This is a genomic window from Kovacikia sp. CALU 1929, from assembly GCF_056784235.1.
Genome location: NZ_JBXBCF010000071.1, coordinates 115,344 through 173,014, shown reverse-complemented (window position 1 = coordinate 173,014; position 57,671 = coordinate 115,344). Strand labels below are relative to the sequence as shown.

At 49.2% G+C, this 57,671-nt stretch carries 46 protein-coding genes (2 of these 46 cut by a window edge); 20 read left to right on the top strand and 26 right to left on the bottom strand.

From position 1 onward, the window contains the following. Positions 1-136 carry the 5' portion of a ParM/StbA family protein gene (locus tag AC1S52_RS17255; protein WP_482030274.1) on the bottom strand. 1,013 nt of this gene lie to the left of the window's left edge, so only the first 136 of its 1,149 coding nucleotides appear in the window; the start codon lies at positions 134-136; its stop codon lies beyond the left edge, outside the window. A 365-nt stretch (positions 137-501) separates the two neighbouring features. On the opposite strand from AC1S52_RS17255, the gene AC1S52_RS17250 reads away from it, so the two are divergent. From AC1S52_RS17250 to AC1S52_RS17205, 10 genes are all read left to right on the top strand, one after another. Then, positions 502-990 (top strand): hypothetical protein, encoded by a 489-nt coding sequence (locus AC1S52_RS17250; RefSeq protein WP_482030273.1) that lies wholly within the window; start codon positions 502-504, stop codon positions 988-990. 6 nt (positions 991-996) lie between these two features. Then, positions 997-2,910: a MobF family relaxase gene (gene mobF, locus AC1S52_RS17245; protein WP_482030272.1), complete on the top strand. Its 1,914-nt coding sequence runs from the start codon at positions 997-999 to the stop codon at positions 2,908-2,910. 129 nt (positions 2,911-3,039) lie between these two features. Next, entirely contained in the window at positions 3,040-4,332 is a 1,293-nt protein-coding gene (locus AC1S52_RS17240; RefSeq protein ID WP_482030271.1) for a hypothetical protein, read from the top strand. Positions 4,333-4,443: 111 nt separating this feature from the next. Next, positions 4,444-4,929 carry a hypothetical protein gene (locus tag AC1S52_RS17235; RefSeq protein WP_482030270.1) on the top strand — a complete coding sequence of 162 codons (486 nt, stop codon included), beginning with the start codon at positions 4,444-4,446 and terminating at the stop codon, positions 4,927-4,929. A 5-nt stretch (positions 4,930-4,934) separates the two neighbouring features. Continuing rightward, positions 4,935-5,441: a thermonuclease family protein gene (locus tag AC1S52_RS17230; RefSeq protein ID WP_482030269.1), complete on the top strand. Its 507-nt coding sequence runs from the start codon at positions 4,935-4,937 to the stop codon at positions 5,439-5,441. A gap of 3 nt (positions 5,442-5,444) precedes the next feature. Continuing rightward, the gene (locus AC1S52_RS17225) at positions 5,445-5,648 is read left to right on the top strand and encodes a hypothetical protein (RefSeq protein ID WP_482030268.1); all 204 of its coding nucleotides are present in this window, start codon (positions 5,445-5,447) and stop codon (positions 5,646-5,648) included. 10 nt (positions 5,649-5,658) lie between these two features. Then, positions 5,659-6,210 carry a signal peptidase I gene (lepB, locus tag AC1S52_RS17220; protein ID WP_482030267.1) on the top strand — a complete coding sequence of 184 codons (552 nt, stop codon included), beginning with the start codon at positions 5,659-5,661 and terminating at the stop codon, positions 6,208-6,210. Positions 6,211-6,234: 24 nt separating this feature from the next. Continuing rightward, positions 6,235-6,420, top strand: coding sequence for a hypothetical protein (locus tag AC1S52_RS17215; RefSeq protein WP_482030266.1), 186 nt, complete (start codon positions 6,235-6,237; stop codon positions 6,418-6,420). A 28-nt stretch (positions 6,421-6,448) separates the two neighbouring features. Continuing rightward, entirely contained in the window at positions 6,449-8,149 is a 1,701-nt protein-coding gene (locus tag AC1S52_RS17210; protein WP_482030265.1) for a M23 family metallopeptidase, read from the top strand. A gap of 129 nt (positions 8,150-8,278) precedes the next feature. Continuing rightward, complete coding sequence (locus tag AC1S52_RS17205) at positions 8,279-8,722, top strand: hypothetical protein (protein ID WP_482030264.1); 444 nt, start codon at positions 8,279-8,281, stop codon at positions 8,720-8,722. Between the two features lie 8 nt (positions 8,723-8,730). Here AC1S52_RS17205 and AC1S52_RS17200 read toward each other — a convergent pair whose 3' ends face one another. Genes AC1S52_RS17200 through AC1S52_RS17185 form a run of 4 tightly spaced genes read right to left on the bottom strand, consistent with a single transcriptional unit; the run spans position 8,731 to position 12,962 of the window. Further along, entirely contained in the window at positions 8,731-9,483 is a 753-nt protein-coding gene (locus tag AC1S52_RS17200; RefSeq protein ID WP_482030263.1) for a DsbA family protein, read from the bottom strand. Next, on the bottom strand, positions 9,480-10,103 hold the full coding sequence (locus AC1S52_RS17195; protein WP_482030262.1) for a hypothetical protein: 624 nt from the start codon (positions 10,101-10,103) through the stop codon (positions 9,480-9,482). Before AC1S52_RS17195 ends, AC1S52_RS17200 begins: the two co-directional genes overlap by 4 nt. Before the next feature lie 12 nt (positions 10,104-10,115). Beyond that, entirely contained in the window at positions 10,116-10,547 is a 432-nt protein-coding gene (locus tag AC1S52_RS17190) for a hypothetical protein (protein ID WP_482030261.1), read from the bottom strand. A gap of 9 nt (positions 10,548-10,556) precedes the next feature. After that, positions 10,557-12,962, bottom strand: a complete 2,406-nt coding sequence (locus AC1S52_RS17185) for a hypothetical protein (RefSeq protein ID WP_482030260.1) — start codon at positions 12,960-12,962, stop codon at positions 10,557-10,559. A 217-nt stretch (positions 12,963-13,179) separates the two neighbouring features. Between AC1S52_RS17185 and AC1S52_RS17180 the strand changes: the two genes are divergently transcribed. Together AC1S52_RS17180 and AC1S52_RS17175 are read left to right on the top strand one after the other, a co-directional pair. Then, the gene (locus tag AC1S52_RS17180) at positions 13,180-13,446 is read left to right on the top strand and encodes a type II toxin-antitoxin system ParD family antitoxin (protein WP_482030259.1); all 267 of its coding nucleotides are present in this window, start codon (positions 13,180-13,182) and stop codon (positions 13,444-13,446) included. Continuing rightward, positions 13,443-13,745, top strand: coding sequence for a type II toxin-antitoxin system RelE/ParE family toxin (locus AC1S52_RS17175; RefSeq protein ID WP_482030258.1), 303 nt, complete (start codon positions 13,443-13,445; stop codon positions 13,743-13,745). Before AC1S52_RS17180 ends, AC1S52_RS17175 begins: the two co-directional genes overlap by 4 nt. Before the next feature lie 119 nt (positions 13,746-13,864). On the opposite strand, the gene AC1S52_RS17170 is transcribed toward AC1S52_RS17175, so the two are convergent. The 17 genes from AC1S52_RS17170 to AC1S52_RS17090 form a co-directional block, all read right to left on the bottom strand. Next, the gene (locus AC1S52_RS17170; RefSeq protein WP_482030257.1) at positions 13,865-21,175 is read right to left on the bottom strand and encodes a strawberry notch C-terminal domain-containing protein; all 7,311 of its coding nucleotides are present in this window, start codon (positions 21,173-21,175) and stop codon (positions 13,865-13,867) included. A 31-nt stretch (positions 21,176-21,206) separates the two neighbouring features. Next, on the bottom strand, positions 21,207-21,329 hold the full coding sequence (locus tag AC1S52_RS17165) for a hypothetical protein (RefSeq protein WP_482030256.1): 123 nt from the start codon (positions 21,327-21,329) through the stop codon (positions 21,207-21,209). A 115-nt stretch (positions 21,330-21,444) separates the two neighbouring features. After that, the gene (locus tag AC1S52_RS17160) at positions 21,445-22,821 is read right to left on the bottom strand and encodes a hypothetical protein (RefSeq protein ID WP_482030255.1); all 1,377 of its coding nucleotides are present in this window, start codon (positions 22,819-22,821) and stop codon (positions 21,445-21,447) included. After that, positions 22,790-23,128, bottom strand: coding sequence for a hypothetical protein (locus AC1S52_RS17155; RefSeq protein ID WP_482030254.1), 339 nt, complete (start codon positions 23,126-23,128; stop codon positions 22,790-22,792). The genes AC1S52_RS17160 and AC1S52_RS17155 overlap by 32 nt, the downstream gene beginning before the upstream one ends. Positions 23,129-23,147: 19 nt before the next feature. After that, the gene (locus AC1S52_RS17150; RefSeq protein WP_482030253.1) at positions 23,148-23,666 is read right to left on the bottom strand and encodes a hypothetical protein; all 519 of its coding nucleotides are present in this window, start codon (positions 23,664-23,666) and stop codon (positions 23,148-23,150) included. Continuing rightward, a complete protein-coding gene (locus tag AC1S52_RS17145) occupies positions 23,666-25,900 on the bottom strand; it encodes a hypothetical protein (RefSeq protein ID WP_482030252.1) in 2,235 nt (744 codons plus the stop codon). The genes AC1S52_RS17150 and AC1S52_RS17145 overlap by 1 nt, the downstream gene beginning before the upstream one ends. Before the next feature lie 34 nt (positions 25,901-25,934). Continuing rightward, complete coding sequence (locus AC1S52_RS17140; RefSeq protein WP_482030251.1) at positions 25,935-27,392, bottom strand: hypothetical protein; 1,458 nt, start codon at positions 27,390-27,392, stop codon at positions 25,935-25,937. A gap of 14 nt (positions 27,393-27,406) precedes the next feature. Further along, entirely contained in the window at positions 27,407-29,221 is a 1,815-nt protein-coding gene (locus AC1S52_RS17135) for a type IV secretory system conjugative DNA transfer family protein (protein WP_482030250.1), read from the bottom strand. Positions 29,222-29,228: 7 nt separating this feature from the next. After that, complete coding sequence (locus AC1S52_RS17130; protein ID WP_482030249.1) at positions 29,229-30,530, bottom strand: hypothetical protein; 1,302 nt, start codon at positions 30,528-30,530, stop codon at positions 29,229-29,231. Between the two features lie 4 nt (positions 30,531-30,534). After that, positions 30,535-31,353, bottom strand: a complete 819-nt coding sequence (locus AC1S52_RS17125) for a hypothetical protein (RefSeq protein WP_482030248.1) — start codon at positions 31,351-31,353, stop codon at positions 30,535-30,537. Then, complete coding sequence (locus AC1S52_RS17120; protein WP_482030247.1) at positions 31,350-33,065, bottom strand: TrbI/VirB10 family protein; 1,716 nt, start codon at positions 33,063-33,065, stop codon at positions 31,350-31,352. The genes AC1S52_RS17125 and AC1S52_RS17120 overlap by 4 nt, the downstream gene beginning before the upstream one ends. A 39-nt stretch (positions 33,066-33,104) precedes the next feature. Beyond that, positions 33,105-33,863 carry a hypothetical protein gene (locus AC1S52_RS17115; RefSeq protein ID WP_482030246.1) on the bottom strand — a complete coding sequence of 253 codons (759 nt, stop codon included), beginning with the start codon at positions 33,861-33,863 and terminating at the stop codon, positions 33,105-33,107. A 33-nt stretch (positions 33,864-33,896) separates the two neighbouring features. Then, positions 33,897-35,024, bottom strand: coding sequence for a hypothetical protein (locus AC1S52_RS17110; protein ID WP_482030245.1), 1,128 nt, complete (start codon positions 35,022-35,024; stop codon positions 33,897-33,899). Between the two features lie 82 nt (positions 35,025-35,106). Then, positions 35,107-36,165, bottom strand: a complete 1,059-nt coding sequence (locus AC1S52_RS17105; protein ID WP_482030244.1) for a hypothetical protein — start codon at positions 36,163-36,165, stop codon at positions 35,107-35,109. Then, on the bottom strand, positions 36,155-38,980 hold the full coding sequence (locus AC1S52_RS17100; RefSeq protein ID WP_482030243.1) for a hypothetical protein: 2,826 nt from the start codon (positions 38,978-38,980) through the stop codon (positions 36,155-36,157). Before AC1S52_RS17100 ends, AC1S52_RS17105 begins: the two co-directional genes overlap by 11 nt. Continuing rightward, positions 38,977-39,384 (bottom strand): hypothetical protein, encoded by a 408-nt coding sequence (locus AC1S52_RS17095; RefSeq protein WP_482030242.1) that lies wholly within the window; start codon positions 39,382-39,384, stop codon positions 38,977-38,979. The genes AC1S52_RS17100 and AC1S52_RS17095 overlap by 4 nt, the downstream gene beginning before the upstream one ends. A gap of 72 nt (positions 39,385-39,456) precedes the next feature. Further along, the gene (locus tag AC1S52_RS17090; RefSeq protein ID WP_482030241.1) at positions 39,457-40,185 is read right to left on the bottom strand and encodes a hypothetical protein; all 729 of its coding nucleotides are present in this window, start codon (positions 40,183-40,185) and stop codon (positions 39,457-39,459) included. Between the two features lie 383 nt (positions 40,186-40,568). On the opposite strand from AC1S52_RS17090, the gene AC1S52_RS17085 reads away from it, so the two are divergent. From AC1S52_RS17085 to AC1S52_RS17050, 8 genes are all read left to right on the top strand, one after another. Further along, on the top strand, positions 40,569-41,279 hold the full coding sequence (locus AC1S52_RS17085) for a response regulator transcription factor (RefSeq protein WP_482030240.1): 711 nt from the start codon (positions 40,569-40,571) through the stop codon (positions 41,277-41,279). A gap of 38 nt (positions 41,280-41,317) precedes the next feature. Beyond that, complete coding sequence (locus tag AC1S52_RS17080) at positions 41,318-42,463, top strand: sensor histidine kinase (protein ID WP_482030239.1); 1,146 nt, start codon at positions 41,318-41,320, stop codon at positions 42,461-42,463. 684 nt (positions 42,464-43,147) lie between these two features. After that, the gene (locus tag AC1S52_RS17075; protein ID WP_482030238.1) at positions 43,148-43,753 is read left to right on the top strand and encodes a hypothetical protein; all 606 of its coding nucleotides are present in this window, start codon (positions 43,148-43,150) and stop codon (positions 43,751-43,753) included. Positions 43,754-43,756: 3 nt separating this feature from the next. Further along, positions 43,757-44,530: a peptidylprolyl isomerase gene (locus AC1S52_RS17070; RefSeq protein ID WP_482030237.1), complete on the top strand. Its 774-nt coding sequence runs from the start codon at positions 43,757-43,759 to the stop codon at positions 44,528-44,530. Next, positions 44,530-47,607, top strand: coding sequence for a peptidase domain-containing ABC transporter (locus AC1S52_RS17065; protein ID WP_482030236.1), 3,078 nt, complete (start codon positions 44,530-44,532; stop codon positions 47,605-47,607). The genes AC1S52_RS17070 and AC1S52_RS17065 overlap by 1 nt, the downstream gene beginning before the upstream one ends. A gap of 24 nt (positions 47,608-47,631) precedes the next feature. After that, a complete protein-coding gene (locus AC1S52_RS17060) occupies positions 47,632-49,101 on the top strand; it encodes a beta-barrel domain-containing protein (RefSeq protein WP_482030235.1) in 1,470 nt (489 codons plus the stop codon). Between the two features lie 225 nt (positions 49,102-49,326). Next, positions 49,327-50,682, top strand: coding sequence for a hypothetical protein (locus AC1S52_RS17055; RefSeq protein WP_482030234.1), 1,356 nt, complete (start codon positions 49,327-49,329; stop codon positions 50,680-50,682). A gap of 140 nt (positions 50,683-50,822) precedes the next feature. Beyond that, positions 50,823-51,413 carry a hypothetical protein gene (locus tag AC1S52_RS17050; protein ID WP_482030233.1) on the top strand — a complete coding sequence of 197 codons (591 nt, stop codon included), beginning with the start codon at positions 50,823-50,825 and terminating at the stop codon, positions 51,411-51,413. Here AC1S52_RS17050 and AC1S52_RS17045 read toward each other — a convergent pair. From AC1S52_RS17045 to AC1S52_RS17030, 4 genes are all read right to left on the bottom strand, one after another. After that, entirely contained in the window at positions 51,400-52,710 is a 1,311-nt protein-coding gene (locus AC1S52_RS17045) for an IS701 family transposase (protein ID WP_482030232.1), read from the bottom strand. The two genes, AC1S52_RS17050 and AC1S52_RS17045, sit on opposite strands and share 14 nt — an antisense overlap. A 139-nt stretch (positions 52,711-52,849) precedes the next feature. Beyond that, entirely contained in the window at positions 52,850-54,382 is a 1,533-nt protein-coding gene (locus AC1S52_RS17040) for an FHA domain-containing protein (protein ID WP_482030231.1), read from the bottom strand. Between the two features lie 54 nt (positions 54,383-54,436). Further along, on the bottom strand, positions 54,437-56,191 hold the full coding sequence (locus AC1S52_RS17035) for a hypothetical protein (protein ID WP_482030230.1): 1,755 nt from the start codon (positions 56,189-56,191) through the stop codon (positions 54,437-54,439). Between the two features lie 2 nt (positions 56,192-56,193). After that, positions 56,194-57,671 carry the 3' portion of a protein kinase domain-containing protein gene (locus AC1S52_RS17030; RefSeq protein WP_482030229.1) on the bottom strand. It continues 316 nt past the right edge of the window, so 1,478 of the gene's 1,794 nt are visible here — the last part of the coding sequence; the start codon falls outside the window, past its right edge; its stop codon occupies positions 56,194-56,196.

The window sequence follows — 57,671 nt, the reverse complement described above, 5'->3', positions numbered from 1 at the left end:
AGAGAGGCTGGAGTTCTTCAGCAGTATTCCAATAGAGGAACTTACAGGCAGACTTACCTAAGTCCCCAGCGAGGTAAATCGTGGCAGGCTTCTCCGGTATCAATGTTGAAATAGGTACGGCTGTAACACTTACCATTGCTTGTTTTTACCTCTCTGGTCGTTGAGTGGTCGGTAGATGGTCGGTAGATGGCTCAGAACTGCTTTTTTGGGTCGTTGAATGGTCGGTAGATGGTCGATACTATTTCTGAAAGTGAATCCAGATAAGCTTTTTGCAGGTCCACTATTTTCAGACTAAACCTGTGATCTGACTGGCGTATGGCACTGGTCTGCGATTTAGCGCGAAGTTGGTAGATTTGTGCCATCTCCCAGTCAGATGACAGCGGTACGGTGAGGAATGGAAATTCCAATATTCACCTCATCTGACCTCCCACACCCAACGGCTTGATGGAAATTCCATTTCCTTTCCATTTCCAAATGCCATTTCCATGCGTTTCCATCTCCATGAGCACCAAAACGTCCAAAGATTTCCATATCACCCTGCCGATCGTGGAAGGGCAAGAGATTGAACAAATCGCTAGCGATCGCGGAGCAAAACCGATTCATGTCATCCGCGACTGGATTCGACTGGGCAAAGCAGCCCAGGCAGCTGGATGCCAATTACTTCCAGATGGAAGTTTTGGTGAAAAGTCGGCTGTTTCCAATACCCCTCCAGCCACCTCCACAAACTTCCAATTCGCCACGCCGCTCATGGAGAAACTGATGGCAAGGGTGGAGTCGATGCAAGCACAGGTGGATGACCAGCGATCGCACCTGAAACAGTTGACCCACCTATCCCTGCTTCAGAAAACCCAGGAAGCCTGTTTCGTTCTGCTGGAATGTGTGGCGACAGACACTGCCAGTGATGCTCTCAAACTGAAGCGAAAAGACTTGATTGAATCACTTAAACTCCGGCTACAGCAAATCGAAGCAGAGACTTTAGCACAGAGGTAGCGATCGATGGTTGTTTCACTCACCAATGTCTCTCCATCCCATGCCAACCACTATTACGCATCCAAAAATATTTCCAGCCAAATGCAGTTGTCCCGTTGGAGTGGAAAGTTGTTGCAGCCGTTGGGTGTGGGAGGATCGGTCAACCACTTTGAGCTGGAAAACCTGCTGAATGGCAGAGCGGTAAAGGGAGAGGTACTGATTGACAAGCTTCGATTGCATCAACAGCAACTCAATGCTAGAGATACCAACAAAGCTCCCCCGACTGAACGGGCTGGAATTGATGTGACCGCCAGTGCGCCTAAATCTGTCAGCATTCAGGCGTTGGTATTTGGGGACCACCGATTAGAAGCGGCTCAACAGCAGGCGAATGCCAGGATGTTGCAAGTCCTGGAAGACCGCTACGCCATCGTTTGCTTGCGGGAGGGAGGCAAACGACGCAAGGTGCAAACCGGAGAGTTAGCGATCGCCAGTTTTTACCACGACACCAGCCGTTCACTCGATCCACAGCTTCATACTCACAATGTCATTTTGAATCTTCAGCGCCGACCTGATAACGGCAGGTGGCAGAGCCTGGATAATGCTGAAATTTATCAAGCAAAGATGCTACTGGGTCAAATTTACCGGAATGAGTTGGCATTGCAGGTTCAAGCTTTGGGCTACCGAATTCACATCACAGATCAGCGTCACGGACTTTGGGATTTGGAAGGGTTTTCTGACCGTCAACTTAAGGCGTTTAGCACCCGTACCCAGCAAATTGAAGCGGCTGTTGGAGTCGATGCCAGCAGCAAAACAAAGGAGTGGGCAGCAACCCGTGTGACTCGTAGCCGCAAACATAATGTCCCTCGGTCTGACCTGTTAAAGCACTGGCAAGAGCAAGCAATCGCCGCTCAAATGCTGCAAATAGCTCCGATTCATCCACTCATGACTCAGACCTCAAAGGAACTCGCCCCAACCCTGGTCGCTCAGAGCCTGACTGTATTGGCTGAACAAGGCATCGATTTTCGCCGTGAAGAAATTGAGCGTTTAGTCCTGCAACAACCAGGACAGGTGAGCTTTGCTGATCTACAACAGGCGATCAACCACCACCCGACTCCTCTCATTAGAAAGAACGACCATGATTTTTCAAGAAATGAAAGACAAGATTACAGAAGCGAAGGAGGCAAACTCACTCTCCCCGCCGACATTACAATCACCAGCAGCAGACACGGTACTGGAAGTCCCTCAGCCGAAGGTAACGGCACAGACAACTCAGATGCCGCAGAAATCAGCGATCGCGGGTCCGTTACTGGAGTCACACCCAGAACAGATCAATGGGCAGCCAGTGGTCTCAGGACACCCGACATCGAGAACACAACTCCAGAGCGATCGAGCAACAACAGCAAGTACCACAGCAGTTCCAACGCACAATCAGGCAGTCAACTATCGCCAGAACCTGGGACGGTCTCATCCTCAATCGAGACCAATTCCTCCCAATTTGTGGGAAGGGTGGACAGCTCCAGCACCTGCCACAGCCGAGCAGATGGAGCAACTGATTACCCTGCTCCAACCCTTGCCCAAGAGTTTGATCACACTCAAACAATTGCTAGAGACAACATCCAGGCGAACCGATCTTCAGATGCCCTTAGTCAACTTGCAGGAGACTTTGGAAGACTTGAAGAAGTCTTTACCACAACAACCTCAACAGAAAGTCGAGGATTCGACTGGACAGCACCTGAACCTGATTACCGAACAACTGAAGCAGACAAATCAGAGCATCCTCGAATTGAAGGCGCAACTGAAAACGCTCTCCACATTGCCAATGAACTCGAAGTCAATCCAGACCGATCTATCTTCAACGCCCGACCAAAACAGGAACCAGCGCCAACCGTGGCTGGAGATTCCGATTGGCAAGAAGAAATGGAACTTCGCCAAACCCCTTGAGGTGGTTCTCATCATCTTCTGCACTGCATCCCTAACTGCATCGCTCATTCAATACCATCCCAGAGGAATGAGCCACATCAACAACCGGATCAATGATGTCCTCATCAAATTGGGAGGAAGGAAGTAACCATGCCTGAAATATCAGACCCGCAATATTGGCAAGAACAGGAGCAAAGAGCCAATGAGATTCGCCCAATTTTGGAACGCACGTTTGCCCTAGCCCAGCAGTACGGATGGGTTGAGCCAATCAGTGATGAGTGCTGGCAATATCAGGGGGACAAGCACACCCTGGTTTACGATCCAGAGTCCGATGCCCTCTGGATTGAGGCAAATGATAGCAGTTGGTGCGTTAACTTCCATGAGCAGGCATTTGTTCCTGAACCCGACACTCAAATTACGGAAGAGCAACTTCAAGACTTTCAAGCGCTGCGGGACTACCTTGAACAACAGGATGTGGTTGGAGATGTTGATTTACGAGCCGTTCAGCAGCAAGCACAACAGCAATGGAACCAGGATCACATTGTCACTGAAGACGATCGCGGCTCAATTGCTAATGCCGTTGAACAACTGTTTGAGTACTACGCCAGTCAGGGCGAAGTTGCCTACAAATTGTCGCCTGAGAGTACCGAGTACCTATACCGTTTAGCTGTTGAGGACAAAGTTTACATTGTCAGTCGGGATGATGCAACAGGCAGCTATAACCTTCAACAGGAAGGGTCGAACCTTGATTTATCAACGGGACAAAGCATTACTCAAGCAGACGTAAAAACTTGGGCGGAGATTGACACATGGGTAGCAGAGTGCCAACGGTTGGAGGATGAAAACGCACAGACATCAAAGAACGGTTGGGAGGAAACCTATTGGAGTCAACAGGAAGACCGAGCAAATGTCTTGCTGGCGATCGCTGAACAGGCGTTTTCTTATCAAGAAGCACAGGGAGTAGTGAGACTGGACGAATCGCAGCAGAATCATGTCACCAATGGTTTGGGAGATTATCAAGTCGGCTATAACTCAACCACTGATACCCTTTGGATGCAGCGAGGCGATACTGTGATGGTGTCCGCCATCAATCATCATCAGCACTATGATTTGAATGCAGGTCGATGGCAACTGGAGGGACTCAATGAGTTGGGCGCAATCAACCTGGATGATATTGCCTACTTCCAATCCTTGCAAGCGTGGCTCCAAGCGAAAGAGTCACTGACTGAACGCAAGCCAGGAATTATTGGGCAAACCCGCATGGAGCTGGCTATTGTCCAAACACAAGTGCCTGTAGTCAGTTCAAGGTTAGAGAACAGCAATCCTCTACTGACGGAAACACCTCCGGAGGTGGAAACTAGCGGCGTAGAAGTTGTGAATGAGCAAACTGCCCTCTTTGACATTGAGGACAAGCTCCCGATTGACCACGAGGAGAGAGAGTAACCCCACGACAGTCTAACCAGATAAAAGCAGACCCATGCCATACCACAGTCAGATTGCTTCTCTAATGTTGTGAATAGATGGATTAACTCGCTGCCTTAGAGCACTCCTGTTATGAGCCAACCTCAACCACTTGACGGCTTTTTGAATACGGTGTTTGGAGACCCAACTCTTACCGAAGATTTGTCAGACGCAGACAAAACTGCAATGCGAACGGCATTTGGCAATTTATTCAAAGGAATAGAACAGCAGGTAGCGACGGCAATGACTGAATCTGCGAATAAAAGCGTTGCTGTTGAGTTGAACGAATACAGTGACACAGACTTGATTAACCACTTAACACAACAGGTGGATGCCGCTGTTTGTGCGATCGAGATTCTGTCTAATCGACCAATCGGCAGAAAGCACCTGGACTTGATGCGTCGGCTTGAGCTGCAATTGACTGCTATTACCCTAAGTGTGAGCGACTTACAACCGCAGCCACAGCAACGAACTCCCTGCGCGGAGGTAGAACAATCGCAGGTACAACCAGGGAACTGGCGGTATCTCAAGCAAATCCTGCTTAAGGAATTCGATTTCCTCAATCACTGGCTACGGTGACAGTGATGACCAGACCTCTTTTCTACTTCTGTGTTGCACTCCTCCTGCTGCCATTTGGAGTCAAGCTTGGAGTTCCGACTTGGGTTCCCTTAGCAGAGCATTTGGAGAGGCAATTCTCTCAGTCCTCCACCCCTCGTTATACCGTTGAAAGAGTTCGTGGTGAAGTCTGGACGTTGCGTGCCTCAGATCAATCCCAGCGGCAAGTAACATTAGCAGGCATCATGCCGATTGACTCCAAGTGGCAAGCACAGGCAAATGGAGTCATCGCAATGCTATTGCAGTCCTCCCACCAGCAAGTTGATCTAACCATCACACAAGTAGTTGGAGAAGGAGAGGTTGCTAGAGCGATCGCTCAGCTACCAAACGGGACATCAATTCAACAAGTGTTAGTGGCAGATGGACTGGCGAAGCTGGACAAGAAACAACTCAGCCAGTTACCAGATGAGGTTAGAAACGCTTTGCAACAAGCACAAACCTTAGCCCAACAACAACGTAAAAACATTTGGGGATAAAGGATGTCCCTCGCTTCCGCGCAAAACCTTCTCGGTTGGCTCTTAACAGGTTTTCTCCTAATTACAGGAGCGTCTGTAATTGGCGCTGATAATTTTCTTGCGATTACGTGTGGATTGACTGCTGTAGGCATTGCGCCACCGCTACCGCTCCCCCTTTGGCTCAAAGGATTGATCGCCGCGATCGGATTAATTGCAATTTCACTGTGAAACAACAGCTATGACAACACAAACTGCATCTCAACAAAGACAAACTCCAAAGAACGAATGGATTGAGTCTGCCAAGACAGCAGGACTTGGATTACTAATGGCACTGGGAGTTCATACCTTTGTTGCTGAAGTTCGTTATATTCCATCCGGGTCGATGACACCCACACTCCATGAGGGCGATCGCGTCATTGTGGAGAAACTGTCTTACCACATTCGTTCTCCTCAACGGGGTGAAGTCGTAGTGTTCCAGGCTCCACCAGAATTGAAGGCTCAAAACCTGGATGGAGACTATATCAAGCGCATTATCGGATTGCCCGGTGATGTAGTGCAGGTCCAAGGTGGACAGGTTTTTGTCAATGGGCAGGAACTTTCAGAGACCTATCTCCAAGCGCTGCCGAATTACGCCTACGGTCCGGTCACAATTCCCCAAGATCATTACTTCGTACTGGGAGATAACCGGAATCAGAGTTATGACAGCCATCTTTGGGGCTTTGTCCCGCGTGATGCCATTGTGGGACATGCTTCATTACGCTTGCATCTGTCTCGATTTGGACTCCTTTAACTCACTCAATACGGGAGAACCAAAATGACTTTCCCTCTTTGGCATTATCTTAAGCAACCTCTGTTTGACCCACAACAGCCTCCGATCGTGCTACCTCAACGATTCAGGCGGTATTACCTAATTGAACAGCAGTTAATTCGACGATTTCAGCACATCAACCATTTGGAGTGGTGCTGGAGCCTCCAGTTGAAAAACTTTAATTCTGATTAATTCCTCGCGCCCCTGACAGGAGGATGCCTTGATTTCCGCCCAACCTGCTCCACCACCAGCGATTTACGAGTCTGGGAAGACTGCTGATGTAGCAGTCCTTAAGGAACCTGCACTCAAAAGTTCGCCGATGATCGGTGCTCCAAAAGAAGCCGATCCAACAGCAGAAGGATTAGCAACACCATCAACGGTTGAGCCTGCGATCGAACAACACATTGAACCTACAAAGACATCGATACAGACAGATCAACCAGTTCAAACACCTGAAACGGTGCCTAATCAAGCTATACATACCAATAAGCAGCAGGTAGGCAAGCAAGAATTAAAGGCAAAGCCGGAGTCCACGAAGAACACCTCCCAATCATCTAACCCAGATTTAGCTACAGACTCAACTCAGTCAGAAACCAAGTCGGAGCAGCAGAAGGCTTTAGAGCAACAACTGGTCGATGTGGCGGCTCAAAAGAATGAGGACAAAGCTGAACAGATCAAGCAGTATTTAGTCATGGTAACTCTGCACTACGCTGAAGCTGGAAAGCTTGAACTGGCTCGTAAAACGGCGCAAAACCCGCTACTCCCTGCGGACATTCAAGCAGAACTGTTTCAACGGATTAATGAAATTGAGGCGGAGACCATCCAGGTATCGCTTAATCCAATCGAAGCATCTCAATCAACGCTATCTCAAGAAGATCAACCAACAACAGAAGCAAGTGCCAACCCCAGCATCCCGAACAAAAACTCCATCTCGTTACAACCAAGCTCCCGTCAACTGCCAGCGCCACGGAAAGGCGATAGGAGAGCACTAACGATTAGTCCATCGGCACCGACCAGCACGCTCTCTAGTCAGGAGTTTTTTCCTGCTCCAATAGTTAAGCAGTCACCATCCCACCCGCCGTTAGTGCGGAGCAACTTGAGACTAATTTTTCCATTGGCAGTTGCGGCTTCAACTACATCCTCATTCGGTTGGCGAGTCCATCCAATTAGTGGTGAGAGCCGATTTCATGCAGGAATTGACTTTGGAGCACCAATGGGTGCAACGGTCATTGCGGCTCACTCTGGACAAGTAGTGGCTGCTGAGTGGCAGGGAGGCTACGGATTAGCGATCGCGCTCCGGCACAAGGACGGCACGGAAGAAACGCTGTATGCTCACCTATCAGAAATTTTTGTTCAACCAGGTCAGTGGGTCGAACAGGGTCAGCCTATCGGGGCAGTTGGCAGCACAGGCAATTCAACCGGACCTCACCTTCACTTTGAAGTTCGGCAAAACACTGGCGAGGGCTGGATTGCAGTTGATCCAGCAACACAATTGAATCAAGCCATTCCTGTAGCTCACGTTTCCAGAAATCGTTTTACTCCTTTTAACATTCAGCAACTGAACCATCGACGAAGAAATCTACCGTTTGCAAAAGCATTAACGATGAGCACTTCTCGCCACACGCTCACACTGCCAACGGACGATCGCAGTAAAAAGGATCAAAAAACTGGCTTGGACTATAAAACACTGATTGAGCTGTACGCTCATCTCTCCTCAAACTCAAGCCAGAGAAATTCTTCAAATTCTCTAATTGCGGATAAGCCCAAGTTCAAATGGTCGCTCTATCCGTTTCTGGCAATGCTGATACCTACAGCGACCAATAGACCTCCCGACAAATTTGAAGTCCCTTTCACAACCTTTCTGCTGAATGTAATTCGGGCGATCGAATTACATTCAGTCCCGGCAAAATTGAGTGGTTAAGCGATCCCAAGAGATCGCCTACTTCCCTTTAGCACAGGAAATAGCTTGGGCGATTTGTCAGATCAAGAGGTTTCAGCAACACTCAACTCGCGTAACAGTAATATGGGGATTAGCGAAGTGAAACAACCCATGAGTTCAATCCCCGCTTTTCACAAACTTCCAGAATGCGACTGTTGCCAGTTTTATACGGGCAATACGCTTTTACTTTGTCCAGTACATCCAAGTGGTGTTAAGCAAGATCAGTGTCTAGACTTCCGGGAGGATGAAACCGCAGCGCGACGCTGGAAACAATTTTTAGGATTGGATTGGGTTAGCGAGGTAGGACCAGAGGATGAGAATCTTTGGCGTAACTCCTTAGAGCAGCAAGAATTAGAAGAATCTAGCTACTACAACGGAGAGTTAATTACAAACCCTAAACAGCGATGGAGTCGTGAACAGCAAGCACATCTACTCGATTACCATCCAATATTCACTGGACGTTGCCCAGAGTGTGAGACACCGATAGAACAACCAGAATTGAAGCAGGGCTGGAAATGCTCACATTGTAGTTGGGAATTCATTTGGGAGGACTGAGTTTATTCTTAAGCTGCCATGAATTGATTCAGGACAACTTCAAGACGATTAAAATCTGCGCCAGAGACAGCTTCAATACCATCAGGACTAACCGCGAGAAAGAATGGAGTGCCAGTAATCTGTAGCTGTGTTGCAAGTTGCAGATCTTGAGAAATCACTTGTGATGCTGCAATGCTTTGGCGATCGCGATTAAACCTGCTCAAATCTAAATTTGATTTTTTGGCAATTTTCAGATAAACCGTCTCATCCAACGGCTTCTCTGTTTCGTATAAGGCATCGTGGTACTGCCAAAACTTGCCTTGTCGTCCAGCCGCCCATGCTGCTTTTGCCGCTGGTATTGATTGTGGGTGAATATCGGCGAGTGGCAGGTTCTTGTACGCGAATGCCATTGTCGGGAAGCGATCGCGCAGTTGCTTTAGACCCAGATGCGCCTGAATACAGAACGGACATTCAAAATCGGCAAATTCAATCAGAGTGACAGCGGCACGTTGACGATCGCCCAAAACAGGTGAGTTTTCAAGAATTTGCGGAAGTTGCTGCCGGACTTGCTCAAACACTTGCGCCTGTTCCTGCGCCTGCTGTTCTCGCTGCTGCTGCTGATAGGCAGACAGAGATTTGAGAATTGCTTCTGGGTGCTTATCAATGACCTCTAAAATGCTTTTCTCTAAATTGGCATTCACTGTAGCCAAAGCAGGGATGCTGTTAAACAGCCAGATGCTACAACACAGCAAAATCACCAGGATGCGCCGCCACCACTTCATTTTCCACCTGCCTCGATCGCAGAGTTTGCCATTTTAATGAGCGACGCGCGATCGCCCAGCTTCACTCCAACTGAGTAGCGGTAACTATATTCGTCCCAAACCACTTGGGCATCCGTGCAAACGTGACGACAGACCCAGGGGAGAAACCAACCTTCAATGCCATTTGCCAGCTTGACTCGTGACAACGGTTCTTTGGATCGATGCTCCTGAAAACTGCTTTGGCTCTGCTCAGTTAAAGTTCGCTTGAAAGCCTCATCAATTGATTCAGCGGGTCTCATCCCACCTGAAACAGATCCAAATCGGCAGGCATTCCCACCATCGCAATCGGGGGAGTAGCCCAGAATGGCTAAGTACCCTCGTTCGGGTTGAGGCTGTGAAACTGCTGCGCTAATGGATGGTGGCGGATACCCTTCTGCTGTTGGGCGCTGTCCTTCAGCCGGAATGTAGATTGGTAAACGCAACGGAACACCACTACGCTCCAGTGTGGGACGAACTGATTGAAACAGGGTCGCTGCATTTGGAAGATTAGGCGCAGTGCTTTTCGTGTAGGCACGAAGCGCAAAAAAGCAGCCAACTCCAATTACCAGCAGGACGATCGCGAGTCTTACTCTTCGTCGCATTTCAAACCTCTCTTATTGCTTACGCCAATTTGCGTCGTATCGTTCCATCAACTGCTCTGCTGTTTGTTTTGGAACGCCAGCTTCTACTAATCCCTGCACACCCAAAGAACCACCACCCGAAGTAACTACGTTCCAACGATTTCCTTTTTTCTTTAATAGGGTATTGCCAGCCATTTCCCCTCGTATCCACCCGACCAGTGCATACCCATTGGCTTGGGCAACTTCAGCGATCGTTGCATTGGGTTTAATGCCTTGTGAGTTGAGATGCTTGAGAGCCGCTTGTTGAATCGCTTTTGAATCAGCATTAATTGCAACAGCCTGGGGTTGACGCGCCACGACAGCCTGATCAGGATGAATCCAGGGTTCAAGCAAGATACTGGCAGCGATCGCAATACCACAGAGAACCACTAAGGTAAGCTGACGCCCAATTCGATGTCGTTGCATAATGACCTCCTATTTGACGCGATAGATTTCTTCAGTTGGAGCTTCGCCCAGATGAGAACTGTTGTTGTAGCTACCTCCAAAATTGCGATCGGATTGCCAGGAAAACGTTGCTCGACTGGACGAATTGGATAGAACACGAGTGCAACCGTCGTTTTGACAAATTCCAATATGCTCATAGCCTCTTGCCATAATGATGTCTCCAGCTTTCGCTTGAGAAGGCGCAACACGAGTTCCCCGACCCGATTTCATCGCAGACGCGACCGAGGGTACATAGTTTGAGTTGGAACCAATCGGGGCAATGCCTGCATCTGCAAGCACTTTATTGACTGCCCAGGCACAAGCTTCCCGTCCTCCTTTGGGACCCATGCTCGTATTCATTCCTCGCAGTTTTTGAGCACTTTGCATAATCTGATCATTCTTTGCTCCCCCTCCAGTGGAGCCTCCAGTAGAACCATTCGGTGATGAACAAACAACAGCCCCAGAGATATCTTTTCCGGCAGCACTGGTTCCATTTGCCGATCGCAATGCTCGCTCAAATCGTTGATACTTCTCGTTGATAACCCCACCAACTTTGCCGTAGTCGCCATTCACCACACTCCGGGCACAGGCTAAATCAGCCCTAGAACCACCAATGCACTGCCCAATACTTCGATTGGTATACCAGCCCTCTTTCATACCACGGCACAAAGCAGCAGCGGCAATACCCGGTTGATGCAACCGCTTGTCACTCATGCCCTTGTAGCCAGGAAGTCCTAGCTTTTGGAACACCTTGCGTTTGTTTTCACACCATGTCACCTGAATCAGTCCTTCGCCCCAACCACAGGAGTCATACATTGTGCGGCTGTATTCATTGGTGGTGTTGAAGTGATCTGATTCATGTTCTGCGGTTGCCAGAATGTAAGCAAGCTGATTCTTGTCGGTCACTCCAGCTTTCGCACACTCCTGCATAATGTGGGGCATGTATTTTGCCGCTTTTTGCATCTCGCTACTTGGCAGAGCGGTTAGTGCTGCCCGACTCACGGCATCTAGCTTACTTGAGTCAACCTGGCAAGTTTCTGAATTATCGCTGCTTGAGCCTGAATCATATTGGTCAATCAGGTCTTGTACCTCTTGAGGAGTTTCAGGCGGTTCAATGCCTGCGGGTGGGGTCATGGGAGTCAAGCCGACGAACACCATCCCCTTCTCTTTAGTTGGCAGGAAAGGGACGGGACCGATGAAGTAAGGCGTACAGCCCAGGTCGATCGCTCCACGGTGGCAGACACGGAAATACAGACTAAATTGCCCAGTGCCAGAAGATTCATCCGTTTTGGTTAGAACGACTTTGAAGGCAGGACCAAACGGATGCCGTCCAGTAGGTTCTTTACCACCATTGAGTTGACCGAGGATGCCTTCTCCACCTCGCACCATTTGCTCTCCTGAACCTTTACCACCGCGAATCCATCGAGCGTTATTCAATTCAGGAGAACCTGCTGACCCCAGACTAATCGGCGATCTCAGTTCAATGTAGTCACACCCTTGAGATTGGGCACAGGGGTGTTTAAATCCAACCTTGTCGCTTCCCGTAATTGAGAATTTTGTGGGAGTCTGACGCGATTCTTTATGCGAGCGATCGCCCCCATAGGTCACGTCATGGATGGCAACGAAACCGAGAAACTGTCCTGGATTCAGGGGAAATTGGGAGAACGCAACTTGAGAGAGTCCCGGTACGCCATTGATAAAAGCGATTTGCCAGTCCTGAAAGTTGCCTAGCTGAGCCTGATCCAGACCAGGAATTTGGGTGAAACTGTATTGGTCGAGTGGCAACTTATCTAGAGACAGGCTGCCCAACACTTCATGGTTGGCGATCGCGGAGATTGGGGCAGAAAGCACCTGTCCACCCCAGTCGTTTAAGTTCAAATTTTTCAGTGCAGCTTGGGTCAGGTTCCCATTCACCAAGTCCACAAGTGGTTTGACCTGACCCAAACGCAGGTCTCCTAAACCTGGGATTGCGCGCGTCAGGCTGGCGATCGTCTGTCGTCCAATCAAGGGAAAGTTGCTCAGACTAATGGTGTTTAGATCAAGCCCTGACAACTGAGCAATGTCATTTAAGCTGAACCCTTGAAAGCCAAAGTCATCCTGAACGTCACCGAGCATCATGACATCACCCAGCGATGAGTCAGCTTGCCAACTGCGAGACGGATTGTACCCAAGCTGGTTAACCGCATCGGCTGGAATGTCGATAGAGCCACCGTCTTGAAGTGTCGGGAGGCTTGAGAAAGAGATGCTACCCCAATCTGGAACTGGAGCGCCGTTGTAGGTCGCAGTTGGGACGTATGTTTCAGCGGCTCTGGCGCTTGAGGGATTACCAAAGATTCCAGTGAAGACCAGCAGAACGGCAAGGACGATCCAGAGGAGATGTCGAAAACAGGCTTTCATAGAGGGGCATAAGAACCACACTCTATGAGCCTATGAATGCCATCTGACTGGCGTATGGCACGGGTTAGCGTTTATCTGACAGCACTAAACTGAGTGGTGATACAGCTCAACACTAATTAGCCACTTTCATCTTTTCCTTTGCCATCAATAACAAACCTTGTCAATCTTTGCTATTTACAGCAAAATGAAAGGGATCACTCCTTCACGTAGCTTGGTTATGAACGTCTCACTTACGTCAGAACTGGAACAGTTTGTCCAGGAAAAAGTCAAAAGCGGTCGTTACCTGTCTGCAAGCGAAGTGGTGCGCGAGGCATTGCGGTTGTTGGAAGATCGCGATCGCATCCAGCAAATCAAGCTGGAAACTTTGCGAAAGGAAATCAGGATTGGTGTTGAGCAGATTGAGCGCGGGGACGTGGTGGATGGTGATGCGGTCTTTGCCGAGCTAGAAGAAGATATTTGCCGGATTGAGCAGGCTGGTACATGAGCCGCTATTTCTTCTCTGTTCAAGCCAAGCAGGATTTGAAGCAAATTGTCGATCGCATTGCCCGTGATAATCCTGCTGCGGCAAGAAGATTGGCAGCAGAAATCAAGCGCAAGGCGAAAGCAAGCGCAGAATTTCCAGAGATGGGGCATTCTTACGCTTACCTGCTACCATCGCTGCGGGGCTTTTTTGTTGGGGATTACATCGTCTTCTATTTTCCCAAACCAAACAGCATTCAGGTAATTCGAGTGCTAAGTGGCTATCGCGATCTGGAGGCAATGTTTTTAGGAGATGATGAATAAAAACAGGCGATGCTCTGATAGCAGTTAACAGTTAATCAATACTACCTGACAGTAATTAAAAAGATTCTCATTTGACTGGAGCATCCAGGTTATGAATTAATATTTCTACAATTAAGTGATTAGCGATCGTACCCAACCGCATGAAGCCGTTCAGAACTTTTTTCTTGCCGTTGAGCCTGTCGTTGCAGTCGATTGGCAACCATCTCAAATCGGTGAGCATCTGCCGTCGTCACTCTGGTTGTTTTCACATCTGGCTCTCCCTGCTCTACCTTCAAAATCGCTCCCCGACCTGGCTCTAGAATTTCTAAGGGAAGATTCTGACGATCTGCTTCCGATGGCTGAACTCCACGCCCTTTTGCAAAGGCATAAATTATATTTTGCTCAGCGTAAACGGTGTAAGTACTGCCAACATAGCCAATTCCTTTTCCAGTCTGCAACGGCTCTCCACCAGCTTCTAAAAGAGTGCTTGCATGTTGAGCGATCGCTAAGGTCTGCTCGCGCCAAGCAGATTTGTCCTGGTCCATTGCTTTTAGGTCGCGATCGCTCAACGGTTGCCCCTGCACAAACGCCTTCCCAATCTGTTCAATTTTGCTCAAGTGACGATCTGAGCGCCCAACATCCCGCGCCTGACGATACCAGTTTCGGACATCCTCAACACTAACCTGTCGTTGAGGTGGCTCCGGTTGCTCGGTTGTCGGAACCATTGAGGCAGGAGAATTGGGTTGAGCCACAGAATCAGGCATAGCGTTAACAGCAGCAATCGATAAAACTGATGCAAGTGGCTCTGATTGACTGACAGATTGTTCTTGTTTGGCTTGGGCGATCGCAACTGTTTCCACAGGCGATCGCCCAATTTGATAATTCGCCTGATCCAGTGCCACCGCTGTCTCTCGAAACGCTTGCAAATCTGCCTCCAAAATGTTGCCCGTGCAATTGGGGTCGAGAATTCCCCCAATGCTTTGAGCCGTCATCTCACTTCCATCCTTGCCAACCACAAAGAAGTTATCGTTCAGGGGATTGTAGCTGATGTCGTAATTCTGACTGGAAACCGTCCAGAACTCATCATTCGCATCCAATTGAAGTTTGTCTGTGGCTTCGCCATAGGCGTAGGCACGTTCAGCAATTTGAAGGATCTCTTGTCCCCTCGCCAATTCAGTCTCTCTTGCTTGCGCTGAAGAAATTTCAACGTCAAAGCTTTGAGTCAGTTGCCCCTCACAAAGTTCTACACCGTCATGCACAGTTTGTGTAGTAGCTTCCACCATACCTGACTCAATCCCTTCAACGGCTGGCATGGTCTGTGTTGTCTGCCTCGCTGCCCACGCTTGTTGTGCCGCTTCTGCAAATCCTTGATCCAGAATGTTTCGGGCAAACATGGCTCCAAAGCTTTTATCCAGTCCGCGTGACTCACCGCCTGTGAAAGGATTTTGAACCGCTGTTTCACAAAGTTTCAGATGCCCGGTATCAGAAAGATGAAACACAATTTCGCCGTCATGAACCAAATCAAAATCGTCTTGTCGATAGTAGGTGCAATAGAGAAGATTGTCGTGACGCTCAACGACCAACGGAAGGTAAGGTTCATTTTCGATCCGAAGATGAAAACCCTGCTCTGGCTTTGGAGCATTGAAAACAATTTCTGCCAACCCTGCCTGATCAAAGAATTTTGCAATGGTTTTCTCTGCTCGACCAAATTGCTCTTTGGATGGCAAAATTCGAGTGGTTGCCATTGCCTCCTCGACAGTAGCTTCCAATTGAGGCGATTGATCTCGCCCATCCTGCGAGTGCTCCTGGTCTGAGCGTTCCCATTCATTTTGCACAACGGTTTGAATCGCTAATTGCATAAATTCGGGAGTTAGCCCCATGCGATCGCGCTCCGGGTAATGCTCCATAAAGGCAGTGGCAATTTCTGAATCACCAACCTCGTTCTGCTGCAACCATCGACGCAATGCTGGGGCAATTCGCTGAACTTCCGCGTCTAAGTGCTGCACAAAGTCTTGATGCACTTGCTGTACAGCAAACTGAGCGTAATTGGCTACATCCTGTAAACCCTCTGCCATGACAGCTACATCAGACTGCATGACATGATCAATTCGCGTTTGAGCAGGATATTCCATCCAATTCGCCGTTGCTCCCTCAAACTCCAACCGCAAATAATCATCAGGAGCCTCAAACACCCGCACAGTGAGATCGCCCAAGGCAGTTGAGATCGTAGCCGTTGCAATTTCACTGGAGGCAATGGCATCTCCATTTGGTGAAGAATCCCCACCCGGACTTGCCTCTTCTACGGATGAGACAATGGGCAGTTCGGCTTGGATTGGAACTGTTGAGGATTCTGGGGTCGGTATCTCCGACACCTGCACTGGCGGTTCAACGGTTTCCATTGTAGGCAGATCCAACCCCATCAATTCCCGCGCCTTATCTTGATGGGTGAACGCTCTGAGTTTGCCGTGAGACTCGTAGAGATAGGTCAAAACCGCCTCAACCTTGTCAGCCTCAACTACCAAACGCATTCTCTCTCCTAGAGAAGTAAATTCCGCTCCAGCGACAGCAATCAACCCCTCATCCAGAAAGTAATCTCCCCCTTTCTGCTTACTCGCGTCAGTCATGAGAGCTAGATTGCCATCTCGAAGCCCCAGCACCGATAGCCTCTGGTCTGCCGATTTCAGAGTCCCTTTGTTCTCTGTGACCTCCAAAAATCGCTGACAGGATTCCGGTGTGGTCATGATGACAGGCTGTTCTTCCAGCGCCTCTTCAATCTTGAAGTTCCGCGCCATCAGCATCCCCTGGTGGATCTCACCGTCCTCAGTGGTGTAGTTAATCAGCTTGCCTGTAAACTGCTCCGCTGCCCGAATGACGTTGCCTGTGAAAATTTGGCGTTGCTCGTAAACCTCTTGCTGCTTTTCGTCAAACTTGTTAATAATCTCATTGCCCCGCCAGTCCAGTACCTCTTGTCTCAAGCTGACTCCAGTGATTGATTCCGTATTGATTTTGGAGAACGGAACGATGAGTTGCTGAGTCGCATCTGCCACCTGGATTTGGAGTCGCCACATCGAGGGAGCAACCGGGTTACCTTCCTCACTGGAGCGATCGATCACCTTCTGCACAATGCCATAGTGAAAGTCACCGTCTCGATTTCCCGTCAAACAGACGGACTGACCCACTGGAAACTGCTCTAACCACTGCTCGACGGTTCGAGCTTGTCGATTGAGTTTGTCGTTCAGTTGAGTGATCTTGAAGGTTAGTTTTTCGTTCGCTTCGGTTTCACCACCTTCGTTCTCAACGTTTTCCTGTCCATTTACATGCGATTGAGTTAACCGTTCCAGTGTCCGCTCTCGATAAACTTGGGTGCGTTCTCGCAAATTCTGAATCGTTTGCTGAGTCTGCTGCTGTGCCCGTTCATCAACCAAGCGCTCATCGTGTAGTTCCAGGGTTTCAACACCTGGAAGTCCCAGCTCTTGCCGAACTAAATTTGTTACGTCCAGCGCCGTCAATGGCTTCCGGGGAGATTTTGCTTCCACAATCTCCAGGAAAGCTGATTCAGCAAAGGGGCTATCAATCCCTTCTTTTGCAGGCATCACTTCCATGCGAGCCAACGTTTTTGCCTGTAAATCGACGGTTTCAGCCTCCAGAGAACTGGTGCCCATCGCTTGTTCTCGTTCCAGCAATTCCAGATATTCCCGCTCAATTAGCCCATACACTCGCTCCTGGTGGGACAGCGGTAGCAGGGGAATGCGTCCGGTGACTTTGGCGATTGCCCCTTCTGTGTCGATCGTATTCAGATCAGAGTCCTCTGTCAGCCCAGAGATGGGGTAGCCTAACTTGACGTGCAGGTCTGGATGGTTTGCCATCACTTCAACTGCTACCTGATCGCCATACTCATTCAGGAAATCTACCACTTCACCCAGGCTAAAGCTGCTATCTCGTGCAGCGGTTGTGTTGGCGTTGAGGGATGCCATCTTTTTGAGCAGCACCGCAGCGGGACGTTTTTCAGCCGCAATGTCACCCATCACCAGGCTGAAACTTGGCAACTCTACCTGACCTGTCCGGTGAATCCGACCCAAGGTCTGCATAAACTGATTGATGTCCAAGTCCGGTTGGCAAATCAGCATGTGCCGGGAACGCTGATCGGCAAATCGCTCGGAGGCATGAAGGCTGATGCCCGTTGAGCCAGAGCGATTGAGAATAATGACATCCATTTCCCCAGCGTTAAAGGCAGCTACGTTTTGAATCGCGGCTGTCGTACCCCGTTCCTTGCTAGAGCGGGTTTGATACGTTTGCAGTCCATCGGAACCATATTCAATCCGATCATCGCGTCCAGTAATTTCGCCAGTCCGGTAGCCCTCTTGCTCTAGCCGATGGCGGATATAGTCAATGGGTGAAACTGGAATGCCATTCCAATCGGTTTCTTGAATCAGTTCTTTGGTCTCCTCATACAGATGCAGTGCAAGCGGATTTAACTCTTCATCTGTTAGCTGGCGGCGAGTGCGATCGCCAAACGCATCTTTTTCAATCACATCCCGTGAACGTTCCAGATACCGCAGCAGTAAATCTCCAACGCTCAGGTCAATTGGATCACCGGGCTTGAGGTCTTGTTCCTCCGCCGCACGTCCAATCGTGCTGCCCATCGTGTTGTAGAGGGCAATGACAGGTTTTTGGTTATTTCGCAAAATTGCCAGCGTATCCTGCACCGTCTCTTCAGCTTTCAGGGCTAACAACGTCTGCCCAATGACGTTGTGCATGATGGAGGTGAAATTGGTACTGCTGGCTCCAGCCGCACCCGTTGAGCCATCTGAAACAACCTGTTTAGCTTCTTTCTTCAGGTCTTTATCTATTTGCTTGACAGAAACTTTCTTGGCACGGTCAAACTCCATGATCGAACTCATGACCGTCGCCATATTCTGGGCGATTTCTTTGTCTACCTCAACCACTTTGGCTGAAAATTCAACGCCTTCAAAGGAGCGTTCTCGCCGCAGGTATTGACCCGACTCCGCCAGTTTTGCCGCTAGCATTTGCTGAAGCGGAACGCCACCCGATTGAACAATATCGCTGAAACTGAACTGGTCTTCAACGGCATGGCGCATCCCCGTGCGAGATGCATACAGGGTCATCGTGTAAGGATTTTTGGCATAGGTAGCAGAGGAAAACACAACTCCACCCGCCTGTTGTACCAGCGATCGCACAAAATCGGCACGGTTTTGAGGACCAGACTGAGCCGTATCATTCGATGTCCCACCAGCATTGTGACTTTCATCAAAAATGAACAAGCTTTGAGGAGCGATCGATCTCAAGAAATCTCGTCGTGCGGTTTCCTGTCCTTTAACCGTTTGAAGCTGGGAATAGGTGGTGAAAACGATATTGTAATCACCCAGATCTTGCTGCATCGCCAGTCGTTCCAGCAATGCTTTCTGCTCCTTATTCCCCCCGGTTTTGCTCTTGGTGCCATCCGGCAGGTTCAACGTAAAGTCAGAATTCGTCACCAGGGGCTTAATCGTTTCGATACCCACATCATTCAGGTCGCGCAGGAAGTCCGTGTAGAGCTTTGCGTCATAGGTGACGAACACCAACGTATTGACATCTTGAGAAGATGGCAGGTTCAAGGTGCCACTGAGTTGAGCTTTGGCAACTTCTGCCAGTTGCAGCCCCTTACCAATTCCGGTCTGATCTCCCAGAATGAATGCCTCACCCTGCTCCAGGTTGTCGATCGCCAGAGCAACGCTGTCAATTTGTTCAGCAAATGGCTGAATCCGAGTTGTGCCCAGATTCACCTTGTAATCAACAAAGGTGTCAATCGAACCCACTTTCTGTTCTAAGCGGATCAGCGAATCCTTGACGGCAGTTTGTAAATTGGTTGGCACCAATGTTCCAGCATAGGGTGCCTGACTCTGCGGTTGGTAGGGAACTTGCTTGATATCGTTGTCCATGACGGCTGTTTCCAATGAAGGGGCAGTAGCGGCTACAGGTTGCGGCAAACGGCGATCATCCGGTTCAACCACTCCTCCAGCGATGTCTCTTGAATCAAGGTTTGAATCGCTTCTAGTCGATTCCCGGTCATCGCTTGAGCCGGAAAATCGAACAGCATCATTCCCTCTGTCCAGTCCGAGGGACGCAACAGCAGCATCGCTTCTTGAAGTTCGGTATTGTTCGTCGTCAGAGCTTCTGCCCATGCCAGTGTCGATTCGTCCATTTCTGGCATCACCAACTGGTACATCTCGCCCTGGTTGAGCATATTGAGGATCTGCTGATATAGCTCCTGCTCGCTCAAATTCTTCTGTTCCAACGTCTCGCGAATCAGCCAGTCCAGGCGATCGCTCAGGAGTTCCAGATATTGGTTGTAGCTCTGGATTTCCGTCATCGTTTGCAGTATGAGCACTGCTGTCAATTGAAGAATCAGTGAGTCCTCGGTCGGTGGAGTCCAGAATTTCGAGGTGGACGGGAGATAAATCGCCATCGGGTAGTAGCTCCTTAAGGTCAGCGAAGGAACGATAGACAGTAGGTAGTTCAGCAGCGGGATAGGGTCGGACAGATTTGCCCCTGCCCTCAATCACAATCACGTCGATCGGGAAGGTCGTTCCCTGTTTAGAGTAGAGGCTTCCCGCAATGCAGAAATGCTGAGTGACGTTGTAGTTGTCGTACAGGCTTTTGTAGAAAGGAGCATTTTGCCGGGAGTTATAGCTGGCGGCAGCATCGGCTTGATTTCCGGTTTTATTCCCCATCGGCGCACTCAGGATGATGACAGAGCGCCCATCGTCTTTCATTGCCTGGAGTGCTTTAAGGGCGATGGTCTGGTCAATCTGGGTTGTGACATACTGCGGAGTTGCAGGTCCGCCCCACACCAACCATTCTTTTGTTCGCCCATTCTCCTTCACCGACCCAAAGGGAGGGTTTGCTAACATCACATCTACCTGTTCGGCAGGTAAGTAGGTAGCGGCATCATTTTCAGTGACGGTATACCCCTGCGCTCTCAGGTCAGTTACCCGGTCTGGATTCAACTCATTAACGACTGCCCGTTGGGGATTTGTCGTGAGCAGGAGTGCCGCATGTCCCGCTGTTGGCTCGTACACGGTTGTCTCTGCCGTAACCCCTGCAAGAGAGGCTGCCAGAAATGCGATCGGGATGGGGGTACTGTAAGCCTGCTGGCGAACCGATGTGGAAGAACGAACCCCCAACGTGGGCTGACGCTCTAGCAAATCAACCAATCGATCAAACGCTTCATGGATGGTTTGAGATTGCTGAATCATTTCCCGTGCCGATCGCACAACCGCCGCTTCCATTGCCTCATCCACACCTTTTGTGAGGGGACTACCGGATGGAATGGCTGTTCCCAAAACAGCCTCAGCCTGCGCCCGTGCTTCATTAATCCGGGCGTAGCTCTTTCCTTGAATTAGATGACTCTGAAATGATTTGATCAGAGCTTCACGGTCAATGTCAGGCATGATTGAAGCAAACCGTTAACTGTTAAAGGGTTTAGAATTTTGTACTGGGTTCAAACATTTGGTCTAGGCGTAACTCAATATCCGGGTCTTCTTCTCGCAGAACTAAAGAAGCATCATCAGAGTCATAATCGGCTACTGGGAGAGGGGCATTCATAGAGGCGTTATCGCTGTGTGGGTGGATCTCATCGTTAAAAGCAAGAGCAAGGGCACTCCACGCATCACACCAGCTACTAGGCAATCCGTTTGATTTAGGCAAGAGAGGACTCCTTTTAATTCAGTTCAAAGTCGCGATTCGTCTCTTGGGCTTGAGCGACCTGTTGAAGCATTTGCATCACCTTGCTGGCACGCTCAAAATCTTGTGTTTCGAGTCGCGATTCAATCTGATCACCCTGCTGATGATAAAGTTCACCCCGACCATCAACAGCCATCACCACAAGCGAATTTGAGCCAATCTCAACGGAGTAATGATGGTCTTGATAGTGATTCGTCTCGTTGTATTGGGCGACAGATCTAGCCGCGATCGCAAACTGCTCACTCTTTTGGGCATGGTGTTGTTCTCCCCGCTCAGACCCCCGGACATTTTCAACGTCCTGACGCATCAAAGCCAGAGCTTGACTCTGTTCACGAGAGAGTGTCTCCGGCTGTTCCAAAACCGTGATTTTGGGGTCTTTCTGATAGAAAACGCTCTCCGCTTTGAACCGCAGCAGGTCTTGACCTGTTTCTCTATCACTCAGCCGATAGGTGTTTCGCCCCTCAAGAGCGACACGGAAGCCGTGGTGTTCATACTGCCGTTCCTGGGTACGCTCAAAGCCTTGATTGAGCACCTCTAATGCCGCTTTTGCAGCTTGGTGAGTCCGAATGGCAGCGGGTCGAGAGGCAAGCCACTGCCCTGCCTTCTCCAGCCCACGTCCACCCACTTCTAAGGCTTTCGTCCCTCCTGCTTGTAACGAGCTTTGAGCCTGTTGTTTGAGAGCTTGAACCCGCTCACTCCCAAGTTCTTCTTGAACAGCTTTGAAAGTCTTTTTTGTCCCTTCTAAAACTGTTTGCTTCACCGTTTGAAACGTTTCACTCTCCAATCCATCCTTCACCGCCTGTACTGCCCTCTGCGAATGAGCAGCCAGGTCTTCAACAACGGATTGAAAAAAAGCTTTGCTGTCAGATTCTGGAAGCTGGGCGATTTGCTGCGACGCAACCACCAATGCAGGAGGTAAGTCAATCGTCGGCACCTGGGCAAAATGGAGTTCTTGAGCAGAATCGCGGTAGAACTCCGTGGCGCTTGGCAGGCTAAGAGGTGGTTCAGCTACCCATTGAGAAAACGCTTGCGCGATCGCTGGCAAGGTATCTGCTACTGCGATCGCTTCGGTTCCCACTCGGTAAGCAACAGGCGATTCATTCAGCATCACAGCAAGATTGTTACCTTGCGCCACCAATGTATAGTCACCAACCATCACAACAGGTTCTGTTAAGGATGGATCACCCAACGGATTCATCAACTCATCAGCCATAGCAACAATGGCTTGCGCTGCCTCTTGTGGAGTGGCGATAGACAAAGCTTCAGACTCAGAAACGATTGCGGGAATAGCGGCAATCTGAGTACTCCAGGAATTATCCAGGTCAACCTCTGTCTCTGGTTGCCAAAGCGGCATTCGTGGAAACAACCCCATCTCGTTCTTGACGAAATAAGATGTTTTCCCCAGAGCGAATTTCTAGTTGCGGGTTTTTCTGGGCGTAATCGTTGAGTTCAACCCCCTGACTGGGTGCCTCTTTGATAACTGCTGAAATTAAATCAATCCGGTCTTCAGTTAGTTCATCGCGTTGTTCACCGGATGCCATCTGACCGAAAATTGTGCGCCCATTTTTACCAAACCGAATTTTGAGATCCATCGCGTCTGGATCAACACCTGACCTTTCAGCAATCGCATCAATAAGTTGGTTAACTGAAGAAGTTGACATCGTAAAATTCCTCGCAAACTTATGCAGCTAAACGTCCGAGCACCGCGTCCACACGAGCCATTGCGGTAGCTCGATTGACAACAACCTCCCCATGTACTAATGCCAGAGCAAGCTGCTCATCAAAGTAGACTTCCATCAAAGGAGGCAGATACGTTTTAGGGCATGAACGCAGATAACTGATTAGCCCGTTTATCCAGCGGACAAATAAGATTTCATCAAACCAGATCTCGATCACCTGGGGAGTATATTTGGGTGGCAATGGTGGTTTACGGTTTTCTTCAATCAATCGCTCAATCCAGCCCGGATTCTCGCTTAAAGCCACAAGCGCTTCTGAAGATAAACCCCAGGAAGCAGGAACTAGAATTGCAGGACGCAGTTGACCGAGAGCTTGATTCAGGTGAGAGTTGTTGCCACTGTCACCAGTCGTTCTCTCAACCTCAAGAGGGGTTAATTCCGTTTCCGTAGTTACTGCCTTAAACGTGTCGTAAAAGTCCTGCCACGGCTGTTGCCAACTCGCAGGAATCAACGGATTATGCATTATTCACACTCCATTTCATAGTCAAACTGCTTCTCGACATCAACCTCAGCAGCCATTGCCAGAGTGGTCTTCTGAGCTAAGGTTGCAACGGCTTGAAAGTCTGATTCCGTAAAGTCTGTTTGTACCTCGCTTTCCAGTCCAGCAATCAGCGTTCGTCCCTCCGGGGTTTGTAACTTCAACAAATTATTTGCATCAAAACTTACGGTTAACCCGCTGCTACTCTCTTGGGCGATCGCAACATCTGGATTGGACTCCAGGTAGTCTGCAATCACAGTTAAATTCTCCCAAACGACTCTGGATGGCTCAACTAAGGGGAGAGCCAAATCCATTTCGCAGTCTTTAACGTCCGCCTCCACTTCGTCTTCAGTGGCTTCCACATGCGCCACAACAGGAGCGGTGACGAGCGGTCGCCCCTGGTCATCTACCTGCACCAACACAACGGGGGACTCTGCCACCACTGCTCCGTGTAGGTGTTCTAAGTCTCCAAGCTCCTTTCCTGTAACCGTTTCGACTTCCCCGATGGGTCGCAAGACCATTTGAGGTTCGACTGCAATCTGCCCCAGGTCTGCTGCCAGATTGCTTAACCCTTCTAGTTGAGTTGGGAGTGTCGGACCATCTTCTACACCTGCAATCGAAATAAATGGCTGTGCTGTATCTTTGACGTAAGCACAGATACCTTCCAATTCTGTTGAGCCTTGATAGGGACGGTACAGCTCATAGCGCACAGCACCCGAATCAATCTTTAGCAAGTCTTGCTGGGCTTGTGGGTCAAGGTAATCCGCGATCGCTTGAGCCGCAACCAGACTGCGCTCTTTTAACTCAGCCCCTTGATGGTCAAAAATGGTTGCGATGAGTGTTTCTCGATCCAATCCTGCTCCAGTGGATGCTAGAGGCATCCTGACTCCACAGATGTCTTCGGAGGCTTGCTCCAACAGTTGATTCGGCATAGCGCGGTAGTATTGCTCTACCGACATCGTTTGTTGAGCATTCCACTGCCCAAACTGCTCAACCTGTAATGTTGCAGCCGCTTGTTGTTCTAGCCCGTAGGCGATCGGTTCTAAATCTTCAGCCAAAGAGATATAACTACCATCGGCTTGGCAGGTCAAAATAGGCGTAAGAACCTCCTGGTTTTCAGAAGAGATGCGATTGATTTCGGTAATACCCTCAGCATCCGAACTAATTTGCAGATTGTAGTAAGCAGTTCGGACAGTTACTTCTGCATCAGGTTGAGCAAAGACATTAGCCGCATTAACTAACCGGGCTTGAACAGCAATTTGAGCCTCTACTTGCCGCTCTAGTTCGCGTTGCAGAACACCATAAGCTTGATTTGCCAAAAGGGGATTGAATTCTGGTTCCCCCACAATGTCTTCTTTAAGTTCACCGGATAGTTTGGCGGCAATCACCAATTCTTCGTTTTGGAGGTCAGGATTATTCTCATCTGGAAGCTTGAGCATCCATAACCCTTCATCCGACAAGCCAAGCATGAGGTGAGGGGACGTTCCATAAATTGGGTTGCGTTCCTCATCAATCTCAAGGCTCATCATTCGAGAGCCACTGTCCGATGGTGCAGCGTAAGACTCCAGCAGGTAATTAGCGAGGTCTTGAAGCTGTTGGGGTTGAATCTGTCGCTGCCCACTCGCAACCGCGACTGCATTCTGCTCCACCATAACTGGATACAGCGAATTCGCTGCAATCAATCCTTGTTCAGTTTGATGAAATCGCTGGACACCATTGACTTCGACATCTAGAATCTCACCATCTACCATCTCTACAACGGCTGCCTGTTGAGGTAACACCGGACGCTCAACCGCTGCACGCAAAGCTGCAATCTTTTCTGGAGGCACTGCTTCTAACGCTTCAGGGAGGGCGAGCAGCGGACGAGCAATTAATGTGTTGCCAATTTGAAGTCGAACCTCTGCTGCTTCTGAGGCTTGCAATAAAGGTGGATCGTTCCCTTCTATGGCGATCGGGTCAACTCCACGCAGCAAATCAGCTTCTCCGCCGACTAGTTGCGCCTGCTCAGTGCCCGTCAACACGTCCAATTCGGGGAGTACTTCTCCATCAATAAATGACTCCTCTTCCAACTCCGCCTGCATTTCAATGGAAGGTAACACAGGTTGCGGCTTAGGAATTTCAGGAATGTCCTGATTGAGTAGTCGGGCAAGTGCTCGATAAAGTTCAGAAATATCCCGTTCGATTTTCTCGGCACTCGCTTCACTGACTGTAAATACCATCGCGTCCCTCCATCAAGCATGATTGCGATGACTACTAATCATCAACTTCAAAATCGTAGTCAAACTCGCTTTCTACTGCTAGAGCCTGATTTGTCTTCTGCGAAAAATCTGCCAATTCCTTGAAGTCAGCACTGTTAAAATTCGTTCGGACTGAGTCTCCTTCAACGGTCAAGGTGTGACCTTCAGAGGTAATTGCCGTTAACTTCCCTTCAGCGTATTCAAGCGTGAGTCCAGTGGCTCTATCATCAGCTTTGTCCACCCCTGCTGCCTGGAAATAGGTCATCAAGTCTCCGACACTCGTCTGGTTCTCTGGGGCAAGTGTGACTTCTTTGACAACGCGGCGTGGGCGGCTGGAGGATTCTGCTTGATCCGCGTGCTGACTTGCAGACTGCCGATTTATTGTATTGATTTCGTAACCCTCGCTTTTGAGAATCGCGATCGCATCATTCACATTGGATTGAGCCAGTTTTAGCATCGGAGTTTGCTTTGTTGTCTGCTCCATTGAAGCACCCATTTTTTCAGCAACAATCTCCGCTGGCTTACCAAATAGAACGGCTCCTCCATCTGGATATAAACTGACATTGGCAACATTGCTCGCCTCTAGTTCCTTAAAAGAAACCTTATACCCTTGCGATTCCAACGCTTCTTTGGCGGGCTTGATTTGCGATTCAGTCAGGTTGAGTTTAGGCATTGCCGTACCCGTTGTGGCAGAGGGCTTGGTATAGCCTGTTTCTAGACCTAATACCCCGGCAACTTCTTGAGCCACAGCACCCGTAATCACCGCTCCTTTGCCGTTATTGCCGTCGTAGGTTGCGATCGTCGCTTCCAGTTTCAGATCCTTGGTAGCAATGTCTAAGCTCTCACCAAATTCCTGCTTGATCTGTCGGTACTCTGCGCGATCAAAGGTGAGCATGGGTCTCCCACCCGGAGTTTCGTCTGGTTCACGTTCCAGAGCTTTCGCCAGGTTTTTGGCAGAGCCATCATAGACATGGTAGGTTTCGCCATCTGGTGCCTCTCGGAAAACCACTTTGGGCTTCAAGTTGCTTTCAAGCTCTTGAGATTCCACTTTGTAGTCTTGAGATTTCAGCCACTCCACGACAGAATCAATATCATCCCGATCCAGTTTTACTTTAGGAGTTTGTTTGCTGGTTTGTCCCAATGGCAAATTAAACTCTTGAGCCACATCTTTTGCAGCTTGTCCGTAAATGGTGGCACTGTGTCCATGCAACGTGATATTAGCGGTCTTCTCTTCAACGAAAGAGACTTGATAGCCACGCTCCTCTAATCCTGCCTGCACCGTTTCAAACTGTGCGGCATCGATTTTGAGCATGGGATCTTCATTCCGGGTCAATTCGGGTTGTACCCCTAAAATTTCAGCCGCTGCTAGAGCGACATCTTCAAAAACCATTGCACCCTTGCCTTTGCCAAACACTTTCAGTTCAGCGATCGACTGGGTTTGTGTATCCGTTTCTTCAATCTGTGCTGTAGCCATAAATTAAGGTCTCCCTAAAACGTGACTTTGACTTTTCCGTCCTCTTGAGAACGGGTTCCTCCTTTAGCAGGTTTCTCTTCTGGTGCTGGGAAATACTCTTGGGCGATCGCCATTCGCTTGGCAATTTGTTCTCGGCTATGTTCCTCAGAAAAGAACTCTTGTTGAGACCGTTCGATTAATCGTTGCCGCACTTTTTCCCATTTACTGCGGCTCCACTCATCCGCCTCAATATCCTCTTTGGGTAACGTGATTCTCGTGATCATTGGAATGGAGCCTTCATCCCTGGTGGCATAGGCGGGATTAATGAACACACATTTCCCAGCCACAAACTTATTGAATTGTGCAGACTCGACAATGGCGCGTTTATGCAAGTGCTCTCCCGTACTGGTACTGCCCCCACCTTTGCCTGTACTGCGGCTTTTTTGGCGAGTGGTGAGTTCTTCTTCACCGATGTAGTCGCTAAACATCCGAGCACTTTCGCTCTCTTGTGGGTTAAAAATGGCTTTTGTGGCACAACCACCCAAAATGGCACGGCTGATCTCACGCGAGTAGGCTTTCTCTAACTGGTTCAAGTTCTGATAGCCAATCAGCGTGACTTGCCCCAAGGAACGATTCTCGTTGAGCCACTGAGTCAGGGTTGGCAGGTAGACGGTGGGCAGCTCGTCAACGGCTACCAGAAACGGATCTTTGCGACCACTGCGAGCATTACGAGCCACCAGCATGTGCAAAATCGTAGCCACCAGTGGAGCAACCGCATCCCGGCGCTGGCGATCGAGACCTAACACAATCATGCGTTTGCCTTCCAGGTCTAATGGCAGTGTGGTGGGTCCACAAAACGCACCCACCAGTTCCGGGCTAAGGAAACGGCTAAAGACTTTGCTGGCGGTGCCAACAACCCCTGATACCGTTTTTTCGCTGCTTGCTAATTGCAAAAGCTGTGAGAACGCCAGATAAACCCACTGGCTGATGTGATACCCACTGCCTGATTCGCTGCGTTCCCACGCCGCTTGAATGCGTTCTGGCAATTTCGACAAGCTCAAAATGGTGGAAGCCGTCAAAATGTCGGGCGCTGGTAATCCCTTTGCCAGCATCAGCATTGCCTGGGTCAATTGGTCTCCAGCATCCGCAAAGAACTTGTCCTCTGAAGCATTGGCAGAGAGTGCAAAGTTTCGGTTCATCACCGTTGCAATTTGCCGAGCCATTAGTGCGTCATCGGGACTATGGAGGAAGTCTAAGGGATTGCAAACTTCAGACTCTTCAAACCCTGGAGCAAACACTTTGACATCGTACCCGTGCTTTGCTGCAAACGGCACAAGCAATTCTGCCTGCTCTGGATATTTGAAATCGTAGATGCAAAGAGGAATGCCCTCTTTAATCGCAGAGCGAATTGCCGGATTAATCAGTGAGAAGGTTTTCCCTGATCCAGGTCCACCGCACACGGCAATCCCCCGGTTTGCATCCGGAATCCAAAGTGTTCTCTTTCCGGCAACAGGCTTCCCTTTGTCATTGCGCTTAAACAGTCCGGCATAGAGTGTCACCGCATTGTGCTTGCGCTTTTCCAGTTGTTCTAGAGCACGTTTACGAGCAGTTCGTTTTTCGCGATCGCCTGCCAGGTAGCCAGTGGCGATTTTGTTGCCATGCTTCCGACCTTTCCCTAACCAGGCGAGGGCAATCCAACCAATCGCCACAATCAACAGCATGAGACCATTGCCCCCTTTAAGGGACTGGAGGATTCCACCTCCATACTGAGAGCCACTCTGGACAAACGTATTTGGCTCACTGGTACGGACAGCGATTGTTTGAGATTGCATCAAGGGAGAAGGTTGCATTTCAACCTCAAGCGGTGAGATCAGGGAATACCGTTTTAAGCCACTGCCATAAGCCTTCTGTAAGCGCTAGTAACTTTTCTTGGAGCGTTTCGCGTGGGTCTGGCTTAATGATTGGAACAGGTTCTTGCGGCGTTTCGCGTTTAAGTGGTTGGGCAACCCTTGCAGTAACGGCAAAGCTGCGCGCCTGTTTGACCTCAGCCATTTCGGTGTCATTCTCGATGTCACCTGCGACAATGCCATCCCTAGGGCGATAGCTGATGAAGGGAACAGGTCCAATCACGAATGGGGAACAATTGGGTTCGATTGATGAGAACGGTTGACAAGCACGAAAATACAAAGCTGTCTTGATGCTTTGCTGACTCGCTTCTGTTAGCACGACCTTAAAAGCATTATTGAAGATATTACGCCCAGTTGGTTCAAGCCCATTACTCAACTGAGCACCTTCCCCCTGTCCACCTTGAACTAGTTGCCGACCTGTCAGCCAAACTTTTTGATGAATGGCTTGATCACCAGATAACTGAATTCCAGAGCAGGTAACGGTGTCACAAGGCACGCTGTACCCAGCAATATCACTTCCCGATAGGCTGTTGGCACCCGACTTGGCAGTCAGCTTCATGATGCCAACAGAGCCACTGGATTGAGGCGGAACCGGAAAGAAGCTCCACGGCAATTCTTTTAGCCCAGGAACGTCACTAATTCGAGCAGTCTGCCAGAACTGAAATCGTTGCAATGGTACAGACAATAATCCTGGAACATCTTTGAGCGTATAGCGCGATAAATCAAAGTTGATAAAGTTAACGGTTCCTAGTTGCGAATCGTTGGTAATGATTTCATTGAGTGTGCGAGCCAGGTTGGGACGTGGAAAGACGACACTGAGCCGAGCTTTGAGTAACGGCACCTTAGAGATCGGTTGAGTACCCAACTCTGGAATTGCCCCAGCTAAATCGGCTAACGTTTGACGCTCAAACAGCTTGAATTGGCTTAATTTGACCGCTTCAGGTGAAACTTGAGTACCAACCGCGATCGCAAATAAGTTCATGTCTTGCAGGCGGAAGCTCCGTTCAAAATCACCCAAGGTGAGGACTTGATCCAATGGTTGACCTGTTTGCCAAGAGCGAAACCCAACCGCTCCCGATGTTTGAAGCTTGGGTAATTTAGTAAACGTCAGGGCATCCCAGTTTGGGGCAGTAGCGGATCGTTCGCCTTGTTGAACCGTTACGGTCGGAATACTGACGGCTTTTGTCGGAAGTGATGTAAGCCCCCAGCAGACAGCAGCAAGAACAATGGGAATCACACGACGAGAAGACATAGTGTTACACGCCTCCAGGTGTTGGGGTTGATTGCAAGCCTGAAGCAGGCGTTACAGACGAGGGGGAGACAGGAGAAGAGGAAGAAGGGGATGAGGGATTTGGGAGTGTCGCAGGAGTTGTTGTTGAGTACCCCATTTCAGCCAGTTTGGACACAACGGCTAGTGATAGTTGAGATCGCTGAGCAGCCTGCTGCATTGGCATCCCGTTTCGGACTTGAGCCAAGAACGCCCGTACCCGCTTTACCACCGGGCTAGATGAGGAAATTAACCGCTGGCTCAGTGCCCGTTGCAGTCCGCGCTCAACATCGTTCCAGTTGGCGGTACGATTGCCAGCCACAACCACTCCACCCCCATCAGCCAGGTTTTGATGATCGGGTGTGACCGCAATGGAGGCATATTGGGGCTTGCCAGAACCGTAACCAATCTGGAATAAGTACGTTTTTCTGCCGTATTGCGATTGAGTAATGACCGTCAACAGCGTCGATTCTGTTCGGGGAATATTGGGAAACTGGATGCTCGTAACACGCTTTAAGTGGACAATACTGGCTCCAGAACGCTTTCCTAACGAACCATCAAAATCAACTGCGATCTTGCTGGGGTCGTCGAGCCACGCTCTTAAAATCGTCTCACCCGTTCGGGTGAAATCGATATTAGTGCCAGATCCCTGCCAAACGGTAACAGATGCGCCATTACCCTTTAGCCCCTGTGCCTGAGATTGAGAGACTTGCCGCAAGATCGGCGCGGCGATCGCCGGAGTGATAGAACTGAGCACAACACCGACTAACAGCGGAATCATTGTTAAAGAAAGCAGATGCTTTTTCATCGCGTCACCTCAAACATGGAATTGGTTTGTACTTGAAGCTGCTTTCCGGCAGGAACCCGCCAAACTTTTGCTCGATTGCGGTTGCTCTCTGCTAACCGTTGATTGCGATCGGTCATTTGCTTCTGCACTGCCCCAAACGCTCCTTCAAGCAACGCACCGCCAATGTCAGTCTTACCGTTCTTGATGTTGGAGGACGATAGGGAAGGAGATGAGGTTACACTCTCGCTTTGAGGGCGATTTAACAGTTTGCCAGTCTGACCCAATGCGCCCGTAAGTGCCACCATCAGGTCTTTACCAAATCTGCCCCTCTCTCTGTTGATGTTGTCTGCCATCACTGGATTTCCACCTTCGCCTGTAATTGTCAATGAGCCTGGTGGCACCTGCATGGTTTGAGAGCCTGCGGCAGATGGGGTGACAACGGCGATCACAGAAAGTTGAACCATGCCGCTGTCAGACACCGCATCCACTTGAGCAACCAACTCTGTCCCAGCCGGAAGCGCGACTGAGCCATCTGATCCAAGCAAGGGTTCATCGAGTTGAACCGTGAATTGCTGCGCTTGCTTTTGCTGGATATCTTCTGCCCACACAATCGGGGTGTTGAGCGTAGCGGTTGCCGTAGACCCAGGCATCAATTGGGATACCTGACTTGGTTCACCCGTCAGGATCGCATTCATATCAGCGTCGTACCGCTGCGGACTACCCAATTCCTGATGACGAGTATCACCGCTGTTCAAAGACTTAGATTGTGCTATAGCCGCAGCAGTCGAAGACGAGGGCACGGCAGAGGAATAATCGGCTGTTACTGCTGATGGTGTAGAGGGAGGTGTGCCCAGGGAAGAGGGTGAACCAGGCGAGTCCATTGCAGGTTCAGCAGCAGAGACAGTGTCTCCCCCATCGTTCCCTCGACCAAAGCTACCGACTGCCACCGCATCTTGCCATGCCTGGTTCGGCTCTTTGTTTTCTGGAACTGAGTTAAGCGGTTTATCTGCCAAAGGCGCAGGGCGTGCAATCGGGGGCGGGCTGACAACTGGGGTATAGCTGCGGACAGGTGGAGCGACTGCAACAGGGGCGGGAGTACGAACCGGTGTGGAAGATGTCGGCTTCGACGAAGCCGACTTAAGCGGACTTTTCTGGGTGTTTGGCTTGCTGGGAAGACGTGGAGTAGTATTCTGTTTGGTTTGCGCGATCGTTTGCGTTTGGGTTCTTAGAGCGGTTTCAGTCTTGAGTCTGCCGATTTCCTGTGCTGATGGATCAGCGGTCGGTGTCGGCTCAGGGGATGGCGGAGGCGGTTTCGTGGCAGCTTTGTCATCCCAGCTATTCACACTCAAAAGGAACAAACCCACCGTGCCAACCGCACCTGCCATCAGAACTGAGACAAGTCCAGCTTTGGCAAATGGATCACTCCAGATTGGAGTTTTTGTTTTAGCGGTGGAATACGCCTCTTCCCCTTCCAGATCTTCGGGGTCAAGCAGTAACTCTTCCTCTGAAGCCTCTGGATCGAATACTTCTGGGTCAATGGGTTCCTCTAGAAATTCTGGCTGATCAGTAGCAGACTCTCGTTCAAGAACGGCAGTTGCCATTGAAGGTGCCGTTGAAGGTGGAGCAGGCTTGCCGGGAGGGGGTTCTGAGACGAAGCCCGTCATCGCCGCCAGATCATCCCACTCTGAGGATAGGGATTGTTGAGGATTGGAGGATTGGGAAGAGGGATGCATGATATCGAGGTCTAATCGTTGCGAGGTTGGTAGCGAGGTCTAACGGGTAAGCTGCTGAATCTCCAGATCACGCATTTCGGTAATGCGTAATCCGCTTTGCTGCGCTTGATAGACGGCTTGTTGAATTGGAGTGGAGTTTTCTGGTAGAGGGTCACTGGTCGGTTCAACGGCTTGCACAAAGACAGATTTGTTGAATGGAATGACACGCCCTTGCGGATTTGCACCATCGAAAATCAGTAGGTTGGCGACCACATCGACTTGCCATATTCCCGGTTTAACTGGCTTTGGATCTGAGACCGATTCAAAGCTCAAGACGCTTTGAGCCGCATTGCTGAACACACCGTTCGGGGTCATTTTGGCAACCTCTTGCAGGAAAGGATTGCGAAAATCCTCAGCTAACATGAACGAGGCTTGCCAGGTTCCGGTTGTAATTCGACCTCTGCCCACCTGGACTCCTGGATCACTTAACGACCCTCGACTTGCTTGACCTGTCGCTCCTACCCCATCTTTAGAAGCAAGCTTTGTATTCCAGGTGAATAGCAGTCCTAACCCATTTTTGACAAACTGATGAACGGTGACTGGCATCCGAGAAAAGTGATCGACTGGTTCCATCGCAATCGATCGCCCATTGTCAAGTTGCACCATTGAAGGAGCGGGCTTTCGAGCCACTACCCAGGTTCCGGTGGCAATAGCAAGAGATAGGAACAAAATCAAAATTTGAAGTCCCAATGTGCCAAGCGCGAACATCGGGAGAATGTCTGATGAATCAAATCGCCGTTTCTTACTGATTAACTGCATGGTGACCTAAGCCTCAAATGGGTGGGTGATGGACTACCGAGCGAGAATGCCACGGAAATTCTTGAGTCCAGGGACATTGGCAGCAACGGTTGACAGCATTCCAACTGCGCCACTGTTAATTACATGGAAAACAGCCATTCCGCCTCCGGCTGCTAATGCCAGAGCCAGCGCGGGTGCAAGCAGAGCAATAATCACCAGAAAGCCCATTGTGTCCGTCACTTCGGCATTGACGACTACCACTGCTGCGACTCCCACGATGATGTTGTAGCAAACCTGCGCCATTCCCAAGGAAAAGAACCCAGTTAACCACGCCCACATTGATTTGCCATCATATAAGAACGCGCCTGCTACCGCGATCGGTCCCATTAACCCGGTAAGCAGCATGGCAATTTCAAGAATATTGGCGAACGCCCATTGAAATGCCAATAAAACCACCTGTACAAGAGACTGAGAGATAGCACCCAGAAAACCAGCCGCATAACTGGCTCCACCAAACAAAAGACCTTGATCAAGACCACCTTCAAAAGCTTCACCAGCACCTTGAGCAGCACGCAGGTTTGGAGTTTGAGACAGCAAATTACCCAAATCAGCAAAGGCGTTTCCAACAGGATGCTTCGACTGATAATCCTGAATAACTTGCTGGGCTTGCTGGTTAGCGTTTTTCATACACTCAACCTGCCGCTCCCCAACCATCCCTTGACATTGGCTCAACAATGCTCCAATCTGGCTCGACACCGCCCCTTTATCCACAGAAGCTTGGATCGCATCCTGGAGTTTGACCTCCAGGAGGGTGGTTGATAAGACCTGCTCTGAGACGTTATGAATGACTCCTCGCAAACTGAAGGTGATTTTTCCTAGCAGATTGCCATTGTTCGCTAATAGAACAACGATGACAAGCGGAATCAGCAGGCTTTGTAGGGCTGAGTGATAGTCTTCTTCATGAACCATACGGCGAATGAATTGAAGCATGAAAAAGACTAGCGAACCCGCCGCAAATAGCCCAGCAATTCCAACGATCGTGGCATATAGCTGACTTTGAAAGATATTGAGCCAGTGATTATTCCAGGCTTGGGCAATTCCCTGCGTGGTATCAATGCCGCGTTGAAGAATGTCTCCAGCGCCAAGCGCGCCAAGCAAGGGAGAAGAGAGAAGATTCAACATGAGTCGAGGTCTTTATCAGTCGATATTTTTACAGTAATTAGGCAATCTGACTGTCGTATGACACTGATCTGCGTTTGTCTAGCTATGGATTACCACCTGCTTGATTACCTGTGGCTCCAGGCATGTAAACGTTTCCAGAAGCCTGAATCAGGCTAACGGCTCCCGCAATTTTTTCTGAGTGCTGCATTCGATTTGTTTCGTCAACCGCGTCAGAGATGTTAGACATCACAAGACTGTTTGCCGCCGTTTGTTGACGCAGGAGCATCAGGTTGGTGTAAGCCCCTCCTTGCAGAGCAGATTGTCCCGCTTGTAATGTCACCAGGTCTTTCATCACATCTTGCGTAACATCTTTCCCTTGGGCTTCTTGTGCCTTGCTCTGAATGGTTTGGAGCGTTTGTCCCGCACCCTGTAATTCCTGCACCATTGCGTTTTGACCTGCTTTGCCAACCACACTCGATGCCATTCCTCGGTTCATTGTTCGATCCGTTTCAGACTTGACGGATTGCGCCAACACTAAGGGGTTGAGGTTAAACTGGTCTACTTTCTGCATTTGAGCATTCGCTGCCCCGTTCGCTGCGTCACCACCTGCCTGCTGCTCAATCTGTTGATGCAGAGCTTCAAAATCAGGAAGTCCCAATGCTCCTGTAGGATTGCTGTCTCCGTTGTCTCCAGTACCGTTAGCAGAATTTGTACCATTACCAAAAATGCCACCCAACACATCGCCAAAAATATTGGACATGCTGCGGTTAATGAAGTCGTTGAATACCTGGAAGTATTGTGAAATCTGCTGAGTGAATGGATTTAAGAGGTTTGCGATCGGGTTGCCTCCACTACCAAAAACATTTCCGAGATTCCCAAGATTTTCAAGTGGGCGAGTGAGTCCGCCCACGGTATCACCGATTTGTTGTTGAATCTGACCGATCGGATTTAGTGCCTTCTGAGTGACATCTGTAACTGTTTGCTGCAATGTGCTTGTCAGCTCATCTAAGGGAGCGGCTTTGGCAATGGGAACAATTCCTATCCCCGCTACAATCAGCATTAATGTCCAAGCCCATAGTTTGAACTGGGATTGCGTAGCCCGTTTTGGTTGTACCGTTTTCAGAGTTGAGGTTGTGCTTTTTAGAGAAGTTTTAAGCGACATGGGAGAGGATATTCCTTGAATGAGAATGAGTCGGTGTTGGAGATGCCCCAATCTCACTGAGGCTGGAACCAGAGCGAATCGCTTTTACATACTGCTCGGCAAACTTTGCCATTCCCAGTAGATGATCGCCAGGATACTGTGCCAGGACACGGGTTCTAGCAAGTTGCTCATCCGGGTTGTTAGCGACCGCTGCAATTTGTATTGGACTGGGATAATAACGGCAGTAGGTATAGGTGCCGTTAATGTCTAACAACCAGTTGGAGTAAAGTTCTGAGCGTTTCGGAAAGAAGAACTCTCCAGCATTTCGAGCAATGATTGAGCGTTCGTAAGAGAGGTTTTTAACGAATGATTCAACCGCGATCGGTTGAATCCGTCCCACGAGTCGTGTGTTCATGTTTTCCATGATTTGCGACCCAGCAACAGAGTTGACGATCGTGCCAGGATCTTGTGCAGATAGAAACGTGCGAATCCCAGCCTTTGCACCATTGGCACACAGTCGTCCGATTAAGCGCGCGATCGTTGAAAACGCAAATAGAATGGGAGACTCGTCAATAAAAAAGATTGACTTTGGACTTTCCAACGCTCGTCTAAGTGCGGCTGAATAGGCACTCAATGAAAGTACAGCCGCCTCATTTTCATTGGAGATATTTCGCAGTGCAAAAACCAGCAGTTGAGCATCGGTTGGAAATGAAGACGGACGGCTGATAGCACGTCCGACACGAGACCCTAACCAGTATTCCAACTGAAGTTGAATTTGTGAATGAGCACTGCGAACAACGCCAATTTCATCTTCTACCCCTAATTTCTCTAGAGAGCAGAACTGCATGAAATCAGCCAGGGTTGGAGTATCATTCCAAGCCACTGAGCCGAATCCACTTACTTGAGCCTCGTCATACCGCCTGCGAATGTCGGGGTCTTTGAAGAAGTTGCCCAATGCCCGACCGATCAGCGCTCGTACTGTATTTTCTAGTAGCGGGTCTTGCTGAGTTGTGGGCAAGACCATCGTGACCAGTGCGCCTTCCAGGAAGGAGCGATATTCCTCAAACCGTTCACGCAGCTTTTCTTCATCTAAGTTCAAATGCCGTAGATCTGGCATCTCAAATAGATTGTTGGACTCACGCCCAATGTCGAAATACGCAGCTCTGGGTTTAAGGAATTCAGCGTAGTCAGTAAAGGTTGAGGTGCCGTCCGGTTTGGGATAATCCAGACAGACGATCGGGTAGCCTTCGGCGAGGAACTGTGACATTGCACCCGATACCAGAACTGATTTCCCGGAACGGGTCGTGCCAAACACCGCAATATTTCGGTGTTCCTCAATGAAGTCAATTCGGACGGGAGTACCACCGTCATCGGCAATTAGCTCAAACCCTCTAGAATCGCCTGGATTGGTCAGGGTCAGAGGAATCAGCCCCGGTGCTTCACTGGTTAGGTATGTGAGCTGCCGTTTGAATGGCGTACTCAGCAATCGCTCCCAGGAGATCGGCAGCGTTTGCAGCCAAACGCGCCATGCAATTTCAGTTTCACGAATCACTTTGGCAGGCAGCAAGAAACAATCGGATAAGGCGGCACATGCCTCATCTAATTGATCCGGGTTGTTGCGATAAACCAGAAAAACGGTCGCAATATTGATCGGAACAGCCCCTTCATAGAGCTTTTCTTGTGCTGCCACCGAACGACGCACTTTCACCTGTGCTGCTACGTCAATACTGCGGCTTTGCTCCGCCAATTGTGCTGCCACATTACTTTGTTTGAGAATACGTTGCACATTGGTTTTCACCAACGCAGAGTTGCGGCTGGTGATTTGGCAGAAAATTTCAGTATCAACGACATGGGGACGGCAGAGGACATTCCACAGATACCGCAACTGCTCACGCATATTGGAAAAACCACCGGGTTTAGCGTTGAAGGTTAGGGCACCAACATACTTGCCTTTGACCTTGAGCCAACGGCGATCCGCTTCCGGGACATTGGAGTACCCGTATTCCCCTTGAATCAGGGCACTGACAGCATGAACATCGTTCTGGACGACTTCTTTAATGCCTCGCTCAGACATCACAATATGCTGTGGAACCGGAGGGGCAGGATTCCAATTAAACCGATGCCACACTTGCGTCCAAATATCTTGGACACTCATGGGCTTGATATCCAAACCCATCTTGATATTGAGCAAATGCTCCCAGCGCAAATAGCCTTCACTAAAAGCACGATGGAGCATTGTTTCAAATCGCTCTTGCACGACGCGATCGCCATTGCCTTTGAATAATTCCCAAACCTCAACTCCTTTTGCTAGAGCTTTTTCAATCCAGTCAGCATCATTTGTCACCTTCTGGTTAGGTTCGATGGTGTAGGTGGCATAGAGATAGAGAGACTTGGGCTTGCGAGTGCCGGAGTTTTTTAATTCTTGTGCTCTCGCTTTTTCACTCATCAACAGCAGACGCAGCTCGGATGAGGGTGCTCTACCCAGCAATCGATCTAGTTCTGCTTGGCGATCGCTATCAGAGGTAAAAGAGCTAAGGTGAACAGTCAACCGTTCTCCATTGGGCACTTCCTTCAAAGCAGATTCAAACCCCCTTAAAGTAGGTTGAACCTGATCCGGCTTGAGCGTGTCGTGGATTCCAGATGCCTTGAATCCAAACACAAAGCAAAATCGGTTTTTGCCCTTCTGAAGCAGCGCTGCACCCACACTACGCCCCTTCAAATTGATCTGGGCAAAACCTTCCAGATGATTGAAGTCTTCAAACGCGGTTTGCGTAACCGTCTGCTTTTTGTTGCGCTCAAGAACTGTGACACGCTGCTTGCCTAATTTGGGCTTCATCTCGATATCCTCCGTTGCACCTGAGTCTTCCTCTTCTTACTGTTCTTGCTGGAACAAGTTGCAGCGCGTTTACCTTTGTGTAAGAAAGACGGCTGATCGAGCAAGCTTTCATATTGAACGAGTCCTCCTTGCTTCCAGGTTGGAACCCCATGAAACTTGCTCAAGAACCGCCAACCCTCATTCCCGGTTAACATCCACCAACTGGCACACCCCCAGATAACGACAAGCAACGTGGGTAGCCAACCAAGTCCAAAAACGCCCTGGCAAAGAAAGTAGGAAATGATCGCAATCACAACCCACGGAATTACCTGTTCTCCAGGAATAGGACCGAGTTGAGGCTTTGAGTTGAGCACCTGGTTAACAGGAATGAATTCGTCGGAGTTGTAGTCGTGTTCGGTAGGCATAGTAAAGGGCAAAAATCGTTGGGAACTGAGGACAAAATAGAATTTCCTTCGTTGAGAAGCAGCAAACACCCCTTACGTCACGATCAAGGTGGAGAGGGCATCTCCAATCACAATGCACAGAACTGTGATCAATGGAATTCTGGCGGCTGTTTGCCAGTCTTCGTCATTCCTAAAGGCGTTGATCACACGAACCAACGCAATTCCGATATAGAGGACAAAGATGACTCGCAGAGTACCAAACAGCAAAGGGATGAGTCCATCAACCCCCGCCGCTCCACCCCCCGTATTTGCCCCTGCGAAGATGGTCTGCACATACTCCTCAGCGGCTTGGAAGAATAAGGCGTGGGACGGAAATGCTACACCCAACCAAGCACCAGAACCAAAGCAGACGGAAAGCCAGGGCAGTTTGTGTTCAGGGATGCCAGCTTTTTCCAACAGGGATTGCCAAATGCGTTGGCATAGAGGATTGCTCTTAATGATGGCTTTGACAACTCGAACCGTCAGGGCTGCGATCGTGGCACCCAACACAAATATGGGAGCGTGTAGGATCAGGTTTAAGCCCAAAACTCCACCTGCAACCAGCCAGGGTGCAGACTTTTTCAAGCGGGCACGAAATTCACGAGTGAAGAATCGAGCAAATAGCGATCGCAAGCCAAAGCTCTTGTGTGACTCTGATTGCGAGATGACAAGAGGAGCTTCTTCTGAAGCTAAGGGCATTGACAGTGCCAGTTCCAGCTTTTGACGAGTTGTCTCAGGAGCGGTCTCATCAGGGGAAGGAGCAAAGGTTGTGGTAGTTGGCATATCTTTCTCTCAATGATTAGGAAACCAGGTCATAGGACTGGGTGAATGAGGGTTCTAGTTTTGAGATTAGATAGGCGATATGGCATGAATATGGCACTGCTCAGGATTTCTATGGCACGAGCAATTTGTTTGCCCGAAACAAGCACTATGCATCCAAAATGCCCGCTGCTGCGTACTAAAACAAGTAGAGAGCGCATCCAAAATCAGCAGGCTGGACTTTTTGTAAACAGGCTGGACTTTTTGTAAAAATGTCATTATCAAGGTAGAGATAAATTCTGTGCCTGGTGTCAAAATTGGTGGAGGGGATTGAGTCAAGAGCGCGAAGGAAAAACGGCTTTTCTACACATAGCGATTTCCTGATCAACGCGCATAGGTTTTAGGTTATGGATATTTTGGTAGTGGAAGACGAGCGTAATATCGCGTCGCTAATTCGCAGGTGCTTGGAAGCCGAAGGCTATTCATGCTCAGTCGCTCATGACGGAGAGGCTGGGCTGAACCTATTTGCTCAAAAAGAGCCTGATGTGGTGATTTTGGATCTAAATTTACCCAAGCTGAATGGGTTAGATGTCTGCGAACAAATTCGCAAAAGTCCTAAAAAAGATCCACTGATTATGATGCTGACGGCTAAAACCTCTGAGGGCGATCGCATCATGGGTTACACTGCTGGAGCCGATGATTATCTTCCTAAACCATTCAGCCCCCAGGAGTTAATCGCACGGGTCCGGGCGCTGCTCAGGCGACCAAGGCGGTTAACTCATCCAGAGCACCGGCCCCTTGAAACCCCACATTTTCTCATCGATCCAGCGCGACGAGAAGTGTTTGTGCAACAAGCACCCGATGGGGAGCGGGAGACAGTCACTTTGTCACCTGTGGAATTTGATTTGCTGTTTAAGATGGCATCTCGACCACGAGTCGTGTTTACCCGAAATCAATTGTTAAATGCAGTGAGAGGAGAAAATTTTGTGGGGGACGAACGTTCAATGGACAGCTACATTAAACGATTGCGAGATAAAATCTGTCCTTCGGAGAATCGAGAGCGTTACATCAAGACTCATCTAAGAGTTGGTTATAGTTTTGATGATGCCCCTGATTAATTCTCAGAAAAATCTATTAAGAAGTAGCATTATTAGCCATGAGTGCGAGAGACCTTCTACCTAAAGGACGAACCTCTCTCAGCCTGCGTCTGCGACTACTCCTAACAAATTTTCTTGTGATGGTTGTCACATTAGTCAGTGCGACAAGTATTGCCCACATTTACAAAGCCCAGACGTTTGAGGAGAAAGTTTCCGATACTGTACTAACCAACCCATCCAAGCCAGCGTCAGAAAAGAAAGACGCGAACCGACTGCTTGAAATATTTGTGCAAGTGAATAACCGGGGAACTCACTTGGCTGTGTTGGTTAGTTTTGTGACCGTTGGGTTAATTACCTGGACCCTAACGGAAACGATTGACCGTCCACTGCGAGGAATTGAGCGAGCGATCCGCCAGTTCAATCGTGGTAATCTGAATGCACGAATTCCTCCCAGCGATATCCCCGAACTGCATAGATTAGGGTTGACCCTGAACAGTGCGGCGAGCCGTTTGCAGGGTGTAGAAGAGCGTCGCCGAGAAGTTATTGGGGATCTGGCACATGAATTGGGAAACCCGCTAACGGTGATTCGTGGGTATTTGGAGTTGATGAGTCATGGAGAGATGTCGCTTACCCCATCAGTCGGACAGCAACTCCATGAAGAAGCTGAACGAATGGCAAGACTGTTGGAGGATTTGAAAACCCTTTCTAAGGTGGAGACTGGCAATCTCCCATTACATTTGCAGGTGGTTGACCCAAATCCGCTGTTGAAGAGTGTTGTTCGAGCCTTATCGGTCAGAAACAGCAAGGGGATTCGCTTAGAGCTAGATTGTTCGACAATTCTGCCTGATATATTTGCAGATCCCGATCGCGTTCGACAGGTTCTGATCAACTTGATTAACAATGCCCTGAATTACACGGAACAAGGGCGTATCATCGTTCGGGCTTGGAACGATGTAACACGGATATGGGTTGAAGTCTCTGATACTGGCGTTGGAATTGCCCCAGAAGACCTGCCTCGTGTGTTTGATCGATTTTGGCGATCAGAGTCTTCCCGAAGGCAAAATACAAGTGGAACAGGGATTGGACTGGCAATCACAAAGCACCTGGTAGAAGTCCAGGGTGGGCAAATTAATGTAGAGAGTGAACTAAACAAAGGAACCGTTTTTCGTTTTTCGCTGCCCCTTGCTACAACAGAGCCTGCCTGATTATTTGCATCCCACAAACAACACAAACCGTTTTGTTTCTTTCAAAAGTGTTTGTGTCTCTATCTGAAGGTAGAGTTCTTTAGCCTCAACATTTCGTTTAATAAACACTTGAAGTGTGAGGTGCAAGCTTGCATGGACTGGTTACTAAGCATCGAGTTTCAGCAACTGGTATGAAGAGTCTTAGTTCACAACAGAGAACGGTCTCAGTTTAGCGTTGATTTCATCTCGTCTGGTACTCCACCTGAAACTCAAGATTTTCTGCGCCCTTGTTAAGGGTATTTCAGTCCGCGTGTTCCCTCTTCTCCAAAGTCAGAATCGCTCTTAGTGCTAGTTATCGTTTAACGTTTTCCTCGCACCCCCTTAGCTCGGATCTACCAATCCAAGCAAGTTTAGCCAACCACGCACCAGGGTTGGCTTTTTCATCTTTAAAGGGAGGCAACATAATTAATACAATCGCCTTATTCTATTCTTAAAAGTATTAGATCTCTACCCAGCGAGTGATTTAACCAAACTCAATGTTGCGTTTAACTAATTCATAGAAAAGCCGTTTGAATTCGTCTATCTGACTCGAATTCAATTCCCCACCCTGAAAGCTACCCAGGGCAATATTCATGTCCTCCGGGGCATGAATATTTTTTTAAGTATCTCTAGAAATTCTTGACTTATTTTTCCACGGAGTTTTGTATGAAAAGGCGAATTGTGTCCTTCTTAGCTATTGCTGTTGTCAGCTTTATCATCGGCACTGCTTGGAAGGTTTATCCATCCCTAACTGCGGCAGCTAGTATATTTTCATCTCCTTCTGTCGCTCAAGCTCAACCAACGCCCGCTCCAACATCCAGTAGCGCTGTTGATTTGGTTAACGAGGCACAACAATTAGCGAAACAAGGCAATTTCTCAGCCGCAATCGCTACTATTGACAAAATCCAACCCGCTAATCCAGAGGAAGCTAAGACGCTTCTGCAAGTTAAACAGCGGTGGGCAGAGGAGGTTTTCAAGCAAGCCTTGAACAAATATGAGCAGGGGGATCTGAATGGTGCGATCGACTTGGCTGAAACGATTCCTGCTAATACTCCGGCGCAGCAGCAATATGCCCAGGTGAGAAAGCCTTGGTTCAAGAATTTAACTATCTTAGAACTGGCTGAACAATTCCATCAAGAACGCCGCTGTACAACAGCCCTGTCAACAATTTTGCTCATTAAAGATCCTGCTTTGTTAGGGAGCCAGAGAGTTCAAGACTTGAAGCAAGCAATCAACTCCATGCAAGCTGCGAATCCTCAAGCTCAAAGTTGAAATATGGAAGCCTGCTTAAAGATTGGAAATCACCTGCTAACGGGAGAACAACTTGTATCGTCTCTGGTGCGATATAAGTTGCTGGAATCTTTGATTGGGCATGTGGTTCTAGATGATGTCCTCCCGCAAGTTCGACTGACCCAGGAAGAGGTTGTTCGCGCTCTTACTGGATCAGCTCAAATGCCAGAAGAATTCGATCAGTTCTTAGTTCAATGGTGTGAGAGCAAAGGCGTTTCCCCGGTGTATGTAAAGACGGTTGTTCTGAGAGACCTGCAAATCAGAAAGCTAAAAAAACTACTGTTTGCAGATCGGATCGAAGCTGAGTTTTTGCGGCGGAAGCAGGATCTAGACCAGGTAGGGTTTCGACGAATCAAAGTCACAGACTTAGCGCTAGCAGAAGAACTATATTTTCAAATTCGTGACGATGACGCGGATTTTGCTGTATTGGCACAGCAGTACTCACAGGATTTTGAACAAGACACCGGAGGGTTAGTCGGTCCGGTTCGATTTTCAACTCTCCCTGGTGAAGTTGCCAGCTTGTTTCGGAGTGGACAACCAGGAGAAGTTTATGGTCCGGTTCAGGTGCAAGACAGCTTTTGGATTGTCCGACTTGAGCAGTTTATTTTTGCTCGTTTGAATGACTCGGTACGAACGGAATTAACTGAGCACCTCTTTATGGAGTGGCTGCAATCACAAATTCAATCGGTTAAATCACTGCCGAATGGTGTACAGGTTCAAGGCATCCTTCCCAGTGCGACAACTAAAGGAGCAGTCTGATGACAGGGATCGATTCACGACAGTCGCAGCTTGACTCATTCGTCCCCAATTTCTTTAGCGTTTATCCATTTAGCCGATTACCAGCAGACATTAGAGAGCGAGTTACCTCTAAACTAACGCTTTGCACGTTCCGTCCCGGAGAGGTCATTCACAGAGAAGGGGAATTGCCGTCTGCCGTCCATTGTGTGGTTCAAGGGAAGATTCGGCTGTTGGGTTCTGCGGCAGCTAAAAGCCCCACGCTATCGGTAAAGGGAGAGGGCGCGGTAGTAGGGTGGGACAGTCTCCTACGGCGGGTTGCGAATGGATCTGTACGGGCAGCCGGAACAGACGAAGTGCTCACCTTAGCATTACCCGCCGATGATTTCGAGCGGTTAGCCGTCACCCATTTAGAGGAGGCATTGACTGAACAGGTGACACAGATGGAACTCTATGACACGTTGTCCTGGTTTCTATCGCTATTTCCCACCAAACTGGAGATTAACCTTAAGGAGGTCGTTCGATACACCGAGCAGGAGCAGATGGCATTGGTCATTCACTGGTCTCCGCAATCGGTACGCTCAGAAACTCAAACGCTGCGACTCCCTTCTGAACGAGTGTGGCTTGTGAGTGGAAAAACGCAACGAGTAGAAATCGGAACTCCCATCACGGTTCGCATTGATTTACACCCACCAAACGGATCACCGTTTCCACTCCGACTGATTGGCATTGACCGAAACTTCTTAGCGGCTGTCGTCCTCAAAGGCTCACTCCCAACTCCAATGGAAGTAGAAGAGGATGGAGTGCCAGTCCCTATCGAGCCAGAATTGATGTCGAAATCGCAGTCAGCGATCGCCCTGATAGAAACGCAAGAGGCACTAGAGCAAGATCTAAATCGGGGTGAAGCGAAGAAGTTACTGAAGAACTACCCAGTTCATTACTCCAGAGACTTTGATCCAGTTGAAGACCTAGTTGCCTGCTTCTGGATGCTGGCAGATCGGCTAAAAGTGCCGTTTCGCCCAGATCTTTTGCGGCAGTGGCTTCAGCGTCGGAAAAATGTAACTGGAGACAGTCTGCTATTTTGCGCCTGGGTAGCAGAGGCAGTGGGATTAAAAACACAGATTGTCAAATTTGCGCCTACCGCTGCTGGCTTAAAGCGCTTACAGTTTCCAGCTCTGATCATGCAAGATGGAGTGCCGACACTTCTGTATGAGCTGACTCGCAATAACGTAATCGTTGTAGGATCGCCTCGGACAGGTTTTGCAACACTTTCACCAGAAGATGTTGCTGACCAAATCGCGATCGATCGCATTGAATCTGGCACTCCGGTCAGCCAAGCATTAATCATCGAGCGACAGGCACGAACACCACTCAAGCAGTTTGGAGTGAGTTGGTTTTCACCAATTCTCAATCAGCATCGTGGCGTGTTGATGCAGGTTCTGATTGCCTCTGTATTTGTGCAGCTTTTAGGATTAGCCAATCCATTATTAGTTCAACAAATTATTGACAAAGTGATCATCAATAGTAGTGGTGCGGCACTTCCCATGTTTGGGATTTTGATGGTTGCATTTTCGTCCTTAGAAGCGATTTTAACAATACTTCGCTCCTATCTACTTTCGAGTACGACCAATCGAGTGGATTTAGTGTTGGGAACGGTTGTCGTTCGCCATTTACTGAATTTACCGTTGAATTTCTTTGAGAAGCGTCCAGTGGGTGAACTATCCGCACGTCTATCAGAATTAGAAAATATTCGACAATTTTTAACCAGCACAGCATTAACAGCAGTACTGGATGTTGTGTTTTCACTCCTCTACGTTGGAGTGATGATGCTTTACAGTGTCCAGCTTACGATTTGTGTGTTGGCATTTGCTCCGATCGTGATTGTCCTCACCTTATTGGTTGCGTCCATTTTGAATAAGCAAATTCGGGTTAAAGCGGATCAAAATTCAAGAGTTCAATCCTATTTAATCGAAGTTCTGGGTGGGATTTTTACGATCAAGTCTCAGAACATGGAAGGCTTGGCACAAGCGACCTGGCGGGATCAATACCTGCAATATTTAGGCACCAGTTTTAAGACCGGGATGATTAATACCTCATTCGGTTCCTTAAGCAACCTGATTAACACCTTAAGTAGCCTGCTAGTGTTGTGGATCGGCGCGGGGTTAGTTCTCAAGGGAGAGTTGACGTTAGGGGGATTAATCGCCTTCCGCATTATTGCCGGATATGTTGTGGGTCCAATGGTACGGCTGTCAAGACTATGGCAACGGTTCCAGGAAACAGCCCTTTCGTTGGAGCTACTGGCGGATATTGTAGAAGCGCCAACCGAAGTGCTGCCAGAGGATGAAGGCAACGTTGCGCTGCCACTCGTTGAAGGGTGGGTACAATATGAAGCGATTAGCTTTGGCTTTAAACCAGGGCAGTTGCAATTATCCAACGTCAGCCTGGACGTTGCTGCTGGCTCATTTGTTGGAGTTGCGGGTCAAAGTGGCTCTGGTAAAAGTACGCTGGTTAAGCTCCTGCCTCGGCTGTACTTACCGAATGCAGGCAGCATTTACGTTGATGGATATGACATCAGCAAGGTAGACCTATTCTCTCTACGAGAGCAGATTGGCATTGTCCCGCAAGATTCAATTCTGTTTGAAGGAACCATCCGGGACAATATCACGCGGTTTGACACGTTTGCAGATGAGGACGTGGTTGAAGCGGCTAGAGTCGCGGATGCTCATGACTTCATCATGAAACTTCCCAACGGCTACAGCACCCAGGTTGGGGAACGGGGAGCAGGGCTTTCTGGGGGGCAACGGCAGCGGATTGCGATCGCCCGGATGGTGTTGCGAAATCCTCGACTGCTAATTCTCGATGAAGCCACGTCTGCACTGGACTACAACACAGAGCAGCGAGTGTGTCTGAATTTGGCAAAGAGATTTAAGGGGCGCACTGTTTTCTTCATCACGCACCGATTAAACACCATTCGTTATGCCGACCGCATTGTGCTGATGGAGCAGGGATGCGTGGTAGAGCAAGGCACTCATACGGAGTTGATGGCATTACAGGGGCGCTATTTTTGCTTGTCGGAACAGCAGAAAACCGAAGCTGTGTAGTTGTGTAGTCAAAGGAGAAGTTCTATGAATAATCGTTGGAACAACCGCTGGTTTAGAAATATGATTGGGACACTGCAAAAGCGATACCAATCAGCCCTAGAGGGGGCAGAGAAGGCATTAGATAATCCTGCGTTGGACTTGCCACTCCCATCCAAGATGTCTCGGCGTACCACCACAATCATTGTGATGGGTCTGACACTAGCCACCGGATGGGGATTTCTTGCCAGGGTCGATGTGGTGGTGTCCTCACGCGGCAAGCTGGAGCCACTTTCCGCATCGCAGGCAATTCAATCCGGTGCGGGCGGAATGATTACCTCGATTCAAGTCCGAGAAGGTGAGCAGGTTGAAAAAGAGCAGTTGTTGATGCAGATTGACAAGAAGCCCCTGCTGACCCGCAAGGATGCACTGACTAGACAGCGAGATCTGCTGGTCAAGGAGGTTGAAGTACTGCGGGCAGCCAGGGAGGGGCGCTTTGTTCTATCGGGTGAAGGGCTTTCGCCTGAATTGCGGAATCGAGTTCAAGATCGGCTGTTGCTCGTTGCTCAAATCACTGGAGATGACAGTGGTTTAGCTCCGGCACAACATCAACGGTATCAACTGTTCCGCCAGCAGTTGCAGAACCAGATATCTATCAACTCACTCAGAGTGTCTGCCCTACAAACACAAGTGTCTGGGGCAAACGCTCAACTCTCAACCACATCGGGGCGATTGAAGGTCGAGCAGGAAATCGTCGATCGGTTGCAGCCATTGGTTAAAGCAGGAGCAATCTCCCGCAACAGCTACTTGCAAAGGGTATTAGAGGTTAGCAACCTGGAAAATCAGGTGGTTCAAAATCGTGTACAGAAAAGTGAGCTGATGTCAAACGCAATGCAGGCACAAGCCGATGGGAGCCAAACGGTAGGGCAATTCTTTGAAGGACTCCAGCGGGAATTAGCCGCGATCGATACTCAGATTGATACCGTCATCAAAGATGACCAGCGGCAACTGATTCAAATCAGCGCTCAACTGGATCAGACCAACCTTGACCTGGAGCAGCAGGATTTACGCTCCCCTGTTACTGGCGTTGTTTTTGATTTAGGACAGAGAGTGCCAGGTGTTTTGGCACAACCGGGGCAGGTCTTGCTTCAGGTGGTTCCAAACGAGTCGCTGATCGCACGGGTGCAGGTGGCAAACAAGGATATTGGATCAATCCGGGAAGGAATGCCCGTAGAGGTGAGAATTGATGCGTTTCCATTTACCGAATTTGGATCGGTGAAAGGATTAGTTTCCAAGGTTGGCAGCGATGCTGTTCCAATTGACCGCACGGGACAAACAACCGCTTTTCCGGTAGAGGTCCGTTTAGATCAGCAGTTTTTAGAGAAGCGGAGTGAACGGTTCAATTTAACTCCTGGCATGGCGACAACCGCCAATATCAAGATTGAATCAAGAGCACCGATTAGCTTCGTATTCGGGGAAATCGTCCGAGCATTCGACGGTTTACGCTCGGCTCGATGAGCAAATAATCCTACTTTTTCTAACAAGAGATAGAGAAAGTGTTGCTTGTAGGATGATACGCTTGAATCACGGAATATTTCTATTACTGTTACTCTCTCAATTCCGCTAGTTTCGTTATTCCGTCAGTTCTAGTCAATGGAGCGCCTTCTATGGCACATGGTTTACGCTGAATGGTTTTTGTTTTTTTTGTCTTTCAGACCCTAATCACTTTCATGGAGGCTTCTCATGATTCTTCTAAATCGGTGGACTCTGGCGAGTTTGCTGGTTATTCTCGCAGCGATTACTTATGGTGTGGCGCAAAATGGTGAACAAGAAAACGTTGCCAGCAATGATAGTTCTTTAACGGATTCTCACGCTGAACCTGTGCCACAAGACCTGGAAAACACGTATGAGTCGCTCATTGGGCAGGCACAAGCGGAAGCGAAGAATGACCAATTAAAGCAAGCGATTTTGAACCTGGAAGGGGTTCCAAAGAACAGCCAGCACTTTGCTCTCGCACAGCAGGTCAAGGATGAGTTCTCACAGCGTTTATTACAACGCGCCAATGACAAATATCAAAAGGGCGATATTCAAACCGCTTTAGCCATGCTGGGTGCAGTTGCCCCTTCTAGCACCAGTTCTTCTCAAGCTAAAAAACTGCAAAAGGACTGGGGTGAACAGGGGGAACAGTTTGAAATGGCTCGCACGGCGATCGCCAAAAAGGACTGGAGTAACGCGCTCAAATCACTCGATCAATTGAAGGGAACGCCCATCTTCCAAAGCGCTCAGGTACAGCAACTCCTTCAACTGGCAACCAGTAAATCAGGGCAACTAGACAGGACTATGACCAGGACAGGCACTGCCAGGATGCCCGCTTCTACTGATAGCGTCGTGACCGCACAAGTCTCCACAGAGCCAGCCACCGTTGGCAGTGAAATAGACAACGCATTAGCGGTTGATGTCAAACCGGCTGAGATCGCATCGGCTCAACCAAAACAGATATTAGTCTCGACAGTTCCCATTCCCGCGACTGCCCCGATCAAAACGGTTGCTACAGTACCCACGCCTGCTTCTGAAATCGTTGCAATAGTTCCTGCTTCAGAGAAAGAACAGCCTTTGGGCGCAACGGAAAAGATAAAAGTGCAAACCGTGAAGTCTATTGATGGGATGACTTCACATCGAGCATTCTCAACTATGACACGGGAACCATTTGCCACAATCCCTGTTGAAGATAAACCTTCATCAATTCAAGAGCGGATGGCAGCATTTGATCAACTCAGAGAAAGCGTGACGCAAAAAGGAAACACACCTGCCACTGTGCAAACAACGACTGTCATGACAGCACTCAGCCCGTTTGATTCGTTGCCACAACCCAAAGACATAGACAACGTTTCTCGGCAGTTGGGAAACGCCGTGACGCTGAGCACATTTACAGATTCACTGCTGAGAAATCGTCCGATTCTAATTAGCCCCGCTTTCAACACGACTAGAGCAATGACGATTAACAGCAGGGCAACTAAAGTTTCGGATGCGTCAACGGTCAGGGTCGATAGCTCTGATTTGCTTGGAGGCATGGCAGGCAATCAAGACGATTTAATTTAGGACATTCAAAATCAACGTCACCTTTTACATTTGAGGGAAGTCTTATGGTTGTGGTCAGATCTGTTCATCGGTTGAGTTCAAGTTTGTTTCACCTTTTGGGTATAGGAATGTTACCTGGCTTTATTTTTGGACTGCTGCTAGTGCCTGTTGTACTGAATAATCAGGTCAATGCTCAACAGACGCAAACAGCACCAGCACCACCGATTGGCGAACAAATGGTTACAGACGGTCAAGCAGGTACTCAGGTTAAAACAACGCCGATTAAGCTAGGGACGGTATTGCCGGGAATTCTCGACAGTAGGGATGCCAAGCTGAACGGGTATTACCTGGAAGCCTACAAATTCTCTGGACAAGCGGGTACTCCTGTTCAAATTCAAGTTAAAGGGAGCAAGGACTATCGCAAGGTAAACAACTTAAGCCTGACCCCTTACGTGTTGCTGTATGGTCCTGGCAACCAATTGATTGCCCGAACGAACGCAGCTCCTGGAACTGTCGATGCTTTTATTCGTATGAAATTGCCGGAAACGGGCGAGTACACGGTCGTTTTTACAGGGACTCAACCGCAGAAGGCTGGTCGTTATTGGTTAGCCGTACAATATGCTCCTAGCGATTTAGCCCCATCGCTAACAACTGAGCCACAAACCAGCGAGCGTCCAGTCTCGGCGGTTCAGCAGTCCAAACCAAGTGAATCGAATCCGTCTAACCCTCTTCCATCATTTAAGCAGAGTTAAATAGGATGGGTCGCAGGAGCAGATTGTGAATTATAGGGCAGTAAAACTGCTGCATTCGCTCAATCAATTGGGCGAATCCTTGCTCCAAAGTGGGAATGAAAAACACAGTTAACCATTGTTTGAGGTGGTTAAAGGCAATCCACGGTTCGATCACCAAGCGCAAATTATTGAGCAGATTTTTCCAGCCACGTTGGTTGTCCCACCAGGGATGCTGCGTGAAGACTTGCTGAGATAAAGGACACTCTTGATTGAAGGCATCGGCAAACAAACTGACCATTGTGAACGCACGCATGACGATCTCCCACCAGCGTTCAATCTGCTTGTAGTTCGTCACACGGAAATCAGCCCAACCCAAGGCATCCTTACTTTGCTTGAGTCCATATTCCACCCAAGTCCGCTCCCCGTAGGCATCACCAATTTCATCAAGCTTGATTGCAGGCGCATTGCTCATCACAAACACGGTTGAATTGTCCGGTAACGTTTCTGGGTCGGTGGTCAACTCCCAGTAACGCACACTGCGACGAGTGCCATAGATAATCTCGCGCCGATAGCGGACTTCAGTTTCACCATGGCTGAAGGTGCGGGTGAACTTCTCCCAAGGTTCTGCCGTTACCTCTTGGTCTTGCGGTAACCAGACCCCGTGATTCGAGCGAATCGCAACCATGTAAGGCAACTTGAGCGAAACCAGCGTTGAAATAAAGTTACACTCACTCTCACCATACAAACTATCGGCTAACACCAGCTCAAACTGGAATCCCATTGCAATCAACTCACGCATTATCGTGGCAGCGATTTGCGGTTTCGTCTGGTAGACCTCTCCAGGTTTAAGTCGTTCTCTCGGCTTGTACACCTCAAAGCACAACGGTAGAATCATGCCCTGGAATAACCCATAAGCGGTAACGACCACAATGCCATTTTCTCGTTTGCCGACATTGCCGATGTATTGTCGTTTCACATAATCCGTACTGTCTCCTTTCTTGCAATCTCCGGTCTCATCAATTAACAGGGTCATTGCTTGTTTCTGAGTCAATTCCAAGATCAGATTTAAGCGACGCTGCCGCAGCCGACTCACTGACCAGGGAGACTCCGTCAACAAATTGTGCAAGCCTTGTTCATTGTCTAATCCAACCGCTTTGGCAAGGGCTGGCAACGTCTTGCGTTTGAGATCTGAAATCATCCCGATATGCAGATATTTGAACGCTTCAAAGCTCCGCACTTCGGGAAATAGGTCGGCATATAATTCACAATACTCATCAACGAATCGGAGCGTTGGACGAGCTTCACGCGGCGTAACCATACCCTTAAGATGGCAACAGAAACATTCCTCCTCTATTCTGACTTATTCCTCGCGAGAAGGATGGAAGAGGGCTAATCAGCAGCCACAATGAGAAATAGATGCAAAAAGTGGGGGTGTAACACCTCCACTTTTTCATTTGTTACGCTTCTACAGCAACTCGACCAACGGGAGTTGCGATACAAGCAAGTGTGTATCCTGCCTCTTTATCGGCTGAAGTAAGGTTTGTAGGGGTTGCTTTATATTCAACTGACCCTTGAGCAACTTTAACCTTACAGGTACCGCAGGTTCCCATCATACAGGCTTTCGGGATTGAAACTCCTGCGTCTTCGGCTAGTTCTAGGATCGAGAGATCGCCAGCAATCTCTTTCTGAGACTTCGTGAATGTCACCACGGAAGTGGAGTCAGGCTGATACCCATTTAAGCCACTGCTATTAATGGTGACAAGCTGAGTCTGTCCTTGATCCTTCTGGATGGGTATATGCTCCTGCTGGGCGCTCTCCTCAGCCCATACATCGTCTTCCGGTGAGTCTGGAGCTTCTTCAAATGCCCTGAACCCGCCAAAGCTTTCCTGGTGATAGTTATCCATTGGAAAGTCAAGATCTTCTAGGATTGAACGAATCCCATGCATGAAGCCATCAGTACCGCACACGAAAACAGAACGTTCATGCAAGTCGGGTGTAAGAAGCTGAAGCATTGCCGAGGAGATTCGCCCTTTGTGCCCTGCCCAGGACAGTCCGGGACGCTGGCGGGTGACCGTAATCTCCAGTTGGAAATTCGGCATGTGCTTGTCGATCAGCAGCAGTTCGTCGTAGAAGGGAATATCTTCTGGAGTGCAGGCGCTGTGGAGAAACACAATGTCGATATCAGCAAAAGAATCATAAACCCATCGAGCCATTGACATCATGGGAGTGATGCCAGAGCCTGCTGAAATTAGAAGCAGCCTGGATGGAGCATCTGGCAGGAAAGTAAAGCCTCCTAACGGACCACCCAAAACCTTCAGGCGATCGCCCACAATCAAGTTGTCATGTAGCCAGTTAGAAACAAGTCCTGGCGGCACATCAGGAGTACTGCTGGGGACTCGCTTAATCGTCAAAGCGAGAGAGCCTGGAGAGGTTGGAGACGATGAGATGGAGTAGGGACGGATCACCTGCTGTCCATCAATTTCAACCGCTAAGTTGGTAAACTGTCCTGGCAGATAGTGATCAAACCGAACGGCAGGCTCTGCGACAAACCAGAACGTTCGGACATCTGAGGTTTCTTGAATAATACGGCAGCAGCGCACCGTGATCTCTTCAGCCGTCCAGGTTGAACCAAGCAACTGGTTTGGTGCAGTTGACGAGCCTGAGAGATCAATTGGCTCCAGTTCTTCAATATGCAGGTAGGTTTCTGCAAGTTGGAGTAAGTCACCAACCTGAAGCAGTTCCCGTTGATTGGGCTGCACTTCCTTGCCATTGACAAGCGAACCATTGCGGCTGCCCAGATCAACAAAATAGTACTCCCCCTCGGTGAACTGGATGCGACCATGCACACTGCTAACAACGGGACTATCTAGAATCAGGTCACAGGTGTCGCACCGTCCAACAATCCACTCGGTTTGTCCAGGGTATTTCTGAGGGAGTGCGTATTCGTTGAATACCTGCTGCTGAAAGTTGACTGATTTGAATTTCATCATAAGGAAATACCCGCACTAAATTACTTGAACAAATGAGATGGATGCATGGTGGTGTTACCGTCGAGACCGACCGGGTGCCTCACCGAAGGTGACAGTCTGGTTGCGATCGCGCCTTCTCCGCAAGGTTTTGGCAACCGTTTCCGAGTCAGCAGGAGTAGAGCTTGTCAGTTCCTGCGACACTAAAAGACTGGGTTGGGTAAGAGCAATTGATTCCATCGCCTCAAAGTGGTCTGAATCCTTGAGATCGAGGTCTTGTCGCAACTTACTGAAAAACTTCAAACTGTTTGATTCACTCACGACTTGTTGATTGAGGAGATCTTGAACAACGCCAACATACGCCTGAAATCTTGACTGCTTGGACAGTTCAGGCAATAACTTGTCTAACGTTTTGACCAGCGTATAGACCTCATTTGGACTTAAATCCTCAAGCGATCGCCCTTCTAGCATGGATGGGTCTAGAATCTTTCGGAGCTGCTTTCGGAGACTGGTTGCCATGCGTTCACGTTCATATTGAGCATGACTCCGGTGCAGGGTTCTCAGTAACCATGCAAACCCCAAGGCGGCGATTAATGCATTGAAGCCATAGAACAAAACCGGATGCAGCCGATTGACCCAAGGACGTGCCCCAAAGGTGAAAAATGTCCAGAAGGACACGGCTGTAAATACGGTGAACATAAAATGCCGTGCTTGCTCTGCTGAAACAGGTCGCCCCTGCCCCAACCGGAACTTGCACCATCCCTTCTCAGCGAGTCGTCCAATCACCACAAAAACGGCAACAAAAACAATAAAGGTGAGTGGAGCGGCAAAGAGCTTCGGGATTGGAATGGCTAACCCATTGAAGTAGAATCCTGGATCAAACAGGTGAGTAATTTGACCTCGTTCCCGTGTCCAAGCGCCGGAGAAGTAATAGCTCCAATCCCCGGAATACAGCCAGTAGTAGAAATAGAAGGCGATGACTGCCCCTAAGTAGCCGTAAGCGACCACATCTCGTCCGCGATCGTCGAGTCCTGCCCAGTAGGAATCTTCTGCATCAATGTCAATACAGTGAGATTTGCAGGCAACACAAGTACTGAGTTCTTGCCCCGTTTGTGGGTCTACCGTGCGGCACATGGACTGGGTGATTGCAGGCTTGGGCTTAAGATGCGCTTCACTGCCTAAGAGCGATCGCGGACCTGTATAGACCAATTGCACGGGTGCCATTGGGCAGAAGTAGTTGCACCAAGACTTTCCAGCGTACAGGTAGCCCACTAAAACCGCACAGAGCATAGTTCCTAGTAGAAACAATCCCAGCACCGTGCGATCAGCGTTAACGAACAGCAAACGCGCTGATAGTCCTGCAAGAAATAACCCAAACTGCACGTACAAACGGTTACGCCCCAACCAGGAATTGTCTCCGATGGTGACGATCTGCCAGTGCAGATTTCCAGCAGCATCAATGACTTTTTGCTTGCGCTGAATACCCAATGCGCGTGGGATTTGGGAAATGAACGAAAGCGGACAAATGCGCCTCCAAAACTCATGACCAACCGATATCAGAATCAAAATAGCGGCTGGCACGATAATCGTCCACCAAATCATGGCACTCATATAGCGAGGGTCTTGAACCACACACTGCCCTTGAATCTTGGGGCATTTGGTTGGGTCAAGGTAAGACGATGGATCAAGCCGAAAGGGACTCCAGGTTGTGCTGGGGTTTAAAAAGAATTTTGTAACCGGGTCAAAGTACAGGGATGCAATGAGGAGAAACCATCCAAGGGTCAACACCCATCGGACGCGATGCATTGTTTTCTCTGATGTTTCGCTTAACATGACTATTTCCTAAGCATTGATATTTCCCAAACTTTGAACCGTTGATCCGAGTCACTGCTGACAACGTATCCGTCTGAACAACGAACGGTTTTCATATCCAATGGGTGAGTTGAAGTGTCTCGCTCTACACGAGATAAGACACCTGTTTTTTGGTCCCAGATTCTCATTCCATCTGAATGAACCGTGACCAGGTGTTGTTTTTCAACTCGCCCGGTCATTGCCATGCCAGATTCTTTAGGGAATACCCGTAGGAGTTCGCCGCTATCTAAACTCCAGGCAATCACCCGATCTTCCCCCAGACTGTACAAAGTTCTGCCATCCTCGCTAACAAGCAAATGATTGATCTTCCCTTTGTGCCCTGCAAACACCTTTCGGAGTTCTCCAGTCCGCAGATCCCAAACCTGGAGCCGTTCACCAGCAGCACCAATCACCAGTTGTTGAGTAGGCGCAAACACTACAGCCGTCATGGGTGCGCCCAAGTCTGCAAAGGTTTGCAGGATCTTTCCGGTGCGAACATCCCAAATTTTCAATGCCTGGTCATCTCCACCACCCGCAATCATTTGAGCGTCCAGGCTGAAGGCGACGGCGGCTACCTGAGTCTGATGATCATTGAGGGTCTGAACCAATCGCCCAAATCGCAGGTTCCACACGTACAACGACTGGTCTCTACTGGCAGCTAATAAATCGCCATCGGGACTCACAGCGATCGCGCCCACGGTATGAAGGTCAACGGGATTCTCAACGACCAAATCGTGCTTGAGCGTTCGTTTTGTTTGATTGGATATGGGCAACATGAATGCGATCGCTTCGCTCATCTGCCCACCCCGCACCGAGATTTGCCAAACACCGACGAACCCGACTGTCGTGACCAACGACAAAACCCCTACCGCTTTAGCCCAGCGAGGAGACACAGACAAGGCAGGAATGCGGATTTTTGCCCATTGGCTGCTAGGTTTAGGGGCTTTGGTTAACTGTTGTAGATCAGCTAGTACCTCTGAGGCTTGACGATAGCGGTCTTTGCGATTGACACACACCAACTTGTTTAGAATTGTGACCAAACGCGAATCGAGTGGCGTTTTTAAGTAAGACTCCCATTCAATTTCACCTGACGAAAGGTTTTTCTTGATCTGCCGGGGATGAATTCCGAGCAAAAGTTGAATGACCGAAACACCCAAGGAATAGAGATCGCTGCTGAAGTCAGCTTGTCCCTGTTGTTGCTCCTCCGGCATGTATCCAGGAGTGCCGATCGTCACAATTGCTTCAGTCGTTGGGTCAGAGGGCGACTGCTTTTCCTCAATCACCGCAGAGTCGTTATTCAGCCATTTGGCAGCACCAAAGTCGATCAAGACAATCCTGCCGTCTGTACGCCGAATTAAGTTACCGGGCTTAATGTCCCTATGAATCAGATCCTGAGAGTGGATGAACTCCAGAGTGGGTAGAACGTCCAGCAACAACCAAATAGCATCTTTCTGAGAAAAAC

Coding starts and splice junctions, on each gene's coding strand:
- AC1S52_RS17110 (WP_482030245.1), bottom strand. CDS start 35,024: ATGTTGAATCTTCTCTCTTCTCCCTTGCTTGGCGCGCTTGGCGCTGGA.
- AC1S52_RS17195 (WP_482030262.1), bottom strand. CDS start 10,103: ATGCGACGAAGAGTAAGACTCGCGATCGTCCTGCTGGTAATTGGAGTT.
- AC1S52_RS17205 (WP_482030264.1), top strand. CDS start 8,279: ATGAGTTCAATCCCCGCTTTTCACAAACTTCCAGAATGCGACTGTTGC.
- AC1S52_RS17215 (WP_482030266.1), top strand. CDS start 6,235: ATGACTTTCCCTCTTTGGCATTATCTTAAGCAACCTCTGTTTGACCCA.
- AC1S52_RS17165 (WP_482030256.1), bottom strand. CDS start 21,329: ATGAATGCCCCTCTCCCAGTAGCCGATTATGACTCTGATGATGCTTCT.
- AC1S52_RS17060 (WP_482030235.1), top strand. CDS start 47,632: ATGAATAATCGTTGGAACAACCGCTGGTTTAGAAATATGATTGGGACA.
- AC1S52_RS17105 (WP_482030244.1), bottom strand. CDS start 36,165: ATGTCGCTTAAAACTTCTCTAAAAAGCACAACCTCAACTCTGAAAACG.
- mobF (WP_482030272.1), top strand. CDS start 997: ATGGTTGTTTCACTCACCAATGTCTCTCCATCCCATGCCAACCACTAT.
- AC1S52_RS17070 (WP_482030237.1), top strand. CDS start 43,757: ATGGAAGCCTGCTTAAAGATTGGAAATCACCTGCTAACGGGAGAACAA.
- AC1S52_RS17200 (WP_482030263.1), bottom strand. CDS start 9,483: ATGAAGTGGTGGCGGCGCATCCTGGTGATTTTGCTGTGTTGTAGCATC.
- AC1S52_RS17035 (WP_482030230.1), bottom strand. CDS start 56,191: ATGTTAAGCGAAACATCAGAGAAAACAATGCATCGCGTCCGATGGGTG.
- AC1S52_RS17170 (WP_482030257.1), bottom strand. CDS start 21,175: ATGCCTGACATTGACCGTGAAGCTCTGATCAAATCATTTCAGAGTCAT.
- AC1S52_RS17150 (WP_482030253.1), bottom strand. CDS start 23,666: ATGCATAATCCGTTGATTCCTGCGAGTTGGCAACAGCCGTGGCAGGAC.
- AC1S52_RS17240 (WP_482030271.1), top strand. CDS start 3,040: ATGCCTGAAATATCAGACCCGCAATATTGGCAAGAACAGGAGCAAAGA.
- AC1S52_RS17230 (WP_482030269.1), top strand. CDS start 4,935: ATGACCAGACCTCTTTTCTACTTCTGTGTTGCACTCCTCCTGCTGCCA.
- AC1S52_RS17145 (WP_482030252.1), bottom strand. CDS start 25,900: ATGGTATTTACAGTCAGTGAAGCGAGTGCCGAGAAAATCGAACGGGAT.
- AC1S52_RS17115 (WP_482030246.1), bottom strand. CDS start 33,863: ATGCAGTTAATCAGTAAGAAACGGCGATTTGATTCATCAGACATTCTC.
- AC1S52_RS17225 (WP_482030268.1), top strand. CDS start 5,445: ATGTCCCTCGCTTCCGCGCAAAACCTTCTCGGTTGGCTCTTAACAGGT.
- AC1S52_RS17045 (WP_482030232.1), bottom strand. CDS start 52,710: ATGGTTACGCCGCGTGAAGCTCGTCCAACGCTCCGATTCGTTGATGAG.
- AC1S52_RS17075 (WP_482030238.1), top strand. CDS start 43,148: ATGAAAAGGCGAATTGTGTCCTTCTTAGCTATTGCTGTTGTCAGCTTT.
- AC1S52_RS17155 (WP_482030254.1), bottom strand. CDS start 23,128: ATGTCAACTTCTTCAGTTAACCAACTTATTGATGCGATTGCTGAAAGG.
- AC1S52_RS17085 (WP_482030240.1), top strand. CDS start 40,569: ATGGATATTTTGGTAGTGGAAGACGAGCGTAATATCGCGTCGCTAATT.
- AC1S52_RS17100 (WP_482030243.1), bottom strand. CDS start 38,980: ATGAAGCCCAAATTAGGCAAGCAGCGTGTCACAGTTCTTGAGCGCAAC.
- lepB (WP_482030267.1), top strand. CDS start 5,659: ATGACAACACAAACTGCATCTCAACAAAGACAAACTCCAAAGAACGAA.
- AC1S52_RS17120 (WP_482030247.1), bottom strand. CDS start 33,065: ATGCATCCCTCTTCCCAATCCTCCAATCCTCAACAATCCCTATCCTCA.
- AC1S52_RS17250 (WP_482030273.1), top strand. CDS start 502: ATGAGCACCAAAACGTCCAAAGATTTCCATATCACCCTGCCGATCGTG.
- AC1S52_RS17090 (WP_482030241.1), bottom strand. CDS start 40,185: ATGCCAACTACCACAACCTTTGCTCCTTCCCCTGATGAGACCGCTCCT.
- AC1S52_RS17135 (WP_482030250.1), bottom strand. CDS start 29,221: ATGCAACCTTCTCCCTTGATGCAATCTCAAACAATCGCTGTCCGTACC.
- AC1S52_RS17175 (WP_482030258.1), top strand. CDS start 13,443: ATGAGCCGCTATTTCTTCTCTGTTCAAGCCAAGCAGGATTTGAAGCAA.
- AC1S52_RS17080 (WP_482030239.1), top strand. CDS start 41,318: ATGAGTGCGAGAGACCTTCTACCTAAAGGACGAACCTCTCTCAGCCTG.
- AC1S52_RS17130 (WP_482030249.1), bottom strand. CDS start 30,530: ATGTCTTCTCGTCGTGTGATTCCCATTGTTCTTGCTGCTGTCTGCTGG.
- AC1S52_RS17140 (WP_482030251.1), bottom strand. CDS start 27,392: ATGGCTACAGCACAGATTGAAGAAACGGATACACAAACCCAGTCGATC.
- AC1S52_RS17065 (WP_482030236.1), top strand. CDS start 44,530: ATGACAGGGATCGATTCACGACAGTCGCAGCTTGACTCATTCGTCCCC.
- AC1S52_RS17190 (WP_482030261.1), bottom strand. CDS start 10,547: ATGCAACGACATCGAATTGGGCGTCAGCTTACCTTAGTGGTTCTCTGT.
- AC1S52_RS17185 (WP_482030260.1), bottom strand. CDS start 12,962: ATGAAAGCCTGTTTTCGACATCTCCTCTGGATCGTCCTTGCCGTTCTG.
- AC1S52_RS17160 (WP_482030255.1), bottom strand. CDS start 22,821: ATGCCGCTTTGGCAACCAGAGACAGAGGTTGACCTGGATAATTCCTGG.
- AC1S52_RS17055 (WP_482030234.1), top strand. CDS start 49,327: ATGATTCTTCTAAATCGGTGGACTCTGGCGAGTTTGCTGGTTATTCTC.
- AC1S52_RS17095 (WP_482030242.1), bottom strand. CDS start 39,384: ATGCCTACCGAACACGACTACAACTCCGACGAATTCATTCCTGTTAAC.
- AC1S52_RS17180 (WP_482030259.1), top strand. CDS start 13,180: ATGAACGTCTCACTTACGTCAGAACTGGAACAGTTTGTCCAGGAAAAA.
- AC1S52_RS17235 (WP_482030270.1), top strand. CDS start 4,444: ATGAGCCAACCTCAACCACTTGACGGCTTTTTGAATACGGTGTTTGGA.
- AC1S52_RS17125 (WP_482030248.1), bottom strand. CDS start 31,353: ATGAAAAAGCATCTGCTTTCTTTAACAATGATTCCGCTGTTAGTCGGT.
- AC1S52_RS17040 (WP_482030231.1), bottom strand. CDS start 54,382: ATGATGAAATTCAAATCAGTCAACTTTCAGCAGCAGGTATTCAACGAA.